The sequence below is a fragment of the Pseudomonas laurylsulfativorans genome (genome assembly GCF_002906155.1).
Taxonomy (GTDB): Bacteria; Pseudomonadota; Gammaproteobacteria; order Pseudomonadales; family Pseudomonadaceae; genus Aquipseudomonas; species Aquipseudomonas laurylsulfativorans.
Map to the genome: position 1 here is coordinate 510,697 of NZ_MUJK01000004.1, position 56,687 is coordinate 567,383.

The 56,687-nt window shown below is 61.6% G+C and carries 52 protein-coding genes (2 of these 52 only partly in view); 18 read left to right on the forward strand and 34 right to left on the reverse strand.

The features are described 5' to 3' along the window. The 6 genes from B0D71_RS16300 to potE form a co-directional block, all read right to left on the reverse strand. Window positions 1–1,154, reverse strand: partial view of an arylsulfatase gene (locus B0D71_RS16300; protein WP_103395674.1) — the 5' portion only. Its footprint begins 460 nt before the window's first position; 1,154 of the gene's 1,614 nt are visible here — the first part of the coding sequence; the start codon lies at window positions 1,152–1,154; its stop codon lies off the left edge, out of view. 218 nt (window positions 1,155–1,372) lie between these two features. Further along, window positions 1,373–1,651, reverse strand: coding sequence for a DUF3303 domain-containing protein (locus tag B0D71_RS16305; protein WP_103395675.1), 279 nt, complete (start codon window positions 1,649–1,651; stop codon window positions 1,373–1,375). Window positions 1,652–1,854: 203 nt separating this feature from the next. Then, on the reverse strand, window positions 1,855–2,394 hold the full coding sequence (locus tag B0D71_RS16310) for an HD domain-containing protein (protein WP_103395676.1): 540 nt from the start codon (window positions 2,392–2,394) through the stop codon (window positions 1,855–1,857). Continuing rightward, the gene (locus B0D71_RS16315; protein WP_103395677.1) at window positions 2,394–2,795 is read right to left on the reverse strand and encodes a hypothetical protein; all 402 of its coding nucleotides are present in this window, start codon (window positions 2,793–2,795) and stop codon (window positions 2,394–2,396) included. The genes B0D71_RS16310 and B0D71_RS16315 overlap by 1 nt, the downstream gene beginning before the upstream one ends. 242 nt (window positions 2,796–3,037) lie before the next feature. Then, window positions 3,038–5,323 (reverse strand): Orn/Lys/Arg family decarboxylase, encoded by a 2,286-nt coding sequence (locus B0D71_RS16325; RefSeq protein WP_103395679.1) that lies wholly within the window; start codon window positions 5,321–5,323, stop codon window positions 3,038–3,040. Window positions 5,324–5,339: 16 nt separating this feature from the next. After that, window positions 5,340–6,725 carry a putrescine-ornithine antiporter gene (gene potE / locus B0D71_RS16330; protein ID WP_103395680.1) on the reverse strand — a complete coding sequence of 462 codons (1,386 nt, stop codon included), beginning with the start codon at window positions 6,723–6,725 and terminating at the stop codon, window positions 5,340–5,342. A gap of 182 nt (window positions 6,726–6,907) precedes the next feature. Between potE and B0D71_RS16335 the strand changes: the two genes are divergently transcribed. Both B0D71_RS16335 and B0D71_RS16340 read left to right on the forward strand, forming a co-directional pair. After that, on the forward strand, window positions 6,908–7,237 hold the full coding sequence (locus B0D71_RS16335; protein ID WP_103395681.1) for a hypothetical protein: 330 nt from the start codon (window positions 6,908–6,910) through the stop codon (window positions 7,235–7,237). 120 nt (window positions 7,238–7,357) lie between these two features. After that, the gene (locus tag B0D71_RS16340) at window positions 7,358–7,774 is read left to right on the forward strand and encodes an organic hydroperoxide resistance protein (protein WP_046040328.1); all 417 of its coding nucleotides are present in this window, start codon (window positions 7,358–7,360) and stop codon (window positions 7,772–7,774) included. Window positions 7,775–7,895: 121 nt separating this feature from the next. Here B0D71_RS16340 and B0D71_RS16345 read toward each other — a convergent pair whose 3' ends face one another. The 5 genes from B0D71_RS16345 to B0D71_RS16365 form a co-directional block, all read right to left on the reverse strand. Further along, the gene (locus B0D71_RS16345; protein WP_103395682.1) at window positions 7,896–8,405 is read right to left on the reverse strand and encodes a copper chaperone PCu(A)C; all 510 of its coding nucleotides are present in this window, start codon (window positions 8,403–8,405) and stop codon (window positions 7,896–7,898) included. 1 nt (window position 8,406) lies between these two features. Next, on the reverse strand, window positions 8,407–9,012 hold the full coding sequence (locus B0D71_RS16350) for an SCO family protein (RefSeq protein WP_103395683.1): 606 nt from the start codon (window positions 9,010–9,012) through the stop codon (window positions 8,407–8,409). Between the two features lie 352 nt (window positions 9,013–9,364). Continuing rightward, window positions 9,365–10,249, reverse strand: coding sequence for a ChaN family lipoprotein (locus B0D71_RS16355; RefSeq protein WP_103395684.1), 885 nt, complete (start codon window positions 10,247–10,249; stop codon window positions 9,365–9,367). Window positions 10,250–10,302: 53 nt separating this feature from the next. Continuing rightward, entirely contained in the window at window positions 10,303–11,070 is a 768-nt protein-coding gene (locus B0D71_RS16360; protein WP_103395685.1) for a heme ABC transporter ATP-binding protein, read from the reverse strand. Next, entirely contained in the window at window positions 11,070–12,053 is a 984-nt protein-coding gene (locus B0D71_RS16365) for a FecCD family ABC transporter permease (protein ID WP_165798726.1), read from the reverse strand. Before B0D71_RS16365 ends, B0D71_RS16360 begins: the two co-directional genes overlap by 1 nt. 420 nt (window positions 12,054–12,473) lie before the next feature. On the opposite strand from B0D71_RS16365, the gene metE reads away from it, so the two are divergent. Beyond that, window positions 12,474–14,762: a 5-methyltetrahydropteroyltriglutamate--homocysteine S-methyltransferase gene (metE, locus tag B0D71_RS16370; RefSeq protein WP_103395687.1), complete on the forward strand. Its 2,289-nt coding sequence runs from the start codon at window positions 12,474–12,476 to the stop codon at window positions 14,760–14,762. Window positions 14,763–14,827: 65 nt separating this feature from the next. Here metE and B0D71_RS16375 read toward each other — a convergent pair whose 3' ends face one another. The 8 genes from B0D71_RS16375 to B0D71_RS16415 form a co-directional block, all read right to left on the reverse strand. After that, window positions 14,828–15,502, reverse strand: coding sequence for a class I SAM-dependent methyltransferase (locus B0D71_RS16375; protein ID WP_103395688.1), 675 nt, complete (start codon window positions 15,500–15,502; stop codon window positions 14,828–14,830). A 111-nt stretch (window positions 15,503–15,613) separates the two neighbouring features. Further along, a complete protein-coding gene (locus tag B0D71_RS16380) occupies window positions 15,614–15,832 on the reverse strand; it encodes a DUF4287 domain-containing protein (protein WP_103395689.1) in 219 nt (72 codons plus the stop codon). 111 nt (window positions 15,833–15,943) lie between these two features. Then, complete coding sequence (locus tag B0D71_RS16385; RefSeq protein WP_103395690.1) at window positions 15,944–16,465, reverse strand: cytochrome C; 522 nt, start codon at window positions 16,463–16,465, stop codon at window positions 15,944–15,946. A gap of 235 nt (window positions 16,466–16,700) precedes the next feature. Further along, window positions 16,701–17,222, reverse strand: a complete 522-nt coding sequence (locus B0D71_RS16390; RefSeq protein ID WP_007978110.1) for a methylamine dehydrogenase light chain — start codon at window positions 17,220–17,222, stop codon at window positions 16,701–16,703. An 18-nt stretch (window positions 17,223–17,240) separates the two neighbouring features. Further along, window positions 17,241–17,873, reverse strand: a complete 633-nt coding sequence (mauD, locus tag B0D71_RS16395; RefSeq protein ID WP_103395691.1) for a methylamine dehydrogenase accessory protein MauD — start codon at window positions 17,871–17,873, stop codon at window positions 17,241–17,243. Between the two features lie 5 nt (window positions 17,874–17,878). After that, window positions 17,879–18,418: a MauE/DoxX family redox-associated membrane protein gene (locus B0D71_RS16400; RefSeq protein WP_103395692.1), complete on the reverse strand. Its 540-nt coding sequence runs from the start codon at window positions 18,416–18,418 to the stop codon at window positions 17,879–17,881. An 11-nt stretch (window positions 18,419–18,429) separates the two neighbouring features. After that, entirely contained in the window at window positions 18,430–19,578 is a 1,149-nt protein-coding gene (locus B0D71_RS16405; protein WP_103395693.1) for an amine dehydrogenase large subunit, read from the reverse strand. Between the two features lie 326 nt (window positions 19,579–19,904). After that, window positions 19,905–21,386: a sensor histidine kinase gene (locus B0D71_RS16415; RefSeq protein WP_103395694.1), complete on the reverse strand. Its 1,482-nt coding sequence runs from the start codon at window positions 21,384–21,386 to the stop codon at window positions 19,905–19,907. 345 nt (window positions 21,387–21,731) lie between these two features. Here B0D71_RS16415 and B0D71_RS16425 point away from each other — a divergent pair, with 345 nt between their 5' ends. The 9 genes from B0D71_RS16425 (at window position 21,732) to feaR (ending at window position 29,700) form a co-directional block, all read left to right on the forward strand. Continuing rightward, the gene (locus B0D71_RS16425) at window positions 21,732–22,895 is read left to right on the forward strand and encodes an acyl-CoA dehydrogenase family protein (RefSeq protein ID WP_103395696.1); all 1,164 of its coding nucleotides are present in this window, start codon (window positions 21,732–21,734) and stop codon (window positions 22,893–22,895) included. 30 nt (window positions 22,896–22,925) lie between these two features. Then, window positions 22,926–23,297 carry a hypothetical protein gene (locus B0D71_RS16430; RefSeq protein WP_103395697.1) on the forward strand — a complete coding sequence of 124 codons (372 nt, stop codon included), beginning with the start codon at window positions 22,926–22,928 and terminating at the stop codon, window positions 23,295–23,297. Between the two features lie 3 nt (window positions 23,298–23,300). Then, a complete protein-coding gene (locus B0D71_RS16435; RefSeq protein WP_103395698.1) occupies window positions 23,301–23,771 on the forward strand; it encodes a nuclear transport factor 2 family protein in 471 nt (156 codons plus the stop codon). Continuing rightward, the gene (locus B0D71_RS16440) at window positions 23,768–24,916 is read left to right on the forward strand and encodes an amidase (protein ID WP_103395699.1); all 1,149 of its coding nucleotides are present in this window, start codon (window positions 23,768–23,770) and stop codon (window positions 24,914–24,916) included. Before B0D71_RS16435 ends, B0D71_RS16440 begins: the two co-directional genes overlap by 4 nt. 23 nt (window positions 24,917–24,939) lie before the next feature. Next, a complete protein-coding gene (locus B0D71_RS16445) occupies window positions 24,940–26,223 on the forward strand; it encodes an aromatic ring-hydroxylating oxygenase subunit alpha (protein WP_103395700.1) in 1,284 nt (427 codons plus the stop codon). Continuing rightward, window positions 26,220–26,720, forward strand: a complete 501-nt coding sequence (locus B0D71_RS16450) for an aromatic-ring-hydroxylating dioxygenase subunit beta (protein ID WP_056853758.1) — start codon at window positions 26,220–26,222, stop codon at window positions 26,718–26,720. The genes B0D71_RS16445 and B0D71_RS16450 overlap by 4 nt, the downstream gene beginning before the upstream one ends. Before the next feature lie 10 nt (window positions 26,721–26,730). After that, window positions 26,731–27,471, forward strand: coding sequence for an SDR family NAD(P)-dependent oxidoreductase (locus B0D71_RS16455; protein WP_103395701.1), 741 nt, complete (start codon window positions 26,731–26,733; stop codon window positions 27,469–27,471). 205 nt (window positions 27,472–27,676) lie between these two features. After that, window positions 27,677–28,627, forward strand: a complete 951-nt coding sequence (locus B0D71_RS16465) for a PDR/VanB family oxidoreductase (protein ID WP_103395702.1) — start codon at window positions 27,677–27,679, stop codon at window positions 28,625–28,627. Between the two features lie 152 nt (window positions 28,628–28,779). Next, the gene (gene feaR, locus B0D71_RS16470; protein WP_103395703.1) at window positions 28,780–29,700 is read left to right on the forward strand and encodes a transcriptional regulator FeaR; all 921 of its coding nucleotides are present in this window, start codon (window positions 28,780–28,782) and stop codon (window positions 29,698–29,700) included. Window positions 29,701–29,849: 149 nt separating this feature from the next. Here feaR and B0D71_RS16475 read toward each other — a convergent pair whose 3' ends face one another. Beyond that, window positions 29,850–30,479 (reverse strand): response regulator transcription factor, encoded by a 630-nt coding sequence (locus B0D71_RS16475; RefSeq protein ID WP_085728180.1) that lies wholly within the window; start codon window positions 30,477–30,479, stop codon window positions 29,850–29,852. A gap of 259 nt (window positions 30,480–30,738) precedes the next feature. Here B0D71_RS16475 and hpaC point away from each other — a divergent pair, with 259 nt between their 5' ends. Further along, the gene (gene hpaC / locus B0D71_RS16480; protein ID WP_103395704.1) at window positions 30,739–31,251 is read left to right on the forward strand and encodes a 4-hydroxyphenylacetate 3-monooxygenase, reductase component; all 513 of its coding nucleotides are present in this window, start codon (window positions 30,739–30,741) and stop codon (window positions 31,249–31,251) included. 100 nt (window positions 31,252–31,351) lie between these two features. Here hpaC and B0D71_RS16485 read toward each other — a convergent pair whose 3' ends face one another. The 14 genes from B0D71_RS16485 to B0D71_RS16550 form a co-directional block, all read right to left on the reverse strand. Next, a complete protein-coding gene (locus B0D71_RS16485; protein ID WP_103395705.1) occupies window positions 31,352–31,753 on the reverse strand; it encodes an ExbD/TolR family protein in 402 nt (133 codons plus the stop codon). A 1-nt stretch (window position 31,754) separates the two neighbouring features. Then, on the reverse strand, window positions 31,755–32,477 hold the full coding sequence (locus B0D71_RS16490) for a MotA/TolQ/ExbB proton channel family protein (protein WP_103395706.1): 723 nt from the start codon (window positions 32,475–32,477) through the stop codon (window positions 31,755–31,757). An 83-nt stretch (window positions 32,478–32,560) separates the two neighbouring features. Next, window positions 32,561–33,373 (reverse strand): energy transducer TonB, encoded by an 813-nt coding sequence (locus tag B0D71_RS16495; protein WP_103395707.1) that lies wholly within the window; start codon window positions 33,371–33,373, stop codon window positions 32,561–32,563. Between the two features lie 57 nt (window positions 33,374–33,430). Continuing rightward, the gene (locus B0D71_RS16500; protein WP_103395708.1) at window positions 33,431–34,225 is read right to left on the reverse strand and encodes an ABC transporter ATP-binding protein; all 795 of its coding nucleotides are present in this window, start codon (window positions 34,223–34,225) and stop codon (window positions 33,431–33,433) included. Between the two features lie 11 nt (window positions 34,226–34,236). Continuing rightward, on the reverse strand, window positions 34,237–34,998 hold the full coding sequence (locus B0D71_RS16505; RefSeq protein WP_103395709.1) for an ABC transporter permease: 762 nt from the start codon (window positions 34,996–34,998) through the stop codon (window positions 34,237–34,239). Between the two features lie 9 nt (window positions 34,999–35,007). Next, window positions 35,008–35,769 carry an ABC transporter permease gene (locus B0D71_RS16510; RefSeq protein WP_103395710.1) on the reverse strand — a complete coding sequence of 254 codons (762 nt, stop codon included), beginning with the start codon at window positions 35,767–35,769 and terminating at the stop codon, window positions 35,008–35,010. A 236-nt stretch (window positions 35,770–36,005) separates the two neighbouring features. Continuing rightward, entirely contained in the window at window positions 36,006–38,468 is a 2,463-nt protein-coding gene (locus B0D71_RS16515; RefSeq protein WP_103395711.1) for a TonB-dependent receptor plug domain-containing protein, read from the reverse strand. 327 nt (window positions 38,469–38,795) lie between these two features. After that, window positions 38,796–41,066 carry a TonB-dependent receptor gene (locus tag B0D71_RS16520; RefSeq protein ID WP_103395712.1) on the reverse strand — a complete coding sequence of 757 codons (2,271 nt, stop codon included), beginning with the start codon at window positions 41,064–41,066 and terminating at the stop codon, window positions 38,796–38,798. A gap of 399 nt (window positions 41,067–41,465) precedes the next feature. Beyond that, window positions 41,466–42,524 (reverse strand): ABC transporter substrate-binding protein, encoded by a 1,059-nt coding sequence (locus B0D71_RS16525; RefSeq protein WP_103395713.1) that lies wholly within the window; start codon window positions 42,522–42,524, stop codon window positions 41,466–41,468. A gap of 36 nt (window positions 42,525–42,560) precedes the next feature. Further along, window positions 42,561–43,613, reverse strand: a complete 1,053-nt coding sequence (locus tag B0D71_RS16530; protein WP_103395714.1) for an ABC transporter substrate-binding protein — start codon at window positions 43,611–43,613, stop codon at window positions 42,561–42,563. A 20-nt stretch (window positions 43,614–43,633) separates the two neighbouring features. Beyond that, window positions 43,634–44,794: an LLM class flavin-dependent oxidoreductase gene (locus B0D71_RS16535; RefSeq protein ID WP_103395715.1), complete on the reverse strand. Its 1,161-nt coding sequence runs from the start codon at window positions 44,792–44,794 to the stop codon at window positions 43,634–43,636. Window positions 44,795–45,156: 362 nt separating this feature from the next. Continuing rightward, window positions 45,157–47,025, reverse strand: a complete 1,869-nt coding sequence (locus B0D71_RS16540) for an ABC transporter ATP-binding protein (RefSeq protein ID WP_103395716.1) — start codon at window positions 47,023–47,025, stop codon at window positions 45,157–45,159. Continuing rightward, window positions 47,018–48,799 carry an ABC transporter ATP-binding protein gene (locus tag B0D71_RS16545; protein WP_103395717.1) on the reverse strand — a complete coding sequence of 594 codons (1,782 nt, stop codon included), beginning with the start codon at window positions 48,797–48,799 and terminating at the stop codon, window positions 47,018–47,020. The genes B0D71_RS16540 and B0D71_RS16545 overlap by 8 nt, the downstream gene beginning before the upstream one ends. 151 nt (window positions 48,800–48,950) lie before the next feature. Beyond that, a complete protein-coding gene (locus B0D71_RS16550; protein WP_103395718.1) occupies window positions 48,951–50,216 on the reverse strand; it encodes an acyl-CoA dehydrogenase family protein in 1,266 nt (421 codons plus the stop codon). 435 nt (window positions 50,217–50,651) lie between these two features. Here B0D71_RS16550 and B0D71_RS16555 point away from each other — a divergent pair, with 435 nt between their 5' ends. The 5 genes from B0D71_RS16555 to B0D71_RS16580 form a co-directional block, all read left to right on the forward strand. Beyond that, window positions 50,652–51,707, forward strand: a complete 1,056-nt coding sequence (locus tag B0D71_RS16555; protein WP_103395719.1) for an ABC transporter substrate-binding protein — start codon at window positions 50,652–50,654, stop codon at window positions 51,705–51,707. A 15-nt stretch (window positions 51,708–51,722) separates the two neighbouring features. Then, a complete protein-coding gene (locus B0D71_RS16560) occupies window positions 51,723–52,454 on the forward strand; it encodes a class II aldolase/adducin family protein (RefSeq protein WP_103395720.1) in 732 nt (243 codons plus the stop codon). Window positions 52,455–53,152: 698 nt separating this feature from the next. After that, window positions 53,153–54,352, forward strand: a complete 1,200-nt coding sequence (locus B0D71_RS16570; protein ID WP_103395722.1) for an LLM class flavin-dependent oxidoreductase — start codon at window positions 53,153–53,155, stop codon at window positions 54,350–54,352. A 10-nt stretch (window positions 54,353–54,362) separates the two neighbouring features. Further along, on the forward strand, window positions 54,363–55,931 hold the full coding sequence (locus B0D71_RS16575) for an ABC transporter substrate-binding protein (protein ID WP_103395723.1): 1,569 nt from the start codon (window positions 54,363–54,365) through the stop codon (window positions 55,929–55,931). After that, on the forward strand, window positions 55,924–56,687 hold the 5' portion of the coding sequence (locus tag B0D71_RS16580; protein ID WP_103395724.1) for an ABC transporter permease. It continues 298 nt past the right edge of the window; only the first 764 of its 1,062 coding nucleotides appear in the window; its start codon is at window positions 55,924–55,926; its stop codon lies beyond the right edge, outside the window. The genes B0D71_RS16575 and B0D71_RS16580 overlap by 8 nt, the downstream gene beginning before the upstream one ends.

A 56,687-nucleotide genomic window follows, 5' to 3' on the forward strand; every position in this document is an offset into this window, starting at 1 on the left:
TTGAGCAATTCGGCGGTGATGTTCGGGTTGCCCGCCGCCGCGACCAGGGTCGGGAACCAGTCCATGCCGGACATGATGCCGTTGGCGATCTGGTTGGCCGGCACCTTGCCTGGCCAGCGGATGATTGCCGGCGCCCGGAAGCCACCTTCCATGACCGTGCCTTTGCCCATGGCGAACGGGGTGGTGCCGCCATCAGGCCAGGTGAAGTTCTCGGCACCGTTGTCGGTGGTGAAGATCACGATGGTGTTGTCGTCCATGCCGTCTTTTTTGAGTTTGGCCATGACGTCGCCAACGATGTCATCGAGCTGCGCCATGCCTGCTTCCTGTTCAGACCAGCCATTCTGCGAGTTGCGCATGGCTTCGTACTTATCGGACAGGTGCGTGACGATGTGCATGCGGGTCGGGTTGAGCCAGACGAAGAAGGGTTTGTTGTCCTGTTTGGCCTTGTCGATGAACGAGAAGGCCTTGTCGCGAATCTCGTCGTCGACGGTTTTCATCCGGTCTGGATAGAGCGTGCCGGCATCTTCGATTTTCTGCTTGCCGACTTTGCCCCAGCGCGGCATCACGGTTGGGTCGTCGGTGGTGGTGGCCCAGCTGTGGACCATGTTGCGGGGGCCGACGCTGTCCAGCAGCTCCTTCGGATAATTGGGGTGTGCCGGGTCTTCCATGGCGTCGAGGTGGTAGAGGTAGCCGAAGAATTCGTCGAAGCCATGGACGGTGGGCAGGAACTGGTTGAGGTCGCCCAAGTGGTTCTTGCCGAACTGGCCGGTGGCATATCCCATGGCCTTGAGGGTGGTCGCGATGGTCACGGCTTCGGCGGGAATACCCACGGGTGAGCCGGCCTGGCCGACGGTGGTCATGCCGGTACGAATCGGTAATTCGCCGGTGATGAAATTGGCGCGCCCGGCGGTGCAACTGGCCTCGGCGTAGTAATCGGTGAAACGCATGCCTTCATTCGCCAGTTGGTCGAGGTTGGGCGTTCTGCCGGCCATCATGCCCTGGTTGTAGACACCGATATTCGACCAGCCAATATCGTCGCCCATGATCACCAGGATGTTGGGGACCTTGTCGGCGGCCAGGGTCAGGCCGGGAAGCGCCATTGCAGACAGCAGCAAGGGTAGTGCGAACATCGTGGATAAGGTTGTCCGGTTCATGTCGAGCTCCTGCGTACTTGCGTGAGTACATCGAGACGAGCCCCCGACCGTCATTGAAATTCGTAGCCCCCCCGCGGAGAGCGTAGATTTGAATGGCGAAATATCCAGTAATGGATAGTCAGAAAGTTGGTGTTTCAAATGTGTTGCAGCGGCACGAAACAAGGGCCAGGACGCCGTTCGGGTCGGGCGGCGAGCGTTACTCGCCGCCTCAGTCTTCATTACCGGGCGGCAGTGGCAGCCAGCAGTGGCGCGATCTGCTCATCGGTCAATGCGGCGTGCACGTCCATGCTCATCAGGTCGTTCCACTGCAGTACCCATTGTTGAATCGGCACGAAGTCACTGGCCTCGGCAATGCCGAAACCGGCCGAACTCCCTACTGCGTGCCAGCGCCCGTGCATGGTGACACCTGCAGGTGGTGCGCCACCGGTCTTGAGAAAACGTGCAATTGCGGCATCACGGTTATCCGGGCTGATTGTCCAACTGACGATGAATAACATCGGCCACCTCCTGTTGCGCATTGGCACCTGTTTGCTGTGCGTACCGGGCTGGTGCCGGGGCCGTGGCCACGCTTGGGGTTCCAGTTCCGTCCTGGCTGGCTTGCGGCAAAATCTCCCATGGAAGGCATAGCAGTGCCCCGCGGTTCATGTATGACCGCTGATCCTGTTTCGGTGCATTCTCGAGGGGGTAACAGACGCCTGTCTCACCAGCGAAACATGGGCAAGGGCCGCAGCGGCGAGCGGATCAATTGCCGGGCGGAAAGCTTCATCAACATCGAGTGAAAACCATGATCGGGAAAGGTCGACTGCACGGTTTTGATGAAGCTTCGGGGCAAGCCGAAACGGACCAGACCCAGGGACACATCCACCAGATCGGCCTGGCGAAAGGGTTCGACGCTGTCGGCACAGGCACCGCGATACCGACGCAGCTTGTGATGTTCAAGTATCAATGCGCTGACTTCATCCTTCAGTTCCGGGCGGTGTTGGCTGTCGAGATATTCAGTGGCCAGGGCAATGGACGGCGGCAGGTAGTCAAGGGTGTCATCGGTCCAGATACCCAGGTCATGAAACGCCGCCGCGATTTGTACGGCGTCCGAGGGCAGGCCTTCGGTACCGTTGAGGGCGGTATAGAAATTCAGCACCCGGTAAATGTGGTTGCGGTAGCCCTGCAGGTCGGCACCGATGGCCAGGGCGAACGAGGTGAGAATCTCGTCGGTGAGGGGGAACTCAAGAATGGGTTTCATCAGGCATCACGCAACAGGTCGTTGGCATTGAGCAGCTCGTAGGCAATCTCCGGGCGCTTTTCCATGGCGCGGCGAATGGCGGCGGGGATGTTGGCGCGGGTCTTTCGGCACAGTCCAGGCAGCTCGCCAACCTGGATGCCGATGCCGCGCATGGTGCGCACTTCATTGAAGCCGGGGGCGATGTTCACGCGAATGCCCAACTGCTCGAACATGCGTCGCTGCACGTGCTCAAGATCGCTCAGGCTCTGCAGGTTTTCCAGGCGTTCGATCAGGCGTTTTTCTTCGTTGCGGGTCAGAAACAGAATGCGCAGGTCAGCCCCTGGTGTTTCCAGCAACGGGTCACGCCCGCAGTCGCAGGCGCCGGGCGGGCAGGGTGAGCGGATTGCAGCGGTGGTGGTCATGGGGATCAATCATAGAGCGCTGTGATTGAGTTTGCCCATAGGGATTTGATGGGTATGCAAAAGCAATGTGGGAGCGAGCTGTGGCGAGGGGGCTTGCCCCCGTTGGGCTGCGAAGCAGCCCCAAAATTTCCGATGTATCGAAGATCTTGTGAGTGCTGCGCACTCAAACGGGGCGGTTCGGCGTTCCGACAAGCCCCTCGCCACAGCCCGCTCCCACAGGGGGGGCGGTGAACTTGTTTAACTTATTTCAGTACCAGCATCCGATACACGCCGTCCTCGACTTCGATCCCGTGGGTGTCATGGGTGAAGCCAGGGAAGGATTTGTCGAAGGCTTCCAGGGCCTTGAGATACGCCAGCAACGGGCCGTCCGCCGGACCTGCGTTCTCACCCGGCATGAGCAACGGAATGCCTGGCGGGTACGGCACGATACCGGTTGCCGCGAGGCGTCCGGCGGCCTGGTCGAGGGTGACCAGTTCGATGTCGTTGCGCACCAGTTTTTCGTAGGCCTCCACCGGGCTGAACTCGGCTTGTGGCAGGGTGCCGAAGGCCTGGGACATGTTGGCGGTGGTCTTGTGTTTCTTCATGGCAGCGAAGATTTCGTCGGCCAGGTCCTTCAGGCCCATGCCGGCATAGCGTTGCTGGTGGGCGTTGTACAGGTCCGGCAGGCACAACTCGAGTTCGGCGTTGTCGTCGTAGTCACGCTTGAAGTCGAGCAGGGCGTTGAGCAGCGTGCCCCACTTGCCTTTGGTGATGCCGATGGAGAACAGGAACAGGATGGTGAAGTCGGTGGTCTTCTCGACCACGATACCCTGACGACCCAGGTAGGCCGTGACCACACAGGCCGGGATACCGGAGGCGAGAAGGTTGCCGTCGTCGCCCATGCCCGGGCTGAGCACCGAGACCTTGATCGGGTCCAGCATGCAGTAGCCTTCTTCGATGTCGCCGAAGCCGTGCCATACCGCGTTCGGGTGCAGGACCCAGCAGTTCGGGTCGGTTTTCAGCGTGACCGGGTCGACTTCATGGAACGGTACGGTCGCTGCGCCCACCTGTACGGTCGGCGGCTGCCAACAGGTGAAGAACCAATTGTCCTTGCTCAGCATCTCGCTGTGCATGCGCGAGAGCACCTGGCGGAAGCTGATCGCTTCTTCGATCGACTCGCTGGTGAGGATCTGCCCGCTCGGTGCTTCCATCATGGCCGAGCTGACGTCGCAGGACGCCATGATCGCGTAGTTCGGCGAGGTCGAGGCGTGCATCATGTACGACTCGTTGAAGCGCGCGTGTTCGATCGGGTTACGGCCGTCGCGCACGTGGATCATCGAGGCCTGGGACAGGGCGGCCAGCAACTTGTGGGTCGACTGGGTGGCGAACACGGTCGGCTTGGACTTGTCGTGGTCGGCCGGATTGCCGTGCATGGCATGGCGCCCGGTGTACAGCGGGTTGAAGCGTGCATAGCCATACCAGGCTTCGTCGAAGTGCAGACGGTCGACGCTCTCGCCCAGCAGGTCTTCGACGCGGGTGACGTTGTAGGTCAGGCCATCGTAGGTGGAGTTGGTGACAATCGCGTGCACCGGCGTCGGGTCGATACCTTTCTTGACCAGCGGGTTGTTGGCGATGGCGGCTTTGACGCCTTCGGCGCTCAGGGTCTGCGGCAGGATCGGGCCGATGATGCCGTAGCGGTTGCGGGTCGGTACCAGGTAGGTCGGAATCGCCCCGGACAGGGTCATCGCATGCTCGGCGGACTTGTGGCAATTGCGGTCGCACAGGGCGATCTGGTTGCGCGTGACGCTGGCCATGAGGATGACGCGGTTGGACATCGACGAACCGTTGGTCACGTAGTAGGTGCGGTGGGCGCCGAAGACCTTGGCGGCATAGCGCTCGCCCTGGCCGATGGGGCCGCTGTGATCGAGCAGCGAGCCCAGTTCGCCGACCGAGATCGACAGGTCGGAACGCAACAGGTTCTCGCCGAAGAACTCGTAGAAGGCCCGCCCCGCGGTGCTTTTGAGGAAGGCTGTACCGCCGGCATGGCCTGGGGTGTGCCACGAGTATTCATAGGTGCGGGCAAACTTCACCAGTGCGCCGAACATCGGCGGCAGGGCGGCCTGGCGGTAACGCTCGATAGCGGCCAGGATGCGCCCGCTGAGGAAGCGCGAGGTGTCCTCGGGCAGCCAGATGAAGTCGTCGGCGTGTTGCATCACCAGCAACGGAATGCTTGAGGCGGTGGTACGGTCGCTGATCAGGAACACCGGCACACGTGTGTTGCGCTCGCGCAGTTTGACCAGCAGTTTGATGCAGTCGGCGTGGCCTTCGCTGGTGTCCATTTCCCATCGGATGAGCACGCATTGAACGGCAGGGTCCGAGCGCAGGATCGATGCGGCATCCGTGAGACTTTCCGAGGCCAGTACACTGACGCCCCGTCCTTCTACGTCGTGGACCAGTTGGTCCAAGGCGCGGCCGAATACCGTTCGCTTGTCCGGCGGACTGCTGACCAATAGCGCCAGCATTCCGAGCGAGTGTTTATATTCCGTCATGATTGAACCTCCACAGTTAATTCAGATTGTTGACCGGCACTGGCTCGGCAGTGAGGTGCTGCGCGCTGACGGTTTGCGTCGGTACGCTGTTGTTGAGTGCTTCGAGGCGGATCAGGCGGTTGTTGACGAAGCCGAACAGGGTGTAGCCGAAGATGGTGGCCACGCCGCCCAGCATCAGGGCCTGCTCACCGGAGCTGTACAGCGCCAGGTAGCTGTAGGCCGCCGCGATCAAGGCAATGATGTTGGTCGCCAGGGCCTTGCTTTCTGGCACGTTGGAGACTTTCTGCATGGTCATCAGTGCGGCCATGGACAGGATGTATGGCACCAGGTTGGTGACCACCGCGAGGTTGACCAAGGTGTCGAACTGCTTGCTCAGGTCAGGACTGATGGTGAGCAGGGCCAGCGCGGTCTGCGCCGCCAGCAGCACGAGCATGCCGATGATCGGCGTTCCCGCTTTATTGCCCTTGGCAAAGATTGGCAGGAAGTAACCAGTGTCCGCCGAGCTTTTGTACACCTGGGCGATGGTGAACTGCCAACCCAGCAGCGAACCGATACAGGCAAGCACCATGGCCGCCATCACGATGTCGCCAACCATCGGGGTGAACATCTTGGCGAATACCAGGCCGAACGGCGCGGTGGACGCGACCAGTTCTTCGTTGCCGACGATACCGAAGATCACGTTGGTGGAGACGATGTAGATCACCGCCGCACCCAGGGTGCCGCCCAGTACGGCAATCGGCACGTTGCGCTCAGGGTTTTCCACCGCGTCGGTGTTGGCGCAAGCCGATTCCAGGCCGAGGAAGGCCCACAGGGTGATCGCCACCGAGGCGCCGGCCGCTTCGAACCAGCTCTTGTCGTGCGGGTTCCAGCCAGCGGCGTAGACGCTGCTGTCGAACCAGAACCAGCCCACCGTGGACACCAGCACCACCGGCGCAATGACACCCCAGACGGTGATCGCGCCGATCCGGCCGGTAATGCTCGCGCCGCCAAAGTTGGCGAAGGTAGTGATCCACAACAAGGCAATGGTTGCGAGACCTACTTGCAGTGAATCAAGTTTTACTCCGAACAACGTCTGTATATAGCCAACCGCAGTGATACTGATCGCCACGTTGGCAATCAATAGCGAGAGTCCGTAGGTGTAGTTGGTGATGTAGTTACCCGCTTTACCGAATGTGTATTCGGCATAACCACCCATGCCGCCGGTCTTGCGGCTGAGCATCCCGCATCGCGCAAAGGCGTAGGCCAGAGCGAGGGAGCCGGTGGCCGTCACCAGCCAGGAGAGGATTGAAATTGCACCGACTTCCGCGAGTTTCGTCGGTAGTAGCACAATGCCTGAACCCAACATGTTGACGGCGGTCAACATTGTCAGTTGCCCCACACTCATTTTCTTTGCGACTGACATTCCGTTGCCTCACTTAGTTGGCGATTGAGAGTCTTAGCTATAGCAAAGGATTGAAAACTCGCAAGAAATGGCATCCGCCATCTCGTTTTTGCACTAGTTTGCAAAAAGGGCAGGATGCTGGCCCCCAAGTTAAAAAATCCCCCGCAAAATTACTTCATTTTCAGATAGTTAAATAGGTCAAGATGCGCAAGATATGGATCGCGTTAATCCCGCTAGTAGTTGCGGGTATTGGCAATTCGGCGCAAGCCAAAGAACTGGCCAGCAATGATAAGTACATGTGCAGCTGGGGTGCGGGCACCGCTGCAAGGGCACAGGAGCTCAAGCTCTCCGGCGTTTCCCTGTATGCCGCCCGGCAGAAAATACAGGTCTACAAATTTTCCAAATCCTGGATGCGCATGATGGCACTTGGCATTACAGAACAAACTTATGACAGTCCGTCGCGATTGAAACCGACTGCCGTACGGCAGAGCTTTTATGAGGACTGCGTCAGGTACAAGTTGGCGCGTAAATGAAGAAGCGGGCGTCGGTCGGATAGACCACGGTGTGGCCCAGTGACGTCTATATTGATTGACCATCCCTGCGACCGGATGGGGTGTTAAACCGGTTTCTTACAACTCAATCAGGAGGTCACCATGAGCCAGATCGATAAAGTGTTGTACACCGCCCAGACCCACACCACCGGCGGGCGCGACGGCGCGTCCCGCAGCTCCGACGGAATTCTCGATGTGAAGCTGTCGTCGCCAGGTGCGGGCGGTGGCGGTACGAACCCCGAGCAACTGTTCGCTGCCGGATGGTCAGCCTGTTTCATCGGCGCCATGCAGGTTGCGGCCAGGGAGATGAAAGTGGCGTTGCCCAAGGATGTGGCCGTCGATGCCGAAGTCGACCTGGGCACCAATGAAGGCGGCTATCTGCTCCAGGCGCGGCTCAATGTCAGCCTGCCGGGGCTGGATCGTGAGACCGCGCAGAAAATCGTCGACACCGGGCACCAGTACTGCCCGTACTCGAAAGCCACGCGCAACAACATCAACGTCGTACTCAAGCTGGTTTGAATCGGCGGGCGTCCACCATTTCTGTAGGAGCTGGCTTGCCAGCGATGGCGACCACGAGATCGGCGCAAGGCTCGAGGGCAAATCGCCGGCAAGCCGGCTCCTACACGGTGTCACGCGTGCATCAATTCATCTTGCTGTGATCGTGCTTCATCGCGCTGTGATCCATGGTGCCGATCGCCTTGGCAACGGCTTCAACCTGAATCGACTCTTTCTCACCCTTGGCGTCTTCCACGGTCAGGGTTAGCGGCACCTTGTCGCCTTCCTTGATCTGGCCCGTCAGGTTCATGAGCATGATGTGGTAGCCGTTGGGATCGAAGCTCACCGCTTTCCCGGCGGGCAGCGCAACGGACTGCACCTGCTGCATTTTCATCACGTCGTCTTTCATGCTCATTTCATGAATCTGTACGAGCCCGGCAACCGGCGTCTGCACGCTCAGCAGTTTGCTGTCGCTGCTCGCAGTGACGGTCATGAAGGCACCGCTCGACGGCTGGCCGGCCACGGTGGCGCGGACCCAGGCGTCCTTGACTTCAGTTTGTGCCGATGCCTGAAAGGCCAGGCCAACCAGGGACAGGCCCAGCGCCAGTTGCCTGCAACGTTGTGCGAAACGGTTTCTAGCCTGCGGTGCATTCATTTCAGCAAACCTCCATCACGGTGAGCAGGTCTTCTGCGCACTCTTGGGCCGTCAGGGACGCGGACAGTCCCAGGCGCAGATTGCCCCGGGAGTCGAAGACATAGCTGGTCGCGGTATGGGAGAGGGTATAGGTATCGCCGCTCGGTACTTTCTCGAAGAACACACCGAACTCCTTGGCGGTGGCAGCGGTTTCTTCCAGGGTGCCGTACAGCGCTTCGAAACTCGGGTCGAATGCCTTGACGTACTTGTCGAGCAGCTCCGGGGTGTCGCGCTCTGGGTCCAGGGTGACGAAGACCACCTGCAGCCTTTCGCCATCACGACCCATCAGCTTCTTGGCCTGCGCGGCGCGGGCCAGGGTGGTCGGGCACACGGCCGGGCATTGGGTGAAACCGAAGAACACCATCGGCATCAGGCCACGATAGCTGCCCAGCATCCGGGTTTCGCCCTGGGTGTCCGTGAGCTTGAAGTTGCGCCCCATGATCTTGTCGCTGAGGTCTTTGCCGTACTTGAACGACAGCTTGCTGCTGTCGTCGCAACCGGCGAGCAGGCCCAGGCTCAACAGGCCCATGCCTTGCAGGACGGTTCGGCGGTTATACAAAGTACTCATGAAAAAAAGCATCCTGTTGAACAGGCTGAACTGACAGCGTGATGGCTGTACAGACGAAAAAATCGCGGGGATGTTAACAAACTGTGCCGGTGGATGAGGCGCGGATGCGACCATTGGACCTTTGCTGCGGCGTGACATAGTGTCGCGCCATCAGGGTGAAAGTGCTCTTGTGGCGAGGGGCTTTTGTGGCGAGGGGGCTTGCCCTCGTTCGGCTGCGCAGCAGTCGCAAAGCCGGTATATGCGGTTTACCTGACAAACTGCATCGCCTGTATTTGGGACTACTTCGTAGTCCAGCGGGGGCAAGCCCCCTCGCCACAGGCAAGCTCACTCGCCACAATGTTTGCGCTTACGTTTAACGACGCAGCTTCGCGCAATGATCCTGTTCCGGCTGTGCGGCGGTGTACCACACGTAATCCGCGCTGTCGGCGGTCACGGTCTTGCCCGCTTCGGCCAGGATCAGCACCGCATTGCCTTCACCGGCACCCAGGTCCTTGAGGTGCAGTGGCACCCCCAGATCCTTGCGCACATGGAAGGCCCCGGCCAGCAGCAATGCAGGTGTCGGTGCGGCCATCAGGCGTTCGGCCATGCGCCGGTCACGCTGTTGCTGCACGGCGAGCATTGCCGGCATCTGTGCTTCGGGCAACAGGCCACAATGGGATTCGCGGATGTCGTCGAGCAAGGTCGCCTGCACCTGTTGGGTGGTGGACGCTTCACCCGTGAGCACCGGGCGCTGTTTATAGATCTGCATGATCTGCGCGCGATCCAGGTTCGCCGCCAGTAGCGGATAGGGTTGGCGCAGCGCGTAGGTGACGAGGGCGCCATAGACGCTCCAGTCCCAATTGGCCTGCCAGGCCAGCGCCGTGAACGCGTCGGCCGGTGGCTGGCCAGCGCGGGTCGCGACCTGCGCGGCATCGACTTTGGCCTGTTGATCGGGGTTGAGCATTTCCATCAGCAGGCTGCCCTGGGGGCGTTGTGCCGCCAGCTCGCGCAGCAACCACAATTGCAGGGCGTGATGGTCCGGGTTGTCGTGCTGTTCACCGACCAGAACCCGCGGTGCGGCGGCCAGGCGCTCGACCAGTTCCTGCGGGGTCAGCGTGCGACCGCTGGCGAGTTCGCGGATGACACCGAGGTCGGCGTGATCGCGTCCTTGCGGGGCAATCGGTGTCGGGGGCGGCGTTACAGAATGGGATTGGCAGGCAGCCAACAGGCTAAATGCACACAGCAACAGAAAGCGCATCGGTTTTCCTTAAATAGATAGAAGCCCCCCGATCAAGGACGGAGGGGGCGGTCTCAGCGCGCGATGATCAACGGGTGGCCACGTTCCGGGTGTTGGTGAATCAGCACTTCCAACCCATACACCGCCGCCAGCGCTTCGGCGGTCAGGACGTCTGCCGGAGGGCCATAGGCGTGGGGCAGGCCTTGTTGCAACAACAGCAGTTGATCGCAGTAGCGTGCGGCCAGGTTGAGGTCGTGCAGAATCACCAGCACGGCGGCCCCGCGCTCGGCGAAGTCGCGCACGGCTTGCAAAATGGTGTGCTGGTGCAGCGGATCGAGCATCGACGTCGGTTCATCGAGCAACAGGGTTTGTCCTTCGGCCCCCGGCCAGAGTTGCGCGAGCACCCGCGCCAGATGCACGCGCTGGCGTTCACCGCCGGACAGGGCCAGATAGCTGCGTTCGGCCAGGTGCAGGGCGTCGGCGCAGCGCAGCGCCTCGGCGACAATTTCGCCATCGCGCACACGACCGCTGGCGTGAGGCAAACGCCCCATGCCGACGACTTCATTGACCGAGAAGGCAAAGTTCAGGCTTGAGCTTTGCGGCAGCACCGCCAGGCGTTTGGCCCGTTCCTGACCCGGCCAGTCGGCAAGCGGACGCTCGTCGAGGCTGACGGTGCCTTCGCTGCTCGCCAGTTCGCCGCACAACGCGGCGAGCAGGGTGCTTTTGCCGGCGCCGTTCGGTCCCAGCACGCCGAGTACTTCACCGGGGCGCAATTGGATATCGATGTTCGCCAGTACCGTGCGGTTGCCACGACGTACCAGCAGGTTGTTTGCCCGCAACATCAGGAACGCCCTCGTACCAGCAGATATAGAAAGAACGGCGCGCCGATCAATGCCGTCACGATGCCGATGGGCAATTCAGCCGGCGCCAACACAAGGCGCGCGGCCAGATCAGCCAACAGCAGCAGGCTGGCACCGGCCAGCAACGACGCGGGCAGCAATACCCGGTGATCCGGGCCGACCAGCAGGCGCATCAGATGCGGCACCACCAGGCCGATAAAACCGATCAGGCCGGCCGCCGCGACGGCCGCGCCGACGCCGAGCGCCGTGCACAGCACCAGCTCAAGCTTGATCCGCTCGATGTCGAAGCCCAGGTGACGGGCCTCCGACTCACCCAGCAGCATGGCATTGAGCGCCACCGCCCGACGTGGCAACCACAACGCCACGCCCACGGTGACGATCAACAATGGCCACAGGCGCGGGTAGCTGGCACCGTTGAGGCTGCCCAGGTTCCAGAAGGTCAGTGTGCGCAGGGTCGCATCATCGGCCAGGTAGGTGAACAGCCCCACGCCGGCACCGGCCATGGCCGTCATCGCCACACCCGCCAGCAGCAGGGTGGCAACGTCGGTTTGCCCGTTGCGGCGGCCGAAGCGATACACCACCGCCGTGACGATCAAGCCCCCGGCGAAGGCACTGACCGACAGCAGATAAGGTTCAACAGCGGGCGGCATGCCCCCCAAAAGGCTGCCGCCGACGATGGCGATGGCAGCACCAAGTGCCGCGCCACCGGAGACGCCGACCAGGCCCGGGTCCGCCAAGGGGTTGCGGAACAACCCCTGCATCGCCACGCCGGACAACGCCAGTACCGAACCCACAGCGATGCCGAGCAGGCTGCGCGGCAGGCGAATCTGCCCCAGGATCAGTTCCGCCTGTTGCGTGTCGCCACCTTCCAGTGGCAACCCGAGCAGACGCATCCCGGCCAGCAGGGTATCGCCCAGCGGCAGGCTGACCGGCCCGAGGGCCAGGGACAACCAGAACACCAGCACCAGTAACAGCAGCAAAAAGATCAACGTCGGACGCGGCCGAAAAATGGCCGTCATTGGCTGATCTCGGCGGCCTGCGCTTTGGCATCCGGGGGGAGCGCGGTGGCGCAGGCCAACAGTGTCTTGATACGCATCGGGACTATTCCTTAGCCGATCAGAGGAGGGGGTATCGAAATCTTCATGGCCGGTGATGATGCCATCGACGCCCGGCTTACGCACACGCCACGGTCCGTTCATGCCAGAGGTTTTCAGGTGCAGGTTGGACATTGGGGCTAGCACGTTGAGCCAGATGTTCATCCAGCGTCGGTTGCGTAGCCCCTACGATCATGAGGAGAACTTGTGATCATCAATATTAAAATGAGTTTGTCTCACTCGCTGGCGCTGTCGACAATGGCCTCATTGAACGCATTGGAGTTAATTGACATGGCTGTGGCTCATTCCCTTGGATTTCCGCGCATTGGTCGCGACCGTGAACTGAAAAAGGCTCAAGAGGCATTCTGGAAGGGCGAGCTCGACGAAACCGGACTGCGTGCCGTGGGCCGTGACCTGCGCAAGACCCACTGGGACTTGCAAAAAAAAGCCGGGATCGAGCTGTTGCCGGTCGGCGACTTCGCCTGGTACGACCAGGTCCTGACTCACTCGTTGATGTTCGGTGTGATCCCTGAGCGTTTCCGCCCGCACGATGGCAAGGCCAGCCTGCAAACCCTGTTCGGCATGGCTCGCGGTGTCAGTGACAGCTGCTGCGGCGGCGCACACGCCCAGGAAATGACCAAGTGGTTCGACACCAACTATCACTACCTCGTGCCTGAATTCAGCGCCGACCAACAGTTCCAACTCGGTTGGGATCAGCTGTTCGAAGAAGTCGAGGAAGCCCGCGCACTGGGGCACAACGTCAAGCCGGTGATCATCGGCCCGCTGACTTACCTGTGGCTGGGCAAGGCCAAGGGCGCCGAATTCGACAAGCTCGAACTGCTCGATCGCCTGCTGCCGCTGTACGGCCAGATCTTCCAGCGCCTCGCCGCACAAGGCGTTGAGTGGGTGCAAATCGACGAGCCGGTCCTGGTCCTCGATCTACCGCAGGAGTGGAAAAACGCCTTCGAACGCGCCTACAACCTGATTCAACGTGACCCGCTGAAGAAACTGGTCGCCACTTACTTCGGTGGACTGGAAGAAAACCTGGGCCTGGCCGCCAACCTGCCGGTGGACGGCCTGCACATCGACCTGGTCCGCGCGCCTGAGCAGTTCCCGACCATCCTCGACCGCCTGCCGGCCTACAAAGTGCTGTCGCTGGGCGTGGTCAATGGCCGTAACGTCTGGCGCTGCGATCTGGAAAATGCCTTGGCTACCCTGCAACACGCTCACGAGCGTCTGGGTGATCGCCTGTGGGTCGCGCCGTCCTGCTCGCTGCTGCACAGCCCGGTCGATCTGGGGCGTGAAGACAAGCTCGATGCCGAACTGAAAAGCTGGCTGGCGTTTGCCGTGCAGAAGTGCGAGGAAGTGGCGGTGCTGGCTCAGGCCGTCAACGAGCCGGAAGCACCGAAGGTGCTTGAAGCGCTGACTCAAAGCCGTGCCGTGCAGGCCAGCCGTGCTGCATCGCCACGCATTCACAAGTCGGCCGTTCAGGCTCGGGTTGCGGCGATCACCGCCAAGGACAGCCAACGTCACTCGCCGTTTGCCCGGCGTATCGAGAAACAACGCGCCGGCTTGAGCCTGCCGCTGTTTCCGACCACCACTATCGGTTCGTTCCCGCAAACCGCGTCGATCCGTCTGGCTCGCCAGTCGTTCAAGCAAGGCAAGCTGACTGAAGCCGAGTACACCGAGGCGATGCACAGCGAGATCCGTCACGCCGTGCTGGTGCAGGAACGCCTGGGCCTGGATGTGCTGGTGCACGGTGAAGCCGAGCGTAACGACATGGTCGAATACTTCGCCGAGCAACTCGACGGCTACGTGTTCACCCGATTCGGCTGGGTCCAGAGCTACGGTTCGCGCTGCGTCAAACCGGCGGTAATCTTCGGCGACCTGAGCCGTCCGAAAGCCATGACCGTGGAGTGGATCCGCTACGCCCAAGGCCTCACCGACAAAGTGATGAAGGGCATGCTGACCGGTCCCGTGACCATGCTGATGTGGTCGTTCCCACGTGAAGACGTGAGCCGCGAAGTGCAGGCCCGCCAACTGGCGCTGGCGATTCGCGACGAAGTGGTCGACCTGGAAGCCGCCGGCATCAAAATCGTGCAGATCGACGAAGCCGCGTTCCGCGAAGGCCTGCCGTTGCGCCAGGCGCAGTGGCAGCAATACCTGGACTGGGCGACCGAAGTGTTCCGCCTGTGCGCCTCTGGCGTGCGTGACGAAACCCAGATCCACACCCACATGTGCTACAGCGAGTTCAACGATGTGATCGAGTCCATCGCCGGCATGGATGCCGACGTGATCACCATCGAAACCTCGCGCTCGGACATGGAACTGCTGGACGCGTTCGAAGCCTTCGCCTACCCGAACGAAATCGGCCCGGGCGTGTACGACATCCACTCGCCACGGGTGCCGGATTCCGCGGAAATGGCCAACCTGCTGCGCAAGGCGGCCAAGCGCATTCCCGCCGACCGCCTGTGGGTCAACCCGGACTGCGGCCTGAAAACCCGTGGCTGGCCGGAAACCGAGGCAGCACTGGTGCACATGGTCAATGCGGCGCGCCAACTGCGTAAAGAATGGGCCTGACGTAAGTAGGCGCTGGCTTGCCAGCGATAGCGGTATGTCGGCGACATCAATGTTCAATGTGCCTCCTACAAGCGCCGTGGCTCGGCCACCAACAGCAGCGACTGTGGCACGGGGCTTTGCGGGTGTTGTGGTTCCTGCAAACTGGCCAGGGTAAAACCGGCCATGTCCAGGGCATTGAGCCAACTGGACAGGGTACGGAAATACCACGGCATCGGCTGCCACTGCCCCTTGAACCCGGCGAAGGTTTCTTCCCGCCAGCCATCCTGATAGTCACCTGCCGCAGCCGTCCACGGATGCAGCGTCTGGATCACCAGCGCGCCACCGGGGGCGAGCAGGGTGTTCATGGCGCCGAGCAAGGGGATGATGTCCTGTTGCAGCAGGGCGAAATTGGCGCAGATCAGGTTGTAGTCGCGGCCGATGTCGACTTGCGCCTCTGCCAGCGCTTCATAACTCGCCACATGCACCGGTGAAGTACCCGCCGCCCGCGCCGCCTCGACCAGCGTCGCATCGCCATCCACACCCACTGCATCGATGGCGCGGTCAGCCAGCGCACGCAACAACCAGCCTTCGCCGCAACCCAGGTCAAGCACACGCTCGGGCTGGCGACCAAGCACCGCCAACAGGATGGCCTGGTCGGTGACCTTTTGGCGGCTTTCGATGGTGCCCGAGCGAATGGCGTCGATCCAGGCCCGGGCGTTGTGGTGCCAGCTGTCGAGGAGGGTGGATTCGGAGGCTGACATGGTCGATGTCCGGCGAAATGGGTTGGATGAAAGGATAGGGCAACAGATGATTAACGGTGGAGCCGGTGTTACCCGGCACCACCGACAGCGCAGACAAGGATGGACGCGTGGCTAGGCGCTTTTTGTGGCCGCCAGATGATAGGCAACCAGCGCATTGGCGTGGCCATGACCCATGCCGTGTTCGGTCTTGAGCCAGGCCACCATCTCCATATGTTTCTTGTCAGCGATGGTTTTGAGCAGGTCCAGCCAATGGCTGATCGGCTGTCCATACTTCTTTTCGATTGACGGGAAGTACGAAGCCGGTCCTTTGGTTTTTGTCTCTTCGGTCACGATGCAAACTCCCTTTCCAATGGTGTGAGTTCGAATGCAGCGCCGATTACGTTACTTATTTGCCGTCAACGCGTCCACCGTCCGAATGGTCGAACCTGGAGCACGTTGTTCTCAATAATTCATCCCGTCATCGATCGCGATGCGCTGGGCACGCATGGCCTTGATCAACTCGCTACGGGTGCCGGGCAGGTTGAGCATGGTCTTGGCCCGTAACGCGGTGACCTCTTCGGCGGTATACGGCTGATAGTCGGCCGGTACGCTTTTGCCTGCCATGCCGTCCTCGCGCATCAGCCAGTTGAGCAAGTCCGCCAGTTGCGCGTTGTTCAACGCCGACTGCGACATACCTGGCACCCGCACGAGGAATTCGCGGCCACCGGGGACTTTCAGGAAGTTGCCGACAAAGCCTTTCATCCGTGGTGTGTCGTTGGCGGCCGAACCCGTGCCGTCGCCCAGGTGGCAACCGGCGCATTGCAGTTGGTAGTTCACGCCGACGCTGTACCCGGCCTGGGCAATCGGGGTTTGCACCGATTCATTGCCCGGCGCGTGCTGCTGGTTCGGGTCAGGAATGGCCCGTGCCTGGGCGAGCGGGGCGCTCAAGGCGCAGACGAGACTGAGAAGTAGCAACTTGCGCATGAAGGGCCTCTCTTGTTGTTGTGGCCAATAAATAAAGAAAAACAGTCAGTGTGATGCCGATTGAACCTGTGGCGAGGGAGCTTGCTCCCGCTTGAGTGCGAAGCGCTCACATGGGGCTGCTTCGCAACCCGGCGGGAGCAAGCTCCCTCGCCACAGGTGGTGTATCAACCGGGTGACTGTGGCTAACCAATAAAAAAGCCGCCGATTGCGCGAGCAACCGGCGGAAATTGCGCGTTTAGACGGCGACGCCGCGGATGACCGAAACGGTGCAGTGGTAGATGTGCGATTTGGCGGCCAGGCACCAGTTCACATCGTTGTTGTTGAACGGGCGGTAAGCCGGTTCTTCACTGTCGTTACGGGTGCAGGCGCACTGGGCGCAGCTTTGCTTACCGCAGCAGTCGTTATAGGAAATGATGTAGTCCTTGCCATCGGCCGGGTTGCGGCAGGTACCGATCCAGGTCACTTGCGAAGCTTCGGTGCCCGGTGGGCAGGAGGTCACCGACCCGCCGCAGCAGCTGCACAGAAAGCCGTCGATGGAGCAGTAGCGCCAGTAGTCGCAACTGTTCGGATCACCCGGGTCGCCAGCCTGCGCCGGCTCCGCGGCCAGGGCCTTGCTGGTGCGGTCCAGCGGCAGCAGCAGGGGCAGGGCGGCACCGGCCACCATCAGCGAACCCATGCGCGACAGCAATTTACGGCGCGACGTGGTGTCGGCCACGCGGCGGGTCGAACGCTCAAACAACAGATCCAGCAGTTTCATAAAGGTCTCCCTGCCTTATCAGTGGCTATGGCCGTGGCCGTGGCTGTGGTCGTGATCGTGGGTGTGCGGCTGGGCATTGAGGTACTGCTGCAGCGTCGCGTGCTTGAGGTGCTCGACCTCGAACAGGCTGTCCAGGTGCTCGCGGGAGTTGACCAGGCCCTTGGCGCGCAGAGTGCCGGCCTTGTCGATCAGCGCGGCGTACGGCAGCTTGCCGATCTGGTACGTCATGCCCACTTCCGGGCCGACCACGTAGGTGGCGTCTTCGAGTTTGTGTTCGCGGATCAGTGCTTGCTGGGCGTCCATGTCGCCGTCGCTGACGAACACCACGTCGAGGTTGCCTGCTTGTTCCTTGGCAATGGATTTGATCGCTGGCAGCAGCGACTTGCAGATCGGGCAGGTCGGCGAGAGGAAGAACAGCAGTTGCGATTTCTCGCCGGCATAACCGAAGTTGACCGGGCGACCGTGACGGTCGGAGGCGGTGATTTGTGGTGCGGGTTCATTGACCGCCACACCTTTGTCGACCATCAGCGCGCCAGCCGGCGCCAGGCGGCCGTGCAGTACGCCAATCTGCCGCACCAGGCCCATGACGACAAACGCCACGGCCACCAGCAGCACCCAGAGCAGAACGTTGGAAACAATCAAGCCTTCCATTTGGATTACCTACCAATCAATTTGAGCAGAAGAGGGGAGTTCGCCAGCAAGCCATCGGCAGCGGCGTAGATGAGCAGCGCAACAGCAGCGGCAGCCAGGGTCACGAAACCATCGAACAGGTTGAGGTCGCGGGCCACCGGCGCCACGCTGGCCACCAGCGCCAGGGCTACCAGTGCGCTGTTGCGCGCCAGCAGCACCGGGCGCAGCGGTTGTGCCTGGTCGGGACCGGCGCAACCGCAGTCGATGTCCGCACGACCGCGCCACAGGTTGATGCCGATGGCGGCGGCGTACAGCGCCAACAGGCTGGCGGCGCTCAACGCGGCGTAGCTACGGCTTGCCGGTACCAGCAGGGCAAAGGCGATGGCCAGTTCCAGCAGCGGTACCAGCCGTGCCGTCGGGCGCACCAGCGCTTGGGGCAGCAATTGGTAGTCCGCCAGTTGCCCGGTGAAGCGGGCCGGTGCGCGCAACTTGTGGGTCGCGGCACTGGCCAGCAACACTGCGATAGCGATGGCGCTGGCAATGATGAAGATCGGATCTGTATGCATGGCCGAACCTCTTAGTAGCTCATGACCTGAGTCGCGGTCTTCGCGACTTTCGGCATGCTGCCGGTGAGCTTGTTGGTCTTCAGATCGAAAATCTGCAAACCGCCTTCCACGTCGGTGCCGAGCAACAGCGGCTTGTCGTCGCCAGTGGCCTGCATGCTCCACACCGGAACCGGGGCTTCCAGGGTCGCTACCTTCTTGTGGGTCTTGAGGTCGAACGCCCAGATCAACGGGCTCGGGTCTTCCCACTTCATGGCTTCGTGGGCGTCGTGCATCAGCACGTACAGGCGGTCCAGCTTCGGCGCCACGGCCATCAACTGCCACCCACCCGGGGCCCAACCGGCTTTCTTTTCTTCCTCGGACACCAGCGACCACGACGGCAGGATCTTCGGCGCATCGGCAGAGAAGTCCACCGGGCGTACGGTGCCGGTGGTGGTGGTGAAGTAGTAGGTGTCGCCGACGTTGACCGCGCGTTCCACCAGTTTTTCCGCGTTCGGATCAAAGAACGGCGTGCGGCTGCGCGCGGTTTCCTGGCCCTGATCGTTGAGGGTCACCACTTGCAGGCTGCCGTCGCCGCACAGCGAGGCGAAGCGGCGGTTGCCGATCGGGTAGTTGAGCACGCAACCCGGAATCGCGATTTCGCCGGCAACGGCCTTGGCCTGGGTATCGACCACGGTGACCGAAGTCGACGGGGTGAAGTTGTAGACGTAGACGAACTTGTCGTCACCGCTTGGCTTGAGCGAATAACGCTGGGTCAGCGACTCGGCGCGCTTGTTCGGGATCAGCACTTCCCAGGCCGGCGACAGGGTCGAGCTGTCCCAGGCGGTCAGCACGTCGGTACGGGTGCCACGGGTGCCGCGCGAGTACCAGATGTCCGCACTGTAGAGAGTCTTTTTGTCATGGCTGAGGGTCGACGGCGCGGCGAAACCGGTCGGCACCATGCCGAGGATGCGCTTCTGGTCCGGGTCGACCACGGTCACGCGGCCAGCCACGAAGCTGTCGAACTCGACGTCAATGACAAACGCGCGGTGAGCTTCGGGTGGAAACGCCAGAACGGTCTGGCCAATCGTACCGGCGGGCAAATCCGCGCGGGCACTGTTCAAACCGAGTACAAGCAGGCTCAGGCCTAGCGCTGACTGTACGGAGATCCTGTTTGTTCGCATAAGGGGAACTTCCTGAATTGTTGGTAACGCGGATCGCGGGTGCTTTGGCAGATTTTTACCCTTTGATTCTGCCGTGCCCCGCGATCGGGAGAATTGCGCTGCCTGCCAAGTGTTTGTGTGTCTGTGCCAGTGTCATGAAACTGGCTGCACAAGCTGATAAGGCGGGGGGTTGAGAGGGGGGCAAAGGAGCTTTTGTGGTGAGGGGGCTTGCCCCCGTTCGGTTGCGCAGCAGCCGCAAAACCTGCTGACATGGTGTGACTGGAAAATGCCGGGGCCGCTTCGCAGCCCAACGGGGGCAAGCCCCCTCGCCACAGGGTTTGTGTAGGTCAGGCGGGATTGGCGAGCGGCAGGGAGAAGCTGAACACCGCACCACACGGCTCCAGGTTCTGCGCCCAGATATCGCCCCGATGCCGGCCGATGATGTTCTTGCACAGCGCCAGGCCAATGCCGTTGCCGCTGACCTTGGACGAGAAAAAGCCATCGAACAGCTTCTCTTGCGCCTGGGCCTGAATGCCACGGCCGCAGTCTTCAATGCGCACCAGGGCTACATCGTTCTCGCGGCTGGCATGGACACGCAACAGTCGCCGTTCGGTCGGCAGGTCGGCCATTTCTTCGATGGCGTTGAACGCCAGGTTGAGGATCACCTGGCCGATCAGCACCTTCTCGCAACTCACCAGCAACGGTTCGGGCGCGGTGACGATCTCCACGCGCACCAGGCTTGGATCGGCGCGCAGGCTGATGAAGTAGCGGGTTTCGCGCAGCAGCTCATTGAGGTCGACCCGTTCTTCGCTCTGCTCCAGCTTGACCACGTAATCGCGCACGCTCTTGATGATCACCGACGCATGCTCGATTTGCCGCACCGCGCTCTGCAAGCCCCAGGTCACGCCGGGGTCGGCATCGGCCACGTTGCCCAGACGAATCACCGCGCCTTCAATGAAATTACGGGTCGCGGCCAGGGGTTGGCTCAGTTCGTGGGCGATGGCCACGGCCATTTCGCCCATGGCGTTGTAGCGCGCCAGGTATTCGAGTTTCTGCTCGCTGACCCGCCGTGCTTCCTCGGCCTGGACTTGCTCGGTGACATCGCGGAACAGCAGCAGATGGCCGACCAGATCGTCCTCGATCTCGATGTAGCGGCAGGTTGCGTCATGCCAACGCCATTCGCCATCGCGCCGCTGCATCTTGTAATGCACGTTGAACGGCGCGTGCTCCGGCGTCTCATGGGCGAGCTGTTGCAGCAGGCGCTGGCCGGATGCGTCGTCGCACCAGGCCAGGAAGTTCTTGCCCATCAGCGTGTGCACTTCGCTGTTGAGCAGGTGCGCGCCGGAGTCGCTGATAAAACGAATATCGCCCTCGGGACCGAGCACTGCCACGCCTTCGGCCAGGTCCTGCATGAATGCCTTGAGCCGGCTCTCGAAACGCTTGAGGTCGCGCTTGACCTTGTCCTCCTTGGAAATGTCGCGGAACTGCACCATCAACACATCGCGCCCGTCCAGGTGCACCAGGGTCGCCACCGCCTCGGAAAGAATCTCCACCCCTTGCTTGGAGCGGTAGCACCACTCGATGGCCCGTTGCCCGGTGCGCGCGGCACCTTCGAGCCAGCGCAAACCCACGGAGCGCCGGTATTTCGGCGCATCGCGGGTCATGTCCGGGGCTTTCAGCGGCGTCAGTTCCTCCAGGGTAAAGCCCAGCGCCGCCAGGGCGGCGGCGTTGGCCCAGAGGATTTCCTTGGTGTGCGCGTCATGAAGAATGATGCACAGCGGCATGGCTTCGATCAGCGCATAAAAGTCGTTCGGTTTTGGCAGGTACATCGCACGGCCCCTGGCGGCAGAGATTTGCAGTATGGCGTTTTATACCTGCTCGCACAGCGCGATGCGCTCAGAGGTAACCGGTGTGGCTCTAGGGGTTTTCTTTAGCGAGGGGGCTGCACGCACCAATAGTTGCGCAGGGATGCGGTTTTTACACTGGACCCCAATGCAAGGGCAACGACACCGCCCTTCCCCTGTAGGAGCGAGCTTGCTCGCGAAAAACGTCTGAACAACGCAGTCATCCAGACTGGGCTCGTTATCGTTGACGTCCATCGCGAGCAAGCTCGCTCCTACAGGGAGAGGGAGCGGTGTAGCCCACTAACAATAAACAAAACGGAGAACTAGCCCATGCTGCGTTCAGCTGTCGCGCAACAAGACCCTGTGTCCGGCCCGGACGTGCCAATGGTCGAGAGTCAGCTATTTCAGCAAGTGCTGGATGAGGTCCGTCAACGCCGCGAGGAATTCGACGCCGGCTCCCACGTGCCTCGGGACATGATAGAGCGCTTCAAACAGGTCGGTATCTACCGCGCCGCCACGCCCAAATGCTACGGCGGCGACGCCCTGGCACCGGCGCTGTTCCTGCAAATGATCGAGCGCATCTCCGAAGCCGACGGCTCGGCGGGCTGGGTGGCCAGCTTCGGCAGCGCCGGCGTCTATCTGGCGGCCTTGCCGCCCGAAACCCTGGCTGAAATCTACGCCGAAAGCCCTGACCTGGTATTCGCCGGCGGCCTGTTCCCCTTGCAACCGGCCGAAGCCGTCGAAGGCGGCTATCAGGTCAACGGCACCTGGAAATTCGCCAGCGGCTGCAAAGGTGCAGACCTGTTGGGTGTTGGCATCGGTGCCGCTGGCGGCAAGCCGCGCACCGCTGTGTTTCGCCCGGAGCAGGTAGACATCGTCGAGAACTGGGACGTGGTCGGTCTCAAGGGCACCGGCAGCCATGACCTGCGTGTTACCGATAAACGCGTTGATGAGCGCTGGACGTTTATCCGTGGCGGTGCCGCAACCATCGACGAACCGTTGTTCCGCTACCCGTCGATCGCCTACGCCGCGCAAGTGCTGGCGGTGGTCAACCTCGGTCTGGCTCGTGCGGCGCTGGACGAAATCAGCCGCATGGCTGGCGGCAGCGGTATCACCGGCGCGCCGAAATTGTCCGACCGCGCTTACGTGCGCATCGAGATTGCCAAGGCCGAAGCCAAGCTGATGGCCGCACGGGGTTTCTTCTACAACGCCACCGAACAGGTGTGGAACTCGATCCTGGCCGGCAACCCGGTGACGCCGGAGCAGACCAGCCTGTTGCGCCTGTCGGCGATTCACGTGTCCCAGGCCGGTGCCGAAGTGGTGCAAGGCGCCTACAGCCTGGCCGGTACCACCGCCATTTACCTGCGGCACCCGCTGCAACGCTACCTGCGTGACTCGATGGTGGTGACCCAGCACGCCTTCCTCAGCGAAGGCCTGTACGACGGCGCCGGCTCGGTGTTCCTCGGCGTCCCGCCGTTCCCGGGCTACATCTGAATTTTCATTACTTTTCCAAGGAATCACCCCATGTCGCAAACAACACAAGAGCCATTGCGCGTCGTCTTCTGCATCGGCATCACCCAGAACTTTTTCGACCTGCCCACCGGCGAAGGCCTGAGCGTGTGGAAAGGCTTCAGCCAGATGATGGGCGACCTCGGCGCGATGCCCGGCATCACCGTGCTCGGCGCGATGGATGACGACCGCCTGATGGTCGGCCCGTCCACCACCTCGCCCTGGACCGTGTACATCATGGCCGACGTTGACTGCCATCAGTCGGTGATCGACGCCTGCAACCTGTTCCGTACCACGCCGGTCGGCGAGTACAGCCTGTGGCGCTACGCCAAGGTCGAAGCACGCATCGGCCGCCCGTTGACCATCCCTGACGCGGCCAAGGTGTAAGCCATGAACGAGGCCTTGCTGCAGCGTCTGGCGAAGCTCGAAGGGGAAAGCGCAGTGCGTCGCCTGATGGCGCGCTACATGGACCTGTGCGATGTGCCGCGGGCGACGATTCACCTGAGCCAGTTGGCGCAATTGTTCACCGAGGATGCGATCTGGGAAGGCCTCGGCACCCAGACCGCACAGACCTTCGGTCAACATCACGGGCGTGCGGCGGTGGCGACGTTTGTCGGTGGTTATCTGCCGCCGTCCGATCACTTCAAGTTGAACCTGCATTACCTCACCAGCGAGTCGATCGTGGTCGACGGTGATAAAGCGCAGGGGCAGTGGATCATGCAGCAGATCTCGACCTACGCCGATGGCCGCAACGAGCTGTTCGGCACGCGCCTGAACATCGATTTCCGTTGTGTCGACGGCGTCTGGCTGATCGCGCATTTCCGTACGCAGCGTTTGTTCAATACGGAGTTGAGTGCATGAGTACCTTCATCAGCGAATTCCTCCTCGGTGGCAATGGCAAACGGGTCGCGATCAAAGACTCCATCGACATCGCCGGGCATCCGACCCGCTCGGGCAGCCGCGCCTTTGCCGACGCACCGGCAGCGACGAAGAACGCCGAAGTGGTCGACGCGATCCTTGACGCCGGCTGGCAGATCGTCGGCAAGACCAACCTGCATGAACTGGCTTTTGGTGTGACCGGCATCAACGACTGGACCGGCACACCGATCAACCCGCAAGCGCCGGATCGCGTGCCGGGCGGCTCTTCCAGCGGTTCGGCTGCGGCGGTTGCCGCAGGTTTGGCAGACATCGCCATCGGCAGTGATACCGGTGGTTCGGTGCGGGTCCCGGCAGCGTGCTGCGGGATTGCCGGGTTGAAGCCGACTTATGGTCGCGTCAGCCGTGTCGGTGCCCATCCGCTGGAGTCGAGCCTCGATTGCGTCGGGCCGTTCGCCAAGAGCATGGATGACCTGATCGCGGCGATGCAGGTGATCTGCCCGGGCTTTGCCGTCCAAGGCTTGCCAAACGATGGCGCCAGGGTCGGCTTTCTTGATGTGGCCTGCGATTCGCACCTGCAAGCCAGCCTGGGTGCCGCTGCCGACCGCGCTGGATGGCGTCGCAGCCACCTGCACCTGAGCGAATTCGAAGCGGCGTTTGCCGCCGGCCTGACCGTGATCAATTTCGAAAACTGGGCGGCCTTCGGTCACCTGACCGGCAAGGGCCTGATCGGCGCTGATGTGGAAGCACGTTTGCTGGCGGCCAGCCGTACCACGCGCGAAGAGCTGGCCCAGGCCGAAGCCGTGCGCACGCGTTTCACGCAACAGGTGGATGCGGCACTGGAAGACTTTGCCGTGTTGCTGCTGCCGACACTGCCGACCTTGCCGCCGACCCTCAGCGAAGCCCGCGCCGGCAGCAAGGCCGTGGCTGGCATGACCCCGCTGGTAAGGCCTTTCAACCTCAGCGGCCACCCGGCGCTGACGGTGCCAGTGGAACTCGATTGCGGCGGATTGAAAGTCGGCCTGCAAATCGTCGGGCGAAAAGGTCAGGACGAATGGGTCTGCGCCTTTGGTGCGCAGCTGCAACAAAGCATGGCCGGTGAACGCGCCGGCGCTAAAAACAAATCATAAAAAGAAGCCATGAGGAGAACCGCATGAGCACTCATGAATACCGGCTGATCGCGACGTCGAAAAGCCCCGAAGACCTGGTCCAGCATGACCGCGTCGACGTCTCGCTGTACAACGATCCGGCACTGTTCGAAGCCGAGCTGGACAAGATTTTCTACCGCACCTGGGTGTGGGTGGCCCACGAAAGCGAAGTGCGCAACAGCGGCGACTTCAAGACCGCCACCATCGGTCGCCGCCCGGTGATCGTCGTGCGCGACAAGAAGAACAACATCAACGTGCTGGAAAACCGTTGCCGCCACCGCGGCGCCACCGTGTGCGAGAAGCACAAGGGCAACGCCACCGGTTTCACCTGCCCGTACCACAGCTGGTCCTATGGCCTGGACGGCAAGCTGCGCGCACTGCCGTATCCGGATGGCTACGAAGGTATCCTGGAGAAATCCGAACTGCCGCTGACCAGCCTGCGCGTTGAAAGCTACGCCGGCATGGTCTTCGCCAGCTACAACGACGAGATCGAACCGCTGGAAGACTTCCTCGGTGGCGCCAAACACTGGATGGACCTGTTCATGAAACAGGGTGCCGGCTACCCGATCAAGACCCAGGGCGAACACAAGTTCAGCTTCAAGGGCAACTGGAAGATCCAGCTGGAAAACACCACCGACGGTTACCACTTCCCGATCGTGCACAAGTCGTTCATGTCGTCGGTGGATGAAGAAACCTCGGAAATGCTCTCGTTCATGACCGACGAACAAGCCGTGACCCACTCGCTGGGCAATGGCCACAGCGTGATGGTGATGGTGCCGGAGCACGTCGACCTCGATCACGACGACGGCACCGAGCAGTTGCAGGAACGCTTCGCCCACGTCACCGAAGAGCTGTCGAAAACCATGCCGGCCGATCAGGTCCGTCGCATCGTGCGTTCGCTGCACGGCGCCGGTTTCAACCTGAACCTGTTCCCCAACGTCGCCATGTCGATGTCGTTCTTGCGCGTGTTGCGCCCGGTGTCGGTCACCGAGACCGAGATCCGTCACGTTGCCCTCGGCATGGACGGCGGCCCGGACATCGCCAACCGCGAGCGCATGCGCATCCACGAACACTTCCAGGGCCCATTCGGTTTCGGCAGCCCGGACGATGCCGAGGCCTGGGACCGCGTGCAGCGCGGCTCGTACGCCGGCGTCGATGCGCCGATCCTGGTCAACCGCGGCCTGAACCGCGAAATCACTGCTGAAAACGGCGACAAGGTCAGCCACGCCACCGACGAAGGCGGCATGCGCGGTGCCTACGACATGTGGAAAAGGATGATGAGCCAATGAGCAATCACGACACCCTGAACGGTTTTTCCGGCCCGTTGGCCCAGGCCATCGAATTCATCTGGCGCGAAGCCGAACTGCTCGACCACAAGCACTACGCCGAATGGGCGACCCTGTGGAGCGAAAGCGGCAAGTACATCGTGCCGATCGACCCGGACACCGAAGACTTCGAAGCGACGCTCAACTATGCCTACGACGATGCACGCATGCGTGACTTGCGCATCGAACGCCTGACCGCTGGCTACTCGCCGTCGGCGGTGGACGCGGCGAAAACCATCCGCACGGTCTCGCGTTTCCGTCTGGTGGAAGCGGCGGGTGACATCGTCGAAGTGAACTCGGCGCAGTTGCTGTATGCCTACAAGCGCGGCGTGCACACGCCGTTCGTGGCCGACCTCAATCACCGTATCCGCTTCACCGACGGCGTGCCGAGCCTGGAGCGCAAAGTGGTGCGCCTGATCAACTCCACCGACAGCCTGAGCGCGCTCGGCTTCCTTTTGTGAGGGCAACATCATGAGTCGAGTAGCCCTTGTAACGGGTGCCTCGCGTGGACTGGGCGAGTGCATCGCCCGCCGTCTGCACGCGGCGGGTTATCGCGTCGGTTTGGCCGATGTGCGTCTTGATGGCGTACAGCAGTTGGCCGCCGAGCTCGATGGCAGCGGCGCCACGGTTGTCGCCATTGAGCTGGATGTGCGCAGCAAGGCCGACTTTCAGCGTGCCCGTGACCTGCTCGCCGAGCGCTGGGGCGGCACCGACATCCTGGTGAACAACGCCGGTGTGTCGAAAGTCGCCGCGCTGATGGACATCACGCCGGAAGAGTTCGACGAGTCGATGGCGATCAACCTGCGCGGCACCTTCGTGGCCTGCCAGGTGTTCGGTGCGCACTTCGCCGAGCGCGGCTTCGGGCGCATCGTCAACATCGCGTCCCTGGCCGGGCAGAACGGCGGCACCGCGACCGGCGCGCACTACGCGGCGGCCAAGGGCGGCGTGGCGACCCTGACCAAAGTCTTCGCCCGTGAACTGGCCCCGCAAGGCGTGACGGTCAACAGCATCTCGCCAGGTCCGCTGGACTTGCCGGTGGTGCGTGAAACCGTGGCGCCGGAGCGTCTGGAGCAGATTCTGAAGATGATCCCGGCCGGTACCCTCGGTGACCCAGCGTTCATCGCCGACAGCGTGTTGCTGCTGATCGCCGATAACGCGACCTCTGTGACCGGCGCGTGCCTAGACGTCAACGGCGGCTTGTTCATGCGCTGAGATGTGCGCCGCGACACGATCCATTGTGGCGAGGGGGCTTGCCCCCGTTGGGTCGCGAAGCGGCCCCAAAAATTTCGGCAGCAACATAGATTTTACGACTGCTGCGCAGCCGAACGGGGGCAAGCCCCCTCGCCGCAAGTGCAATGCATGACTCAGGTTTTTAGTTGTTTGTGTTTAACCGAAATAACAGTATTCAGGTGATGCAATGATGAAGGTGAAGATCGAAAGGATCGTCGACGAAGCGCTGGATATCCGCTCCTTTCGCCTCGTGCGCAGTGACGGCCAGCCGCTCGACACCTATGAACCGGGTGCCCACGTCGACCTCACCGGGCCGACCGGGGTGACCCGCCAGTATTCGCTGTGCAGTCCGCCGCAGGATCGCCGCGCCTATCTGGTGGCGGTGAAGAAAGAAGCGCAGTCGCGCGGTGGTTCCCTGGCGCTGCACGAGCAGGTGCAAGAAGGCATGGAGCTGGAAATGGGGGCGCCACGCAACCTGTTCCGTCTTGATGAAAGTGCCCGTGAACACGTGCTGTTCGCCGCTGGTATCGGCGTGACGCCACTGCTGAGCATGGCTTATCGACTGGCGGAAAGCGGCCAGCCGTACCGCTTGCATTATTTCGCCCGTTCGGCGCAGTACGCCGCGTTTACCGAGCTGTTGGCGACAAACTTTGCCGATCATGTGGAGTTTCACTACGGCGTGGAGCCAGCGGATCTGGACGGCGCCTTGAGCGCATGCCTGGAACGCGCCGGCAGCACCGCCCATGTCTACACCTGCGGCCCGGCACCGTTCATGAACAAAGTGGTGGAGGTTGCCGCGCGCACTCGTGCGGACGACGCCATTCACCTGGAACACTTCGCCGCGGACCCGGCCGCCAACAGCGCGCCGACCGGCAGTTTCGACGTGGAGCTGGCCAGTTCCGGCGTGGTGCTGCACGTGCCGGCTGACAGCAGCCTGGTCGACGTGCTGCAAGCCCACGGCTGCGACATCGACACCGAGTGCCGCGAAGGCATCTGCGGCACCTGCATCGTCGAAGTGCTCGACGGCGTGCCGGAGCACCGCGACAACTGCCTTTCCAACAAGGAAAAAGCGTCCAACAAGCAGATCTGCGCCTGTGTTTCCCGGGCGCTTTCCGCTCGTCTGGTATTGGACATCTAAGACTAAGGAAAGCTGGAAAGCATGCGCCGGAGTCTGTTGAATGGGCGCCCGGCGGCCATCGAGGGAGGCGATGGCTACAGAAACAACGGTTTTGACGAACCGCTCGCTGAAGCGGTCGAAAAATAACAACAAAAACGTGAGGCTTTGCGGACATGATTACAGCATCGACGGTGCGCAACGAGGCGTTCGAAAGTTGGTTGAGCCAGGTGAACCAGGCCTGTGGGCGTTTCGATGCCCGGGCGCTGGACACCGATTTCTACGGCGAACTGGCGGAATTTCGCAGCGGAGCGATCAACCTCAGTGTGGTCGACATGGCGCATGTGCATTTGTATCGCACCAGCAAGGACGTCAGCACCAGCAGCGACGGCCACTACTACGCAGTGTTCCAGATGCGTGGCAGCTCACAGCTGGAGCAGGGCGACAACCGCGCGCAATTGGGCTGTGGTGACATCGCGCTGATCGACGCCAGCCGTCCGAGCGACATGATCTACAACGACGATTGCCGACAGCTGTCGCTGATTTTGCCGCGCCAGGTGGTCGAGCGCGGCTCGCACTTCAATGCCGTCAACTGCGCCACGCGCATCGCGGCCAGCAGTCCCCTGGCGGCCATGGCCAACAAGCTGGTGCTGGAAACCCGCCAGCAGGATGGGCTGGAGATGCAGGAGAGCGAGGCCGTGCTCGATGCCCTGGCCAGCCTGTTGCTGCCGGGCATCAGCGCCCGCGACAGTGGCGCCGATCCCCATGAACGGCAATTTCGCAAGATCATCGCCTTCATCGATACACACCTCAGCGACGAGGAACTGTGCCCCGAACTGATCGCCCGTGAAGTGGGGATTTCCGTACGCGGCCTGTACCGGATGTTCTCCAAGCGCGGCCTGGTGGTGGCGCAATACATCAAGCATCGGCGCCTGGACTTCTGCGCCGAAAACCTGCGCCGCCACGATGTCGAGCAGAAGCTTTCGGCGCTGTGCTATGCCTGGGGTTTCTCGGATTCCAGCTACTTCTCGTCGGCCTTCAAATCACGCTTCGGCGTGTCGCCGGGGGCTTATCGCAAGCGGTATAGCCAGAACTGACAACCGGCATTGATGTTGAGCCTGCTGGCCTCATCGCGAGCAGGCTCGCTCCTACAGTGGATCTCCAGCGAACACATAATTTGTGAACGGCGAGAGTCCCTGTGGGAGCGAGCCTGCTCGCGAATAGGCCTCATGACCGCGCAGATTCCTCAGTGCCGCACCGGCTCATCCACCGGCAAATGCAGCACCTCGCGCACCAGCATGGCGATGCTGGACACGCCCATCTTTTCCTTGATCTTGGTGCGGTGCACGTCAACGGTTTTCACGCTGATGTTCAGCTCCCGGGCGATCACCTTGCTGGCTTTGCCATCGATCACCAGCATCAGCACTTCGCGCTCGCGGCTGGTCAGCAGCGCCAGCTTGCCTTGCAGGTTCTGACGCTGCTGCTGATCGGCCTGGGCATGCACGGCGGTCTTCAGCGCGGCCTGGATGCGGTCGATCATCTGCTGCGGGTTGTAAGGCTTCTCGACGAAATCCAGCGCGCCGTTCTTCATCGCCGTGACCGACATCGGAATATCACCATGGGCCGAGACGAAAATGGTCGGCAAGGTACTGCCGCGCTGATTGAGGATTTCCTGCAACTGGAAACCGCTGGTCTCCGGCATGCGCACGTCGAGCACCAGGCAGGCGGGCTGCTTGGGGTCGTATTGACTGAGGAACTCTTCGGCGCCGGCAAAGCACTGCGCCTGCACGCTCACCGACTCCAGCAACCAGGCCAGGGAAGTGCGCAGGTCTTTGTCGTCGTCAACGATATAAACAATCGGTTTACGGGTTTCCATCGGGGCTGCCACGAAAGTTTTTTAATTATTGTTTTCGCACGCGAACGCGCGGCACGCATCGGCTCATCTTTGTGGAGCCAGTAAGCAGAATACCCACTGTGGCCGGCCCTTGCGATAAAGAAACCACCTAGACGACTAGCGGAAACCCAACCCCGCCATGGGGATCGTCAGAATGGTTGTGCCGCGCCCACCGCCTTAGTCTTGTTCCATCACCTACGGACCGCGCAACGGCGGTCCTCCAGAAGGAAGGGGCATCGACATGGCCGACCTGAGCCAGCAGCAAATCGACTTTCGCAACGCCATGGCGCAGTTGCCGGCGGCGGTGAACATCATCACCACCAACGGCCCGGGCGGGCGCTGTGGCATCACCGCCAGCGCTGTGTGCTCGGTGACCGACTCGCCGCCCACGGTGCTGGTGTGCGTCAACCGCAACAGCGCCACCCACGACGTGTTCCGCACCAACGGCCACCTGTGCGTCAACGTGCTGTGTGGCGAGCAGGAAGAACTGGCCCGGCACTTCGCCGGCATGACCCAGGTGCCGATGGCCGAGCGCTTCGCCTGGGACCTGTGGGACGACGGCGCGGCCGATGTGCCAGTGCTGCGCGATGCCCTGGTACAGCTGGAAGGGCGGATCAGCGAGTGCAAGGAAGTGGGATCGCATTCGGTGATGTTCGTGGAACTGACGAAGGTCGGCGTGCGCGAGCCGCGCGACAGCCTGGTGTATTTCAACCGGTTGTTTCATCGCGTTGAGCATGCCAGCGCGCATTGCTGAGATCCACCCACCCATACCTGTAGGAGCTGGCTTGCCAGCGATGTGGCCCTGAAGACCGCTATCGCCGGCAAGCCGGGCTCCTACAGTGACCGCGTGCGGTTTACCTCGCGGTGATCACCGACAGTTTGGTGATCCCCGCCCGCTCGATCGAAGCCATGGCGCGGGCCACTTCGCCGTAATTCACGCCGTCATCGGCCTGCAATTGCACGCGCACTTCCGGGTCTTTGGCCTTCGCCGCCTGCAGGTTGAACTCCAGCAAGTCCGGCTGGATTTCATCCTTGTTGATAAACAGTTTGCCGGCGCCGTCGATGCTCACCACCAGTGGGTCTTTCTGCTCCACCGGTGCCACGGCTTCGGTCTTGGGCAAGTTGATCGGTATCGCATTGGTCAGCAGCGGCGCGGTGACGATGAACACCACCAACAGCACCAGCATCACGTCTACCAGGGGCGTGACGTTGATCTCGCTGAGCACCTCGTCATTGTCTTGTGTAGAGAAGGCCATATCAGGACGCCTCCTTGATTTTCTGCCCGGAGGTGTTGGCGCCGGATTTACCCACGACAGGGCTCAGCAGCACACGGAAGGCGTGTTTCTGCGCCAGGCTGTAGAAGTCGTGCGCAAAGTCATCCAGGTCTGCTGCCGTCAACTTCAGGCGACGCAGGAAATAGTTGTAGACCAGCACCGCCGGCACGGCGACAGCAATACCGACGCCGGTGGCGACCAGTGCGGCACCGATGGGGCCCGCCACGGTTTCCAGGCTCGCAGAGCCCGCCGCACTGATCCCTTTCAACGCGGACATGATCCCCCAAACGGTGCCGAAGAGGCCTATGAACGGGGAGGTGCTGCCGATACTGGCGAGTATTGCCAAGCCTGTTTCCAACGAGCGCCGTTCACGCACGATCTGCTGGCGCAAGGCGCGCTCAAGGCGGTCTTGATGATTGATCGACTGGCTGAGGTCGGCGTTCTGACTGTCACTGACCTGAATGGCGTTGTAACCGGCAAGCGCAACGCGGGCTGCGGCGCCAGGCAGGTTGTTGGCGAAATCGGCGGCCGATTCAAGGCTCGACGCGGCCCAGAACTGCCGATGGAATTTTCGGTCATGCGCCTTGAGTCGGGTGAACTGCAGTCCCTTGAGCAAGGCCAGGCCCCAGGTCGCGATGGAGAAGACGATCAACAGCCAGATGACGGCGTGTTCGATGGATTCGAAGGGGGAGGTGAGTAGGTTCATGGTCGGGCGCTCCAACAAGGCATTAGATCAGTTGTTGCGATGCGCCTTTTGTCAGGTAGCCCGCGGGTCTCGATAGGGTTGAATTACTTGATTATGAAGTCGATGGGCACGCTGACCCAGCCGTCCAGTGCGGTGTCGCCTTGCTTGGCCGGGACGAAACTCCAGCGTTTGACGGCGGCCAGTGCGGCGTCGTCCAGCGACTCGCGGCCACTGCTTTTCTGAATCTGGATTTCACCGGGTTTACCGCTGGCCAACACATGGACGCGCAACAACACCGTGCCTTGCCAGCCTCGGCGCATGGCCTGGGATGGGTACTCCGGCGCCGGGTTATGCAGGTAACCGGCAGTCGCCGAAGCCGGGGTCACGGGTTGAGGGGTAGGCGGTGCAGCAGGTGCTGGCGCCGCGGCCACCGGTTGTGGTGTTACGGGCGGGGCAGGTTGCGGTGTCACGGGTTTGGCCACCGGTTTCGGCACAGGCTTGACCACAGGCTTGGGCTTGGGTATCGGCTTGGGCGGTGGCGGTTTCACGGCCAATTCATCTTCCACCGGTGGAGGCGGCTCCACCACGGGCTGGGCAATCGGCTCGGGCGGAGGTGGTTCGACAACGGGTGGCGCCGGCTGCGAGAACTCGATGGTCATCGGCGGAATTTCCGGGGGCACCACAGGCAGCGCCGGCGCGGGTATCTGGTTGACCCAGACAATCACCGCTCCATGCAGGACCAGCGCCAACACGCCCAGCAAGACCACCTCGGGACGACTCAACAACCGTTGAGGTGTTCGTTGCAGGCGAGACAGCGCCAAGGGCTCTCGAAAAATCCGGCCAAGGTTGAGCAGTTCACCGAGGTCCGGTCTCTGGAACACTTGCGGCAGACTGGCGGGGCTTTGGACATTGCCCATTTGTTTACTCCTGTGAATCCTGTGTTTTTTCCACGCGTCGATGAACCGGTCCGGGCTTCAATGCCCCACCAGTTCCTCCAGCAGTTGTTCCTTGTAGCCTTGCAGCACGGTTGAAGCCCGATCCCGGGGATGAGGCAAGTCGACTTTGATTTCGTGCTTGATCCGTCCCGGATGGGCGTCCATGACGATCACCCGGTCACCCAGGTACAGGGCTTCTTCGATATCGTGGGTAACCATGATGACGGTGCAGCGTTGTTGCACCCAGATGCGCTGCAGTTCGTGTTGAAGGCGTACCCGGGTCAACGCGTCGAGCGCGCCGAGGGGTTCGTCGAGCAACAGCACTTTCGGTTGGTTGATCAGGGCCCGGGCAATGGCTGCTCGTTGCGCCATGCCGCCGGACAACTGGTGTGGGTAGGCATTCTCGAAGCCGTCAAGGTTGACCAGCGCAATGTGTTCGGCCACCAATCGGTCTTTTTGCGTTTGTGACAGTGGATGGTTTTTCAAGGCCAGGGCAATGTTCTGCCGCAGTGTCATCCACGGGAACAGACGGTGATCCTGAAACACGATTCCGCGCTCCAGGCTGGTGGCCACGACCCGTTTGCCATCCAGCAGAATGTCACCCTCATAGTCGGCCTCCAGCCCGACGATGAGCCGCAGCAGCGTGGATTTTCCGCAGCCGCTGGCACCCACGATGCTGACGAACTCGCCGGGGCGAACGTCGAGGTTGATGCTGCGCAGCACTGGCAAAGGCTGGCCTTCGATCCGATAGGCCTTGCTCAGGCCGCGAATTTGCAGCGCGCCGGACTGTAGCGGGGTGCTGTGGGGCAGGACATGTTGGGCAATTGCGTTCATGGAGTGGCCTTTCAACGAATGTTGCGCCAGCGCAGAAAATGGCGGCTCAGAAGGGTGAATAGCAGGGTCATCAGGTAACCGCACAGACCGATGCACAGCACACTGAGGACGATGACTTCCATGCGTGAGCCGGCTTCGGCGTTCATCATCAGGTTGCCCAGACCGGCTCCCGAAGACAGGAATAACTCGCTGCCTACCGCCGTGACCCAGGCAAACGCAAGCGCATGCAGCACACCGGTGGCGATGCTTGGCAGCGCCGCCGGCAGCAGCACATGACGAAACCGTTGCCAGCGGCTCAGCACCAGCACCTGGCCGACCTCGCGATAGCGCTGCTCGACATGGCTGAAGCCCTGATAGGTGTTGAGAACCATGGGGTAGAAAGCCGCGAGGCTCACGATCAGCACCTTGGAAAATTCGCCGTTGCCGAACCACATGGCGATCAGCGGAATCCAGCCGAGCATGGGCACCTGGCGGATCGAATGAAACAGCGGCCCGATCAACCGATTGGCCGTTCCTGACAGCGCCATCAACACGCCCAACAGGACCCCAAAGAAAATGCCCAGCGCCAGACCGGCGCTGGTGCGTGCCAGGCTGGCCAACAGGTTCACCAGCAGTTCGCCATTGGCCAGCAACTCGAGCAAGGCTGCGCCTATGGTCGACAGCGGAACAAAGGCATAAGCCCCCGCCGCGTCCTGGCGCGACAGGTATTCCCAGCCGCCGATCAACAACAGCGGCAGCAACAGGCCACGGGATTTTGCAATAAGTCCAGACATCTAAGGCTCCTAGCGGGTCTGCCAGCGGAACAGTCGCTGTTCCAGTTGGCGAAAGCTGAAATCCAGGGTGAAACCGATCAATCCGGTCACCACAATCCCGACCATCACCACATCGATGCGTAACATTTGCCGGCTCATTTCGATCATCTGTCCCAGGCCACTGTCGGCGGCGAGCAACTCGGTGGCCACCAGCACCACCCAGGCGCGGGTCAGGCTGATACGGAAACCGGTGATGATTAGCGGCGCGGCAGCGGGCAGGGCGATTTCCCGGACGAATGTCGGCCAGCGCAGGCGATACACATCTGCGACCTCGAAATAGCTGCGTGGAATGGCTTTGACGCCTTCGCTGGCGGCCAACGCGACCGGGAAGAATGCGGTTTTGGCAACGATGATGATCTTGAAGGTTTCATCGATGCCGAACAGCAACACGAACATCGGGATCAAGGCGATGCTGGGAATCTGGCGCAAGGTGTGAAACAGCGGTGAGCAGTAGATCTCGACGTTTTTCGACAAGGCCATGAGCACGCCGAACGCCAGTCCGCACAGTGAACCGATGCCGAACCCCAGCCCCAGGCGCGACAGACTGTTGAGCAGGTGTTCGAGCAGCTCACCACTGGCCGACAGCGCTTCGAAAGTCCGCCATACCTGAGCGGGAGGGACCAGCAGGTTGCGCGGAAAAATCCCGGCCTCGGCTACCACCGCCCACAGCAACAATAGGGCAACAGGAGAGATGAGCCAGCTCAGGGAGGACAACAGACGTTGAGTACGCATGGCGGTTCTTATTTCGGCGAAGTACCGAAGGGGTATCGCAAGAGCTGTGCCAGTGCGGCGGGATCGGGCCGGTTAAATCCGTAGGAGCCGGCTTGCTGGCGATGGCGGCGGTGCAGGCAACGTAGATCTTGCTGACCGCATCGCTGGCAAGCCAGCTCCTACAGGACGTGTGTCGGTGTAATTGATGCCTGATCAGCACCCGTTGCTGCCAGGGCAACACCCCGGCAGCAGTCCACTCAGAAGTCGTAACTGACGCTGGTGTAGTAGAACGCACCCTGGGCGCCTTCAGGGCTGGTGATCGAGTACTTCGGCACGCCGTACAACTGCGCTCCTTCAGCCTTGTCCGGATGGGTATCGAACAGGTTGATCGCCCCCACAGACACTTTCAGCGCCTTGTTGAAGGTGTACGACAAGTCCAGGTCCGTCACCCATTGCGGGCTGTAGGTCTGGTCCAGGTTCGGGTTGGTCGAGTTAAGACTTTTCCATTCGCCATAGCGGCGCTGGGCCACGGTGACGCCCCAACTCTCATACAGCCAGTTGGCACTGAGGATCAGCTTGGATTCAGGAGTGCCATCCTCGATCAGGCCTTGGGTAGTGCGGCCGACAATCTGCGAACCCTTGATGTTGCCGACGTCGCGCAGGGCGGTGATTTTGGTGTTGTTCTGGCTCACTCCCGCACTCAGGTTCAGTTGCCCCCATCGTTGCAGGTCCAACTGATAGTTGCTGGCCAGTTCGACACCGTCGGTGCGGGTGTCAGCGACGTTGGTGTAGAAGGCCGCGCTCTGGATGTTCGCGTAAGGGGTACCGGCGAAAATCGGTGAGACCACTGACGCGGGCAACTGGTCGGAGAGGGTGATGCGGTTGTCGATATCAATGCGGTAGGCGTCCAGCGTCACCGATGCATTGGCCAATGGACGCCAGACCAGGCCCAGGGAATAGCTGGTGGATTCTTCCGGTTTGAGCGATGTCCCTCCCAGCAGTGCTGCCTCTGGACTGTTGGCTCGCAACGTACGCTGCTGCACTTCAACAAAGTTGCCACTGCCGGGCGGCTGCTCCACCACTTGCACGCTGAACGAGGACAGCCCGCTCTGCACCAGGGAGGGTGCGCGATAACCGGTACTGGCGGTGGCTCGTGCGGCGATCTGCGGAGTGAAGTCGTAGCGCAAGGATAATTTGCCGTTGGTGGTATCGCCGAAGTCCGAGTAGTGCTCGGTGCGGAGGGCGACACCGGCCTGGAATTTCTCGGTGATCTGGCCTTCGACGTCGACATAGGCGCCCGCTACGTTGCGGTCCAGGGAGGCTGCATCGACCTGAGTGATGCCCGAGTAGTAGCCCGGGATACGCCGTCGGGTAAGCGGGTCGACCGTGTTGAACAGCGGGCCGTTTTGCCAGCCAGCGGGCTCGCCTGCGCTCAACTCGTAGTTTTCACGGCGCCAGGCCAAGCCGGCGGACAGTGTCAGGGGTTTGAACAGCAGGTCGGTCGGGAAGTCCCGCACCCAATCGAGGGTGACGTTGGTCTGGTCGGCGTCGCGTTCGCCGGTAAAGATTTTTTCCGGGCTGTTGGCGCCCCAGCTGGGGTTGATTGCGTTGCGGTCGGTGGACTTCAGGGTGTTGTCGCCGTGGTTGACGGCGAAGTCGAACTTGCCCAGTTGTTCATTTTCGTAGCGCAGGCCGCCGGTCAACGCATAGTCTTCCAGCGAGTAACGGGTGATCGGTACACGGCCGTCCGGGAAGCGTTGCAACGCGGTGCTGCTGTAGTTGTTGCGCAACGTCGTGGGCGGGTCGAAGAAGCCTTCGGCGTCGGTGTTCTTGTGCGAGTAGGTGGCAAAGCCGTAGGCCGTCAAACCGTCGCCAATGCCCATTTCACTGTTGGCGGCGAAGTTGTACTGGTCCGACACATTGCCCGATCCCCAGCGCCAGGTGCGATAGCGGTTGTTCTGCTCACGGGGCGTGTTGATGCTGGTGGAGCCCGGATAAAAAATCCGGTTGTCCGGGTTGGTGTCGCTGGCCGGGTCTTGGCTGCCGGCATCGAAACTCAGGGTCAGGAAGCCGTCATTGGGCAGGGCAATGCCTTTCCAGCCGCTGAGTTTGCGCTGGATGCCATCGCCCTTGTCGTAGCCGCCGAAGCGATAACCGAGGTTGCCACCGTCGTCTTTCTCCTTGAGCACAATGTTGATGACCCCGGCGATGGCGTCGGAGCCGTACTGGGCCGCCGCGCCGTCGCGCAGGATTTCCACGCGCTGGATCGAACTCAGGGGAATCAGACTCAGGTCGACCGCTGCCGCGCCACGTCCGTTGACCAGGCTTTGGCGGGTGACGTTGGCGCTGGTGTGTCGGCGCTTGCCGTTGACCAGCACCAGCACCTGATCGGATGCCAGGCCGCGCAATGATGCGCCTTGGGCGATGGAGCCGGCGAAGGCGCCCTGGGGCGACTGCGGATAGGTGAACGACGGTGACAGGGCGGTGAGGGCGCCGGACAAGTCGCTGGCACCGGTCTGTTCCAACTGTTCGCTGGACAGCACATCAATGGGAGCGGCGCTTTCGAGCGCAGTGATATCGCTGCGCCGGGTACCGAGTACCACCACGGTGTCCAGGTGATCGCTGCTGGCGGAGGGTTGAGTTTCGGCAGCCACGACAGGCACGGCAAAGCTGCCAATGACCAGCGCGATAGCGCCGGCCAACGGTGTGTGATGGAACATGGATAAATTCCTTCCAGACGAATGAAGACCCCTGTAGGAGCCGGCTTGCCGGCGATGGCGGCCTTGAATGCGATGCAAGGCTTGCGGGCCCCATCGCCGGCAAGCCGGCTCCTACAGCGAATGTGTGGATACCGGAGGCCCGGAAATCAGTGGGTTTTGTGTGGATGCCGGAGGCCCGGAAATCGATGGGTTCTGCATGGATATCGGTGGCCCGGATATCGATGTCCCCTGTAGGAGCTGGCTTGCCAGCGATGACGGCCTCAAGTGCGATGCAAGGCTCGCGGGCCCCATCGCCGGCAGCCGGCACCTACAGGGGAAAGTTTCAGGTCAGAAGCGGCTGGTCACGCTCAGGCCGACGGTACGCGGGTCGCCGTAGGTGATGACGTATTGGCCCAGTGTCCCGTTCGGACGACCGTGGACCTGATAGCGACGGTCGGTGACGTTGTTCACGAAACCGGTGACGCTGAGTTTTTCATCCGGGCTGTACCAGGTCAGGCGAGTATTGGCCAAGGTGTAATGCGGTTGGCTGAGGGTCTTGTCAGCACTGCTCTGGCGATCGGCGAGGAAGTATTCCTTGTCGCGAAAACTCACATCGCCGCCAGCCACCAGCTTGCCACCGACTTCCAACGGGAACGTGTAATCGGCGCCGAGCGCGACCACGTTGCGCGGAGAGCGTACGAAGCTGTTGCCGCTGTAATCACCCGTGACGACCCCGGTGTTGGGGTTGGTGTTCTTGAAGTCGGTGTATTCGGTGTCGAGGAACGATACTGCGGCACGCAGATGCAGGTAATCAGTCGGCTGGGCTTCGAGTTCCAGTTCGGCACCCTTGACCGTACCCTTGGCGCCGTTGGTCAATGCGGTGGTCAGCACCCCGTTGTTGACCGTCAGCAGGTTCACCTGAATATCCGAATAGTCGTAGTAGAAGATGTTGGCGTTGGCGGTCAGGCGATGATCGAACCACTCGGATTTGAGGCCGAGTTCGTAGGCGTCGAGTTGTTCCGGGTCGACCGTGGTCAGCTGAGAAAGGCTGGTGGACAGGCCGGTGTTGAAACCGCCAGAGCGGAAACCGTGGGCATAGCGAAAGAACACGCGCAGGTTGTCGTTGATCCGGTACTCGGGCGTCAGGTCATAGGTCCAGGCTTCCCAGGTCTTGTCTTCCTGGCGATTGCCGTTGGTGCCGACGCCACGCAGCGGCACCAGCGGGCCGTCGGCCGTGATGCGGGTCAGTTGCGTCAGGTCGAGGTCGATGTCTTTCTTTTCCTGGGTCCAGCGCAGGCCGCCAGTCACGCTGAAATCTTCGGTGAAGTCGTAGGTCAGGTTGCCGAACAGCGCGTAGCTGTCGGTCTTGTGGTCATAGCTCAGATCACGAAAGTCGGTGACGCCGCCAATCTGGTTGGAACCGGTGCCGTTAGGTGTCGGGCCAGGTGTGACGATGCGCTGCGCAGAGCTGTCGAGGTCTTCGTGGAAGTAATGCGCGCCCAGCAGCCAGCGCAGGGTTTCCTGCTGCGGCGATGCCAGGCGCAGTTCCTGGGAGTATTGAGCGTATTTGTTGTCGGTAATCGCTGCGCCGTTGACTTCAAACGGCGTGTAGTCGGCGTCGCTGGTCGACTGATTGCGAATGTAGTCATAGGCACTGATGGAGGTCAGGGTGTAGTCACCCAGGTGCCAGTTCAGGGTCAGCGAAGTGCCATCGTGATTGAGCTTGGAGTCTTCATTGACATTGATTGCGATATCGCGCCCGCGAGGCCTTTCGAAGCCGACGTTGTAGTAACGCCCGACCGCGAGCGAGCCGTTGCTGCCATCGCCTTTGAATTCGCGGCTGTGGACCTTGAGCAGTGCCTCAAGATCATCATTGACCTGGGCAAGGAACTGCAGGCGTACGGCTTTCTTGTTGACGTCGCCATAGGTGTTGTCGTCCACCAGGTTCTTCTGGAAGCCGTCACGCTCTTCGGAATACAGCGCGACCCGCGCTGCGAGTTTCTCATCCACCAGCGCTCCCCCCAGGGCGCCGCTGACGATGCGTTCGTTCTTGGTGCCAAACCCGATCGTGCCGAAGCCGTCCGTGTCGAAGGTCGGTTTTTTGGAGATGACATTCACCGCGCCCGCGGTGGTGTTCTTGCCGTACAGCGTGCCTTGCGGACCCCGCAGGATTTCGATGCGCTCGAGGTCGAACAACGGTCCGCCACCGGCAACCGGTGCATTGAGGTAGACGTCATCGGCGTAGATCCCCACCGGGAAAACGGTGGCTGCGCCCGTATCACCCGTACCGAGACCACGGATGTACCAACGCGGCCGGCCATCGCCGTCCGGGTTTTTTGCCGAGGTATTGGGAACGAATGTCGTGATGTCACCCATGTTGCGCACGCCATCGGCGACCAGACTGGTGCCCTGTATCGCTGACACCGCCACCGGAATCTCTTGCAGGGTTTCTTCCCGGTGTTGAGCGGTGACGGTGACGGTCTTGAGTGAAGGCTCGGTAGCGGTTTTGCTGCTGTCGACCTCGGTGGATTCTGCCGCCAGCAATCCCTCGCTGACGCCGCCCCCGGCGAGCAACAACGTTAGCCAGATACTTTTGGTGATTGGATTAAGTTTATGCATTTGAGTCTCCCCCGATAAAGTTTCACTAGAGGGGCTTGAGCAGAGATCGTGCCAATTGCTTTTTTTTGCGCGGTTAGTTTTATCAAGATGTTGAAAACAAAGGATTTATTAAGTGCGTAAGTTGTACGTTTAGCCGAATTTTTATGAGTTTGTTAGTTGGATCCAGTCTGCTGGGAAGTGCCTGTCAGGTATTCGGCAGAAGTTGCTTGGCGGGTGTTGCTGGAGCAGCAGGCGGAACGGAGGAAAGTGTTGCCAGGCCAGCAATTCGTTGGCCTTGTGGACGCCTTCGCCAGCAAGCCGGCTCCTACAGTGTTTGTGTTAAATCATCCTTCTACTTCAACGCAAAACCTGTAGGAGCCGGCTTGCCGGCGATGGCGTCTTCACAGGCGCTGAAAAACCTCAAACTGCCAATCGGGACGTGGAGCCAATGACCTTTTCCAACACGCTGAAATCGATCCAGTCGCGCACATCGAAACGCCGCGGAATAAAGTCCCAGCGATGCAGGAAATCAGTGAAATCCTGCAATGCTTCAATGGATCGTGCATCCAGCGTCGTGCGCAAGCGACGATGAGCGTCTTCGCCGTACGCCGCGGCGACCCAGTACTCGCTGGTGTTGAGTTCCCGTGCGAGAAAACGCCGGGTTTCGTCTGGATTGGCCCATGCCCATTGCTCGGTGCGCAGCACGGTATCAACGATGTTCACACTGGCGTCGAAATGCTCGTGCAGCAGGTGGGTGTCGACGGTCAGGGTCCGTGGCGTGCCGTTGTTCGAGCGGATCAGCGGGTCGGGGTGAGAGCCGGTATCGACGACCACCTGCAATCCGAACTCGTTGGCCAGGTGCACGGCGTGCGCGCCCTTGAGAAAAATCGCATCGATGTCGCCACGCAACAAGCCGATCAGTTCATTGTTGCGACGGCTGACGCGCGTGACATCGAGGCTGACTTCCGACCCGTAGACGTGCTGTTTTTGATCGTCGCTGTAGGTGCCGCCATAGGGGTAGTCCACCAACTCGACATCAGACACCTCCAGGCCTTCGAGCTTGAGGGCGTTTTCCAGGCCGCGCAGGGCCTGGGCGCGAGTGAAGTCGATCTGCACGTTGGCCCATTTTGGCAACCCGAAGCGGCGGTTCTTCAGGTCGCGAATGCTCTTCACACCGGATTCCGCGGTGGTCAGGATCAGCTGCACCTCGTCGCTCCAGGACAGCCCCAGCACCCGGGTCTGTACGCCGCTGGCATAGGCCCAGATGGCCGGGATGTTGCCGCCGTGACGTACCGAGTTTTTCAGGTGATGGTCGTAATGGGCTTCGCGAACTTCCCGCTCACTGGACTCGCGCAGGGATTGGATATTCGTGCCGAACGGCGCAAAGGCTTGCGCCAGTCGACCGGATTGCACGGCGATGCCAAGCCCCGTGGGAACAGGGCTATGGGTGTACCAAAGCGTATCGAGTGGTTTGCTCATAAAGTCCTTCAGTGCCGATCCATGAAACCTGGCGGGTTAGCCTGCCAGTGCGGTAGGTGTTTGCAGCAACGCGTCCAGCGGACGAGGATCGATCCAGTCGCGCACGTCGAAGCTTTTCGGGATGAAGCGCCAGCGATGCAGGAAGTGTGTGAAGTCCTGCAGGGCGTCGATGGCCTGCTCATCCAGTTCGGTGCGCAAGCGCAGATGAGCATCGTTGCCATAGGCGGCGCTGACCCAGTATTCGCTACTGTTGGTTTCCCGGGCCAGGTAGCGGCGGGTGTCTTCCGGATGGGTGTGGGCCCAATGTTCGGCGCGTCGTACGGAGTCGAGAATGCCGGTGGCGACATCGAAGTGGTTATCCAGCAGGTTCAGGTCCACGGCCAGCGTGCGCGGGGTGCCATTGTTGCTGCGAATCAGGGGCTCGGGGTGCGAGCCGGTGTCGATGACGGTATGCAGGCCAAACTCATGGGCCTGCCGGGCGGCGCTGGCGCCCTTGAGGAAGATTGCATCGACCTCGCCGCGCAGCAAACCCACCAACTCCAGGTTGCGTCCCTCAACCCGCTGCGTACTGACCGGCGTGCCGTTTACGGTGCTGACCTGTGGATCACTGAACGTGCCTTCATAGCGAAAGTTCACAAGCTGCACGTCGCCGACCTGCAGGCCTTCCAGTTTCAGGGCGTTTTCCAGCCCGCGCAGGGCCTGGGCGCGCGTAAAGTCGATTTGCGCGCCAGCCCAGTCGGGCAAGCCGAAACGGCGTCCCTTGAGGTCCTTGACGGATTTGATGCCGCTGTCGGGAAGGGTCAGGATCAGTTGCACTTCATCGGCCCAGGACAGGCCAATGACCCGGGTTTCCCGGCCTTGGGCCCTGGCCCAGATGGCCGGGATGTTGCCGCCGTGGCGTACCGAGTTGCGCAGGGTGTGATCGAAGTGCGATTCACGCACGGCCTTGTCGGTGGATTCGCGCAGCGATTGCACTTGCGTGCCCAACGCGCCGACGGTGTCTTGCAGCCAGCCTTTTTGCACGGCGATGCCCAGCCCGGTGGGGACCGGGCAGCGGGTGTACCAAAGGGTGTCCAGAGGTTGAGTCATCAATGATTCTCCCGCAGCGCTCAGGCGCTGGCCTTCAAATGAGTTGCCGGTTGTACGGCAGGGCGTTGGTGCACCAGCGGCAGAACCTCCTGGCCGATGCGCAGGGCTTCTTCCAAGTGTGGGTTACCCGCCAGGATGAAGGTCGAAAATCCAGCGTCGCGGTACTCCACCAGGCGTTCGGCGATGTTCTGGTGGCTACCCACCAGGCCCACGGTTGGCCCCGGTTTGGCTTTGGCGAAACCGGCCCACAGGTTTGGACCGATGATCAAGTCGTCGAAGCGGTCGATGTTCTGGTGGTAGGCGGTTTGCCGTGCGCCACCCACCGAATCCGAACCACTGGTAAAGCCTTTGGCGAGCGTACTGCTCTGGCCTTCGAGCTTGTCGAACTGGCGACGCAAATCTTTCCATGCCAGCTCTTCGGTTTCCCGGGCGAACAGGTCGACCCTGAGACCGAAACGCACGCTGCGCCCCTGTTTGTCTGCCAGTTCGCGCACCCGTTCGATATGCGGCTTGAGCTTGTCGATCGGCTCGGCCCAGTTCAGGTAAACGTCTGCGTGTCTTGCGGCCACATCCAGGGCGGCGTCGGAAAATCCGGAAAAGTACACACCGGGTTTGCGCTCGTTATGCAGGCCGTGGGGCAGAGCGCCGTTCTCCAGTTGATAGATATCGCCGTCGTAGGAAAAACGCTCGTTCTGCCAAAGGCCCTGGATGATGTCGAGGAATTCACCGGTACGCTTGTAGCGCAGGTCATGTTCGAGGAAATCACCGTTGGCTCGCTGACTGGCCGGGTTGCCACCGGTGATGATGTTCCACTCCAGGCGACCGCGGCTGAGGTTTTGCAGGATGGCTGCTTGTTGTGCGGCGTAGGCCGGCAAGGTCCAGGTGGCCTGGAACGCGATCAGGAATTTGATGCGGCGGGTTTCACGGGCCAAGGCCGCTGCGGCAATCCAAGGCTCCGGGCCGGTGGGCAACAAGGCACCTTCAAAACCGGCCAGCTCCGCGGCTTTGGCCACTTGAGCGATGTAGTCGATGTAGGTGAAGTCGTCCGGCTCGCCGTTGGGCAAACGCCCTGGTGCGATGTTGCCGGGACGATAGTGAGGATTGCCGCGGTTGTGTTTGTCCGTGGTCAGTTGCGGACCGTCGGTGCCCAGTGGCAGGCGCCAGAAAAATTCAGTGCTCATGGGTTGCTCCTGATTCAAGTAAGCGGTACGCCGCGCAGGTGCGAGGATGTCTTGTCAGGGGGATTGCAACGGATATGCCATGCTCGGCCCCGTGGATTTTGGCCAACAGGGCCGGGCGTTTGGTGGGGGCGGTAAGTGATTGCCCGCTCCGGGGTGTTTCTGTAGCAGCACCCCGTCAGCAATGATTGCTCGGGGTGCAGCAAGGGGGGGCATCGCACGCGTTTCTGTAGGAGCCGGCTTGCTGGCGATGAGGCCGCTGGATTTCGCGCGATCTTGAGGGCGCCATCGCTGGCAAGCCAGCTCCTACAGGTCCGCGTTGTGAATCCGATTTTGTAGGCGCCGGCCGGCGATGGCGGTCTTGATTACGCCGGTGCTGTGGCGATGATGTCGTCAATCGAGGCACCCGCTTCGGCACTGCGCAGGTACGTCTGGTACAACGCCGCATAGGCGCCATCCTGATCGATCAATTGGCTGTGAGGGCCTTGTTCGACCAGCCGACCGTGGCGGATGACCGCAATGCGATCGGCATCGCGGATGGTTGCCAGGTGGTGGGCGATGATGATGGCCGTGCGACCTTCGCATAATCGGCGAAACGCACGCTGGATGCGGCGCTCGGTATGGATGTCGACGGCCGAGGTCGCTTCGTCCAGGACCAGTACCGCCGGGTCCGCAAGGTAGGCGCGCACCAGGCAGACCAATTGCCGCTGGCCATGGCTCAGGTGTCCGCCCAGTGGTCCGACTTCGGTTTGGTATTGATGCGGCAACCGCTCCAGCACTTCGTCCGCGCCCAACTCCCTGGCGGCGGCGATCAGACTCGCGTCGTCGGCGTCGGGAGAGGCCAAGCGCAGGTTGTCGAGAATGCTGCCGCTGAACAGCACGTTGTCCTGCAGGACAACGCCGACGTTACGTCGCAATGCTTGCTGGGTGAGGTCACGGATATCGATGCCATCCAGTCTCACCGCCCCCGATTGCACTTCGTAAAAACGCGTGAGCAATTGCACCAGGGTGCTTTTCCCGTGACCCGATGGCCCGACGATCGCCAGCACTTCACCGGCACGAATGTGCAGGTCCAGGTCATCGATGACCGGCGAAGGGCTGTCGGCGTTGTAGGCAAACCGCACGCGCTCGAAACTCACGTCCCCTCGGGCTTTGTCGAGGCTGCGTGGCGTGGCGCTGTCGCTGATCTCCGGTCGGGTGTCGAGCAACAGGAAGATCCGTTGAGCCGAGGCCGAACCGGTGGCGTAGCGCTCGAACAGGTCCGACAGCTCCTGCAATGGCCCGAGGAACAGGAATACATAAAACAAACTCTCGGCGATCTGGCCAACGGTCACGTCTGCCTGCGCCAGGCCATAAGCCCCCACCAGCAACAGCACTGCCATGCCGGCCGAGCTGAGCAGGGCGGTGAACGGCGCGAACCAGCTTGATCGCAGGCTGCCGCGGATCAGCGCGTGGTTGAAATCATCCAGCAGACCGCGATAGCGCCGCAGGTTCGGCGCTTGCTGAGCGCACTGCTGCAACATGCGCGCGCCGCTCACGCTCTCCACCAGATGCGCAGTGAAGCGGCTGCGGTTCTCTGCGACCTTGGCCCAGTTACGTTGGGAGATACGCTTGAAACCCCAGGTCGCCAGCACCAGCAAGGGCACGGTGGCGGCGAGGCTCAGAAAGAACCGCGGCTCGATACGCCACAACATCACCGAAGCCAGCCCGCACCGTAGCAAGGCGCCCAGAAGCTCAGGTGGGCCTTGTATCACCAGGGGTTCAAGGGCATCGACATCACGGTCGACACGAGAAATGATCCGCCCGGCCTTGGTCCGGTCGAAGTAGCTGACGCTCAACCCCTGGACATGCGCAAACACCTGCACTCTCAGGTTGTTGAGCACCCGGATTGCCGCACTGCCGGCTATGAACTGCGAGACCCCGGCAAGCAGAAACCGCCCGAGCCAACTGGCCGCCAACCCCAGGCCGAGCCAGAGTACGAGGCGCTCATCGAGCAGCCAGTGATCGTTCTGTTGAATCAGCCCGCGGTCAAGCAATTCACGGACGAACCAGGGCCGCAGGAACACGGTCAACACCAGCAATAACTCAATGCCGATGACCCCGGCGATATGCCGGCGTATGGGTTTCAGCAGCGGCAGAAGACGACTGAACATGCTGCGGTCCAAGGCCTTCCTGGCCAGCATTTCTTCAATTTCGATATCGCTCAGGGCCTTGCCGGCGATTGGGTTAGCCATGGTCGATCCCTAGCAGGTCGCGGTAATCAGGAGAGGTTTTCAACAGTTCTGCATGGGTGCCGCTGGCGGCGATCCGGCCGTCCTGAAGCATCAGCACGCGGTCCGCCAGGAGAATGGTCGAGAGCTTGCTGGAGATCACCAGCAGGGTGGTGGCAGCCCCTTGATCGCGGCGCAACCGACGAATGTTGTTCAGCACCTGGCGTTCGCTGATCGCATCCAGCGCGCTGGTGGCATCGTCCAGGCACAGAATGTCCGGTTCGCCGAGCAATGCGCGGGCCAGACTCAGACGCTGACGCTGGCCACCGGACAGTGTCACGCCGCGATCGCCCAGCGGCGTTGCGAGTCCTTGCGGCAGGCGTTCGAGCACATCGTCGGCGGCGGCCAGGCGCAATCCTTCACGTAGCTGTCGATCACTGGCCTGCGGCGCGGTCAGGCGCAGGTTGGCCGCGAGGGTGTCGGAAAACAAAAAGCTTTCCTGGGGGACTACGTGAACCCGGCGTCTCAGTTCGTCCAGCTTCAGTTGTCGAATGTCTTGCCAGCCGGCGCTGTCCGAACCGATCAACAAGCGCCCGCAGCTGATATCGCTCAGGCGAGGCAACAGACTGGCCAACAGGCTTTTGCCCGTGCCGGTTGCGCCCACCAGCGCGACGATTTCACCAGGCTGCAGGGTCAGTGAACAGTCCTGCAGAATATCCAGCCCGCCGCCCGGAGCGCTGACACTGACGTGCTCCAGCTTCAAGCCCAGCGGTGTGTCAGGCAGGCTGGCATCACCGCTGCGGATCGCGGCCGGTTCGTCCAGCAGTTGCCAGATGCGCTCGGCGCTGGAACGGGCATCGGCGAAGGTCTGCATGACGCGACCGATGCCTTCGATGCGAAACACCAGGGTGGTGGCGATCAGCAGCGAAGTGACCAATTCACCGATGCCCAACCGGTTGGCTGCCACCAGGTGAGCGCCGTAAACCAGAATCCATACATGCCCCAATGCGACGACTGCCTGGGGCAGCGGTATTCGCGAACTGGAGTAGGCGAGGGCGTCACGGGCGTGGTCGGCGAACACCGCTACTTGCGCGGTAAAACGCTGGATGCGGCTGTGCTCCAGGCCAAACGACTTGATCACTCGCACACCGCTGATGCCTTCGCTGAGGTCCTGGTTGACCCGGTCATAGGCTTCGCCAACCACTCGATCCAGGCTGACCAGGCGTTCGGTCTGGCGCACGAAAATCCATAGGCCGAACACGGTCAGCAACAACGGAACCACACCGAGTAGCGGGTTGTACCAACCCAGCAGGCCGACGGTTGCCAACACCACCAGTGGCGTTTCCACTACCTGCCGCCAGAAGCTGATGAGCGCATCGCGAACCTTGTCGGCATCGCGGGTGGTCCGAGTGATCATTTCACCCATGCCGTGTTGCCAGTGATAACCCAGGTGCAGAGTCTGTACCTGTTGCAGGATGCGTTCACGCAGGCGCGTCAGCAGTTCCTGGCTGAGCACCAGCGACAAGACGCTCGCGGCGTATTGCAACACGCCACGGCCCAGGGCCACGGCGAGCATCAGCCACAGCCAGTACCAGCCAAGACTTGCGTCGAAGCTGCCATCGGCTTGCCGGAACACCGCGCGACCGGCGCTGACGTCGTTCACCGCATGCCCGATCAGCCATTGCTGCCAGACCAGCCCGAGGTTCACTGCAATGAACAACGCCGCCACCAGGGCGAACCGCCAGGGCATTTCCCGGTAAATCGCCAGGCTGCGCAATAGGGGGTGTTTTTCGATCATGTAATAGCTCTGTAGGAGCCGGCTTGCCGGCGATGGGGCCATTGGATTTGTACCGGTATTGATGACGCCATCGCTGGCAAGCCAGCTCCTACAGGTCGGTGTGGCGTTCGATTTTGTAGGAGCCGGCTTGCTGGCGATGAGGCCGTCAGGTCTATGCCGGGCGGGTGGCACCCTGTTTTTCCTTGGCGTTGAGGATCGCGGTGTATTCGCCCGGATCGACACCATTGAGGTAGTAGTTACCCACGTGATGCAGGCGCCAGCGGATCGGATCGTGAGTGGTGTGGACCCGGGCGTTGCGCCAGAAGCGGTCGAGGTTCCACTTGGTCAGTGATGAGCTGGCACCGAGCAGGGAGAAGATGTCACTGGAGATTTTCAGCGAGGCCGCGTCGGAGTGGGCGCGGGCGGTGGCCACCGAGAGAATCAGTTCGTCCTGCAACGCTTTGTTGTCGGGGTCCAGTTCGTGCTGGTCGAACACTCGCGCTGCGTCACGCAGCAGTGATTGCGCCCCACGCAAGGCCACGGCGTATTCACCAATCTGTTTGATGATGTGCGGCTCCTGATTGGCGTGGTCGACACCGCTTTCCACCCACGGGCGGGCGTTGTGATTGAGGTACTCCACCGCCGCCGACAGCGCGCCTTCGGCAATACCGGTATCGATGGCGGCGTGGAGTATCTGCGGGAAGGTCAGGCCCGTGCGCTTCATGGGGCCTTTGCGCTGGGAGACAAAGCCTTCGTCGAGTTCGATGTTGTCGAAGATCACCGTGCCACTGACCGAATTTTTCTGACCAAAGGCTTCCCAGTCATCGACCAGCGTCAGGCCTCGGGCGTTGCGATTGAGCAGCACCCCGGCGCCGCCATCGTCGCTGGCGGCCGTCAGGGAAATCCACTCGGCCAGGTAGGAGCCGGTGGAGTAGAACTTGCTGCCGTTGAGGATCAATTTGCCGTCGGCACGCCGTTCGACCCGGGTCTTGAGCGCGAATTTGTTCTTGCCGCCCACTTCAGCCAAGGCGTTGCCGAAACGTTTGCCGGCCAGCACATCGCGGATCAACCGGTCGCGAATGTCGTCGGAGTAACCGGTGAAAATCCCTCGCAGCATGACGTTGTGGATTTGCAGTAACTGACCGACACCGCCGTCGGCGATTGAAATGAGGCGCACGGTTTCGACGATGGTTTCCACCGAGGCACCGAGCCCACCAAAAGCCTTGGGAACGCCAATGGCGGTCAGGCCGCTTTCGGACAACAGTTGCGCTTGACGCCTGGGCAGTTGGCCGTTCTGACTGGCATCGGCAGCTATTTCGGCGATCGCCGTGGCGATCTCCTTCGCCACGGCGATGGCTTGAGCTTCGCTCTGTAGCAAGCGGATGGGTGCTTGCTCTTGGATCAGTTGCCCGGCGGGGTTGTGTTCGACCTTGCTCATTGATGTACCTCTGATAATTGATCTGCTGATGGCCACGGAAATCACACCTATCCCCTGTAGGAGCCGGCTTGCTGGCGATGGCGTCGACGAGATCGGCGCAAGGCTCGAAGGCCAATCGCTGGCAAGCCAGCTCCTACAGGAGGTGTTGCAGTTTTCCGGGCGTTGAGAGGGGCTGAGCAAGTTCTGCGCCAAGGGCTTTGGAGCCTGTTGACGCAGCGTTTATCAGTCTGCGAGAGGCACGGGTGCTGCTGTAGAAGCAGCCCTCTGCTCAATCAGCAGCAGTCGCCGCGCAATGCTGCTGGCAGGCCAGCAATTGAAGGCGGTCGGGCATCCGGGTACAGGCGCAAAGCCCCATAAACCGCGGCTTTCGTTTCTTGGCACGGGCGCTGCAATAGCTCTGGCAACAGTCACTTGCCAACCCAGATGGAGCTGCCCATGACGCTTGCTGCCAAACAGACCCGACTCGACACCACAGCTGAACTCGACCAGATCTGGTTCACCCGTTGCCCGGTGCCGACGGCTTCCGGAATCGCCTACAAACTCGGCTGGCTCAGCGACGAATTCGCTGCCGATGGCCTGCCGGTTTCGACCTTGCAGGAGGCCCGTCAACTGGGCCATCACCACTATGATCACGAGCTGCCGGGGCTGTTTCGCGAAGGCGGAAACGTCCCGGCATTGGCGGCGCGGGCTGCGGGTGCGCCGAGTCGCCTGATCGGCCTGACCTGGATCGAAGAATGGCAGACCATTCTGGTTCGCCCGGGCTCCGGCATCAGCCGTCCGCAGGACCTCAAAGGCAAGCGTCTGGCGCTTCCGGCCTGGGGTGAAACCCGTCCGGGGAGCATCGCCCGGGCCATGAGCCTGCACGGTTACAAGGGCGCGCTGAGCCTGGCCGGGTTAGGGTTCGATGATGTCGAACTGGTGGAAGTCGCCCTGCAGGATCAGGAGCGAGCGGAGAGCCCGCAGGAGGGGTTGCAACGATTGTGGTCGGGCCTCGATTACCTGGTGCGCGGTGAGGTGGACGCGGTCTACGTCAAAGGCGCTTCCGCTGCCGATGCCGCGCGGCGTCTCGGGTTGGTGGTGGGTATCGACCTGGATCTGATCGCCGAGCCCCGGTATCGCATCAACAACGGCACGCCGCGTCCGATCACCGTCCACCAGAGCCTGCTCGACAATCATTTCGACCTGGTGGTGCGCTTTCTCGCACAAACCCTCAGCGCCGCTGATTGGGCCGCCAACAATCGGGAGGCACTGAACGCCATTCTCGAGGAAGAAACCCGCGCCGGCAGCGCCGGGGTCGCCGAGGCCTATCGCGGCGAATTCCACACCACGCTGGCGCCGGATCTGTCCTCACAGCGACTGGAGTTTCTCGATACCCAGAAAGAGTTTCTCTATCTGCACGGCTTCCTGGAGCGCGATTTTTCCATCGCCGACTGGGTCGATCCGCGCCCATTGCATGCCGCCCATGAACTGTTGGCCAAGCGCCGCGCCTGAATCCGGAGAACTGCCATGACCGTACTTATCAACGAACAGCTGATCAGAGAAGAACTGAAGAACTTTATCGACAAGGTGCTGATCGAGGCTGAAGAAGCCTTCACCGTGTTCCGTGAAACCAACACCATCACTGCCAACGGCACCGTCGGTTTCATCGAGCGCGTACCGGGCCAGGAGTTGCTGGTGTCGGTCAACTATGGCGGGCCGTGGAATTACCGCAAACCACTGCAGGCCACAGTCACCGACTTTGAAGGCAAAGTCATCTACGGCAAAGGCAAGGGCGGCTTGGGGCGCTACACCAAATTGTTCCAGCAGCACGCCGACATCACCACCGTGTCCCATGTGCACTCGCCGTATCTGGGGGCTTGGGCGCAGACCCATCGCACACTGCCGTTCCACTACGTGCCGGTGCAGCGTTATCAACTGGCGCGGGAACTGCCGGTGTACATCGACCGACGTCAGCCGGAAGTCGATTTCATTCTCGACAGGATTGCCGAAAGCCCTTTCAACCTGGCGATTCTGGAAGCCAATGGCGGTTCCACTGTGTGGGGCAAGCAAGGCTTGCGCGCCACTGCTGAATTCATCCTGTTGCTGGAAGAGGGCGCGCAACTGCAATTGCTCGCCGATGCCCTGGGCGGCTCCCGTCCCTATGGTCCGGGCGTTCTAACCCAACAATGGAAAATGAGCGGCCTGTACGACAAAGCCACCGAACTGGGCCTGGTACCTGCCATCGACCGCCGCAACTGATCCACCGACCTCCCGGTCACCCCACATCTTGTAGGAGCTGGCTTGCCAGCGATGGCGGCCGTGAGGTCGTCGCAAGGCGCGAAGGCCGCATCGCCGGCAAGCCGGCTCCTGCAAGGGCGTATTCGCAACATTGAACTGTAGGAGCTGGCTTGCCAGCGATGGCGGTCGTGAGGTCGTCGCAAGGCGCGAAGGCCTCATCGCCAGCAAGCCGGCTCCTACAAGGGCGTATTCGCAACATTGAACTGTAGGAGCTGGCTTGCCAGCGATGGCGGTCGTGAGGTTGTCGCAAGGCGCGAAGGCCTCATCGCCGGCAAGCCGGCTCCTACAAGGGAGTATTCGCAACATTGAACTGTAGGAGCTGGCTTGCCAGCGATGGCGGTCGTGAGGTTGTCGCAAGGCGCGAAGGCCTCATCGCCAGCAAGCCGGCTCCTACAAGGGCGTATTCGCAACATTGAACTGTAGGAGCTGGCTTGCCAGCGATGGCGGCCGTGAGGTCGTCGCAAGGCGCGAAGGCCTCATCGCCAGCAAGCCGGCTCCTACAAGGGCGTATTCGCAACATTGAACTGTAGGAGCTGGCTTGCCAGCGATGGCGGCCGTGAGGTCGTCGCAAGGCGCGAAGGCCGCATCGCCGGCAAGCCGGCTCCTGCAAGGGGGCGATGGCGGTCGGAAGGTCGATACACAACTCAAGGAATACCACCATGGCTGTAAAGATTCTCTGGTACCTCACCACGCCTGACGGACCTTATCCGTGGGAACCCGAAGGGCGCTGGAAAACCGATTTCGAGCATTTGAAGCAACTGGCCGTGGCCAGTGATCGCCTGGGATATTACGGTTCGTTGCTGGGCTCCAGCCCTAACGAAAGCCTGGCTGTCTCGGCCGCGTTGATCGATGCCACCCGACGTTTGCGTTTTCTGGTGGCGCAACATCCCGGTGAATTGTCGCCGGCGGTGCTGGCCAAGTGGGCGCTGACCTTCGATCAATTCTCCAACGGACGCCTGTTGTTCAATGTCGTCAACGGCAACGACGCCGGCCTGGCCACGCTCGGCGTGCATTACCCCCACGATGAGCGCTATGACTTCAGTCTCGAATACTGGCGCGCCTTCCAGAACTTCTACGCCGGCGACACTTCGGGGCATGACGGTCAATACGTCAAACTCGCCCCTCGCTCACCGGCTGCTGCCAGTCATCCTCTGGGCGGTTGGCATCCGCCGAAACAGAAACCCGGCATTCCATTGTGGGGCGCCGGCACCTCGGGGCCGGGCATTGCCCATTCGGTGCAGTTGCTCGATGTTTACCTGAGTTTCGCCAATACCCCGCCGAAACTCGGCGAGAAGTTCCGCAAAGTGGCGGCAGAGGCTGCGAAGATCGGCCGCGAGTTGACCTTCGGCACGCGTCTGCAAATCATCGTCCGTGAGACCGAAGAGGAAGCCTGGGCCCACGCCGAAAAACTCTTGCAGAGCACATCGCTGCAAACCGCACGCACGGCCATCGAACGGCAACTGCCCCCCGGCGAAACCCTGGACAGTTTCCGCAGCGACGACCCGCAAATCCAGCGCAACGTCGACGCCGTCCGTGCAGGTCGCCTGCCCAAGGCACGCGATCTGGAGATCTACCCCAACGTCTGGCTCGGTCCGAGCCTGTTCGGCTTCAACATCCTCGGTCCAGCCGCTGGCACTTATCTGGTGGGCAGCGCCGAGCAGGTTGCCGAGCGGATTCGCGAATACGAAGCACAAGGCACGTCAGCCTTCATTCTCTCGGGTTTTCCGCTTATCGATGAAGCACACCGGGTGGCGGACTTGCTGTTTCCGTTGCTCGACCTTGATCACGGTTTCGACGTGCCGCGCCTGCGGGCTGACACGCCAGCGCCGCAACGCGCCAACGTGGTCGAACGGGCCTGAGGAGTTTGTCATGAGCGAAGGATTTTCCCGTCGCAGGTTTCTCGGTAACGGCCTGGCGGTCGGCGGTGGCCTGATACTGGGCAGCAGCCTGCTCACCGGCTGCGACAGTGGAGCCGCCAGTGGCACAGCGACGTTGTCCAGCACTCCGGTCCGGGGCGGGCGCTTGCGGGTCGGCATTATCGACGGTGATCAATCCGGTAACCTCGATGCGCATAAACCGGTGGGCGGCGGGATCATTCGCGGCTGGGCGCTGTACAGCAAGTTCTGGGAGTGGAGCACCGACGTCAGTACGCGCCTGGCCCTGGCGGAGTTCGCCGAGCCCAATGCTGACGCCAGCGCCTGGACCATTCGCATCAAGCCAGGCCTGGAGTTTCATCACGGCAAGAGCATTGGCGCCGACGACATGTTGTTCTCGATCCTGCGCCTGACGGACCCGAAACTGGCTTCGCCCTTTGCCGGGCTGGTGGGGGCGATCGATCGCAATGCCTTGCGCAAACTGGACGGGCGCACCATTGAGATCCGCTTCAAGGAGGGCCAAAGCTTCTACCCACTGGATGAAACCCTGATCAGTTTTGGTGGCATCGTGCCGACCGATTACGACCCCGTTACCAACCCGGTCGGTGCCGGACCTTACAAACTCAAGAGTTTCATCCCCGGTCAGCGCTCGCTCTACCAGCGTTTCGAAAACTACTACAAGCCAGGCCAACCCTATGCCGATGAGCTGGAAATCATCGAATTCAAGGATCAGGTGTCCCGCGTCGCGGCCCTGCGCGCCGGGCAGATAGACGTAGCCAGCGGCGTGCAGGCTGAGCATAGCGCGCTGCTCAAGGCCGACTCGCGACTCAAGTTGTACGCATCGCCGAGCACGTCGTTTACCGGATTCAACCTGAACCTGGCCAAGGCACCGTTCCAGGATCAGCGCGTGCGTCAGGCGTTTCGTCTGCTGGCCGATCGTCGAGAGCTGGTCGAGCGTGGGCTCAATGGTTTCGGGCGGATCGCCAATGACCTGTATTCGCCCCATGACCCGACGTACAACCACAGCATTGCCCAGCGTCCGTACGACCTGGAGCAGGCGCGTTCGCTGTTGCGCCTGGCCGGGCATGACGATTTGCGGGTGGAACTGACGACCACGCCGGGACCGGGCGTCAATGCGGCGCTGGTGTTTGCCCAACAGGCGAAGAAGGCCGGGGTCGAGATCAAGGTCACCCAGGTCGATGGCTCGGTGTTCAACGGTCCGCAACGGGAAAACTGGCTGTTATCGCCAGGTTCCACGCCGGCTCGGGGGTTCCTGGCTTCGGCGCTGCACAACGACGCGCCCCAGGCCATTTACAACCGCAGTAACTTCCACGATGAGCGTTTCACCTCGTTGTACCAACAGGCGCTGGCGCAGCCTGATCTGGAACGGCGCAAAGTGCTGGTGCATGAAGCGCAAAGCATTCAACACGAGCGTGGCGGTCTGTTGATCTGGGGCTTCAATGATGTGCTGGACGCAGCGTCGGTGCGGGTCGGGGGCCTGGCGCCTGAACAGACGACGTTCGCCTCCTGGCGTTTCGATGAAATGTGGGTGAACCATGCCTGAGCCGTCCTGCAACCCGCCACGTACGCCGGCCTGGTTGTCCTGGTTCATCGGGCGATTGGGTTATGGCCTGCTGACTGCGTGGGTCATCAGCCTGGTGGTGTTCATTGCCACCCAGGCGCTGCCCTCAGACCCGGCGAGGGTGATCCTCGGTCCCGATGCGCCGCTGGAAAGCATACTGACCCTGCAACGCCAGTTGGGCCTGGACCGGCCCATCATCGAGCAGTACCTGCGCTGGCTGGGACATGCCCTGAGTGGCGAACTTGGGGTGTCGCTGGACTCCAATGTGCCGGTGGGCAACATCCTGTTCGGCCGCTTTGGCTACACGTTGGCGCTGCTCGCCGGCGTGATTGCGCTGGTGGTGCCCGTGGCGTTGCTGCTCGGCGTGTCACTGGCCTTGCGGCGTGACAGTCGCCTGGATCGCTGGAGCCTGTCGTTGTTGATTTTTCTCAAGGCCACCCCGGGTTTTCTGTTGGCCATTGGCCTGGTCTTGCTGTTTTCCATGCCACACATGGATGTGCTGCCGGCGGTGTCGATCCTTGATCCGGACAAGTCCCTGCTGCGCCAGTTGCAGTTCCTGGTGCTGCCGGTGCTGGCCCTGAGTCTGTCGGCGCTGCCGTACCTGACCCGCATGGTGCGGGCGTCGATGATCGAAGCCCTGGAGTCCGATTACGTCATCGCCGCCAGGTTGCGGGGCATTCCCGAGTGGCGAATTGTCTGGCGCCACACGTTGCCCAATGCGCTCATTCCGGCCATCCA

What these genes read in the sequence shown, in the direction of transcription:
- B0D71_RS16305 (WP_103395675.1), bottom strand. Translation starts at nt 1,651, where the DNA reads ATGTTATTCATCGTCAGTTGGACAATCAGCCCGGATAACCGTGATGCC.
- B0D71_RS16310 (WP_103395676.1), bottom strand. Translation starts at nt 2,394, where the DNA reads ATGAAACCCATTCTTGAGTTCCCCCTCACCGACGAGATTCTCACCTCG.
- B0D71_RS16315 (WP_103395677.1), bottom strand. Translation starts at nt 2,795, where the DNA reads ATGACCACCACCGCTGCAATCCGCTCACCCTGCCCGCCCGGCGCCTGC.
- B0D71_RS16325 (WP_103395679.1), bottom strand. Translation starts at nt 5,323, where the DNA reads ATGACGGAATATAAACACTCGCTCGGAATGCTGGCGCTATTGGTCAGC.
- potE (WP_103395680.1), bottom strand. Translation starts at nt 6,725, where the DNA reads ATGTCAGTCGCAAAGAAAATGAGTGTGGGGCAACTGACAATGTTGACC.
- B0D71_RS16335 (WP_103395681.1), top strand. Translation starts at nt 6,908, where the DNA reads ATGCGCAAGATATGGATCGCGTTAATCCCGCTAGTAGTTGCGGGTATT.
- B0D71_RS16340 (WP_046040328.1), top strand. Translation starts at nt 7,358, where the DNA reads ATGAGCCAGATCGATAAAGTGTTGTACACCGCCCAGACCCACACCACC.
- B0D71_RS16345 (WP_103395682.1), bottom strand. Translation starts at nt 8,405, where the DNA reads ATGAATGCACCGCAGGCTAGAAACCGTTTCGCACAACGTTGCAGGCAA.
- B0D71_RS16350 (WP_103395683.1), bottom strand. Translation starts at nt 9,012, where the DNA reads ATGAGTACTTTGTATAACCGCCGAACCGTCCTGCAAGGCATGGGCCTG.
- B0D71_RS16355 (WP_103395684.1), bottom strand. Translation starts at nt 10,249, where the DNA reads ATGCGCTTTCTGTTGCTGTGTGCATTTAGCCTGTTGGCTGCCTGCCAA.
- B0D71_RS16360 (WP_103395685.1), bottom strand. Translation starts at nt 11,070, where the DNA reads ATGTTGCGGGCAAACAACCTGCTGGTACGTCGTGGCAACCGCACGGTA.
- metE (WP_103395687.1), top strand. Translation starts at nt 12,474, where the DNA reads ATGGCTGTGGCTCATTCCCTTGGATTTCCGCGCATTGGTCGCGACCGT.
- B0D71_RS16375 (WP_103395688.1), bottom strand. Translation starts at nt 15,502, where the DNA reads ATGTCAGCCTCCGAATCCACCCTCCTCGACAGCTGGCACCACAACGCC.
- B0D71_RS16385 (WP_103395690.1), bottom strand. Translation starts at nt 16,465, where the DNA reads ATGCGCAAGTTGCTACTTCTCAGTCTCGTCTGCGCCTTGAGCGCCCCG.
- B0D71_RS16390 (WP_007978110.1), bottom strand. Translation starts at nt 17,222, where the DNA reads ATGAAACTGCTGGATCTGTTGTTTGAGCGTTCGACCCGCCGCGTGGCC.
- mauD (WP_103395691.1), bottom strand. Translation starts at nt 17,873, where the DNA reads ATGGAAGGCTTGATTGTTTCCAACGTTCTGCTCTGGGTGCTGCTGGTG.
- B0D71_RS16400 (WP_103395692.1), bottom strand. Translation starts at nt 18,418, where the DNA reads ATGCATACAGATCCGATCTTCATCATTGCCAGCGCCATCGCTATCGCA.
- B0D71_RS16405 (WP_103395693.1), bottom strand. Translation starts at nt 19,578, where the DNA reads ATGCGAACAAACAGGATCTCCGTACAGTCAGCGCTAGGCCTGAGCCTG.
- B0D71_RS16415 (WP_103395694.1), bottom strand. Translation starts at nt 21,386, where the DNA reads ATGTACCTGCCAAAACCGAACGACTTTTATGCGCTGATCGAAGCCATG.
- B0D71_RS16425 (WP_103395696.1), top strand. Translation starts at nt 21,732, where the DNA reads ATGCTGCGTTCAGCTGTCGCGCAACAAGACCCTGTGTCCGGCCCGGAC.
- B0D71_RS16430 (WP_103395697.1), top strand. Translation starts at nt 22,926, where the DNA reads ATGTCGCAAACAACACAAGAGCCATTGCGCGTCGTCTTCTGCATCGGC.
- B0D71_RS16435 (WP_103395698.1), top strand. Translation starts at nt 23,301, where the DNA reads ATGAACGAGGCCTTGCTGCAGCGTCTGGCGAAGCTCGAAGGGGAAAGC.
- B0D71_RS16440 (WP_103395699.1), top strand. Translation starts at nt 23,768, where the DNA reads ATGAGTACCTTCATCAGCGAATTCCTCCTCGGTGGCAATGGCAAACGG.
- B0D71_RS16445 (WP_103395700.1), top strand. Translation starts at nt 24,940, where the DNA reads ATGAGCACTCATGAATACCGGCTGATCGCGACGTCGAAAAGCCCCGAA.
- B0D71_RS16450 (WP_056853758.1), top strand. Translation starts at nt 26,220, where the DNA reads ATGAGCAATCACGACACCCTGAACGGTTTTTCCGGCCCGTTGGCCCAG.
- B0D71_RS16455 (WP_103395701.1), top strand. Translation starts at nt 26,731, where the DNA reads ATGAGTCGAGTAGCCCTTGTAACGGGTGCCTCGCGTGGACTGGGCGAG.
- B0D71_RS16465 (WP_103395702.1), top strand. Translation starts at nt 27,677, where the DNA reads ATGATGAAGGTGAAGATCGAAAGGATCGTCGACGAAGCGCTGGATATC.
- feaR (WP_103395703.1), top strand. Translation starts at nt 28,780, where the DNA reads ATGATTACAGCATCGACGGTGCGCAACGAGGCGTTCGAAAGTTGGTTG.
- B0D71_RS16475 (WP_085728180.1), bottom strand. Translation starts at nt 30,479, where the DNA reads ATGGAAACCCGTAAACCGATTGTTTATATCGTTGACGACGACAAAGAC.
- hpaC (WP_103395704.1), top strand. Translation starts at nt 30,739, where the DNA reads ATGGCCGACCTGAGCCAGCAGCAAATCGACTTTCGCAACGCCATGGCG.
- B0D71_RS16485 (WP_103395705.1), bottom strand. Translation starts at nt 31,753, where the DNA reads ATGGCCTTCTCTACACAAGACAATGACGAGGTGCTCAGCGAGATCAAC.
- B0D71_RS16490 (WP_103395706.1), bottom strand. Translation starts at nt 32,477, where the DNA reads ATGAACCTACTCACCTCCCCCTTCGAATCCATCGAACACGCCGTCATC.
- B0D71_RS16495 (WP_103395707.1), bottom strand. Translation starts at nt 33,373, where the DNA reads ATGGGCAATGTCCAAAGCCCCGCCAGTCTGCCGCAAGTGTTCCAGAGA.
- B0D71_RS16500 (WP_103395708.1), bottom strand. Translation starts at nt 34,225, where the DNA reads ATGAACGCAATTGCCCAACATGTCCTGCCCCACAGCACCCCGCTACAG.
- B0D71_RS16505 (WP_103395709.1), bottom strand. Translation starts at nt 34,998, where the DNA reads ATGTCTGGACTTATTGCAAAATCCCGTGGCCTGTTGCTGCCGCTGTTG.
- B0D71_RS16510 (WP_103395710.1), bottom strand. Translation starts at nt 35,769, where the DNA reads ATGCGTACTCAACGTCTGTTGTCCTCCCTGAGCTGGCTCATCTCTCCT.
- B0D71_RS16515 (WP_103395711.1), bottom strand. Translation starts at nt 38,468, where the DNA reads ATGTTCCATCACACACCGTTGGCCGGCGCTATCGCGCTGGTCATTGGC.
- B0D71_RS16520 (WP_103395712.1), bottom strand. Translation starts at nt 41,066, where the DNA reads ATGCATAAACTTAATCCAATCACCAAAAGTATCTGGCTAACGTTGTTG.
- B0D71_RS16525 (WP_103395713.1), bottom strand. Translation starts at nt 42,524, where the DNA reads ATGAGCAAACCACTCGATACGCTTTGGTACACCCATAGCCCTGTTCCC.
- B0D71_RS16530 (WP_103395714.1), bottom strand. Translation starts at nt 43,613, where the DNA reads ATGACTCAACCTCTGGACACCCTTTGGTACACCCGCTGCCCGGTCCCC.
- B0D71_RS16535 (WP_103395715.1), bottom strand. Translation starts at nt 44,794, where the DNA reads ATGAGCACTGAATTTTTCTGGCGCCTGCCACTGGGCACCGACGGTCCG.
- B0D71_RS16540 (WP_103395716.1), bottom strand. Translation starts at nt 47,025, where the DNA reads ATGGCTAACCCAATCGCCGGCAAGGCCCTGAGCGATATCGAAATTGAA.
- B0D71_RS16545 (WP_103395717.1), bottom strand. Translation starts at nt 48,799, where the DNA reads ATGATCGAAAAACACCCCCTATTGCGCAGCCTGGCGATTTACCGGGAA.
- B0D71_RS16550 (WP_103395718.1), bottom strand. Translation starts at nt 50,216, where the DNA reads ATGAGCAAGGTCGAACACAACCCCGCCGGGCAACTGATCCAAGAGCAA.
- B0D71_RS16555 (WP_103395719.1), top strand. Translation starts at nt 50,652, where the DNA reads ATGACGCTTGCTGCCAAACAGACCCGACTCGACACCACAGCTGAACTC.
- B0D71_RS16560 (WP_103395720.1), top strand. Translation starts at nt 51,723, where the DNA reads ATGACCGTACTTATCAACGAACAGCTGATCAGAGAAGAACTGAAGAAC.
- B0D71_RS16570 (WP_103395722.1), top strand. Translation starts at nt 53,153, where the DNA reads ATGGCTGTAAAGATTCTCTGGTACCTCACCACGCCTGACGGACCTTAT.
- B0D71_RS16575 (WP_103395723.1), top strand. Translation starts at nt 54,363, where the DNA reads ATGAGCGAAGGATTTTCCCGTCGCAGGTTTCTCGGTAACGGCCTGGCG.